Annotated in this window: 36 protein-coding genes (1 of these 36 only partly in view); 20 read left to right on the forward strand and 16 right to left on the reverse strand. The window is 56.2% G+C overall.

The window, feature by feature from the left end; all coding sequences use genetic code 11:
* The 8 genes from urtD to ureC all read left to right on the forward strand — a co-directional run.
* A protein-coding gene (urtD, locus tag GHN86_RS11510) for an urea ABC transporter ATP-binding protein UrtD (protein ID WP_153380727.1) crosses the window boundary here: on the forward strand, nt 1-23 show its 3' end. Its footprint begins 826 nt before the window's first position; only the last 23 of its 849 coding nucleotides appear in the window; its start codon lies off the left edge, out of view; it ends in the stop codon at nt 21-23.
* A 12-nt stretch (nt 24-35) separates the two neighbouring features.
* Nucleotides 36-734: an urea ABC transporter ATP-binding subunit UrtE gene (gene urtE / locus GHN86_RS11515; RefSeq protein ID WP_153380725.1), complete on the forward strand. Its 699-nt coding sequence runs from the start codon at nt 36-38 to the stop codon at nt 732-734.
* Between the two features lie 32 nt (nt 735-766).
* Nucleotides 767-1606 (forward strand): urease accessory protein UreD, encoded by an 840-nt coding sequence (locus GHN86_RS11520; RefSeq protein WP_153380723.1) that lies wholly within the window; start codon nt 767-769, stop codon nt 1604-1606.
* 152 nt (nt 1607-1758) lie between these two features.
* Nucleotides 1759-2061 carry an urease subunit gamma gene (gene ureA, locus GHN86_RS11525; RefSeq protein ID WP_048360284.1) on the forward strand — a complete coding sequence of 101 codons (303 nt, stop codon included), beginning with the start codon at nt 1759-1761 and terminating at the stop codon, nt 2059-2061.
* A 9-nt stretch (nt 2062-2070) separates the two neighbouring features.
* The gene (locus GHN86_RS11530; RefSeq protein WP_153380722.1) at nt 2071-2604 is read left to right on the forward strand and encodes a GNAT family N-acetyltransferase; all 534 of its coding nucleotides are present in this window, start codon (nt 2071-2073) and stop codon (nt 2602-2604) included.
* Nucleotides 2601-3134 carry a GNAT family N-acetyltransferase gene (locus tag GHN86_RS11535; protein WP_153380720.1) on the forward strand — a complete coding sequence of 178 codons (534 nt, stop codon included), beginning with the start codon at nt 2601-2603 and terminating at the stop codon, nt 3132-3134. Before GHN86_RS11530 ends, GHN86_RS11535 begins: the two co-directional genes overlap by 4 nt.
* On the forward strand, nt 3131-3439 hold the full coding sequence (locus GHN86_RS11540) for an urease subunit beta (protein ID WP_153380718.1): 309 nt from the start codon (nt 3131-3133) through the stop codon (nt 3437-3439). The genes GHN86_RS11535 and GHN86_RS11540 overlap by 4 nt, the downstream gene beginning before the upstream one ends.
* Nucleotides 3440-3595: 156 nt before the next feature.
* A complete protein-coding gene (gene ureC / locus GHN86_RS11545; RefSeq protein WP_153380716.1) occupies nt 3596-5296 on the forward strand; it encodes an urease subunit alpha in 1701 nt (566 codons plus the stop codon).
* Between the two features lie 24 nt (nt 5297-5320).
* On the opposite strand, the gene GHN86_RS11550 is transcribed toward ureC, so the two are convergent.
* Nucleotides 5321-10552 carry an NEL-type E3 ubiquitin ligase domain-containing protein gene (locus GHN86_RS11550; protein WP_153386625.1) on the reverse strand — a complete coding sequence of 1744 codons (5232 nt, stop codon included), beginning with the start codon at nt 10550-10552 and terminating at the stop codon, nt 5321-5323.
* Nucleotides 10553-10685: 133 nt separating this feature from the next.
* A complete protein-coding gene (locus GHN86_RS11555) occupies nt 10686-15908 on the reverse strand; it encodes an NEL-type E3 ubiquitin ligase domain-containing protein (RefSeq protein WP_194286251.1) in 5223 nt (1740 codons plus the stop codon).
* Between the two features lie 161 nt (nt 15909-16069).
* Here GHN86_RS11555 and GHN86_RS11560 point away from each other — a divergent pair, with 161 nt between their 5' ends.
* Nucleotides 16070-17212, forward strand: coding sequence for a sensor histidine kinase (locus tag GHN86_RS11560; RefSeq protein WP_153386627.1), 1143 nt, complete (start codon nt 16070-16072; stop codon nt 17210-17212).
* 67 nt (nt 17213-17279) lie between these two features.
* Here GHN86_RS11560 and GHN86_RS11565 read toward each other — a convergent pair whose 3' ends face one another.
* Together GHN86_RS11565 and cbpA are read right to left on the reverse strand one after the other, a co-directional pair.
* On the reverse strand, nt 17280-17594 hold the full coding sequence (locus tag GHN86_RS11565; RefSeq protein WP_153380711.1) for a chaperone modulator CbpM: 315 nt from the start codon (nt 17592-17594) through the stop codon (nt 17280-17282).
* Nucleotides 17595-17596: 2 nt separating this feature from the next.
* Nucleotides 17597-18508 (reverse strand): curved DNA-binding protein, encoded by a 912-nt coding sequence (gene cbpA, locus GHN86_RS11570; protein WP_153380709.1) that lies wholly within the window; start codon nt 18506-18508, stop codon nt 17597-17599.
* A gap of 278 nt (nt 18509-18786) precedes the next feature.
* On the opposite strand from cbpA, the gene GHN86_RS11575 reads away from it, so the two are divergent.
* Nucleotides 18787-20052, forward strand: coding sequence for an Hsp70 family protein (locus GHN86_RS11575; protein WP_153380707.1), 1266 nt, complete (start codon nt 18787-18789; stop codon nt 20050-20052).
* A 183-nt stretch (nt 20053-20235) separates the two neighbouring features.
* Here GHN86_RS11575 and GHN86_RS11580 read toward each other — a convergent pair whose 3' ends face one another.
* Nucleotides 20236-21246: an AI-2E family transporter gene (locus GHN86_RS11580; protein ID WP_122785038.1), complete on the reverse strand. Its 1011-nt coding sequence runs from the start codon at nt 21244-21246 to the stop codon at nt 20236-20238.
* Between the two features lie 107 nt (nt 21247-21353).
* Nucleotides 21354-21638, reverse strand: coding sequence for a PsiF family protein (locus tag GHN86_RS11585; RefSeq protein ID WP_153380706.1), 285 nt, complete (start codon nt 21636-21638; stop codon nt 21354-21356).
* Between the two features lie 169 nt (nt 21639-21807).
* Between GHN86_RS11585 and GHN86_RS11590 the strand changes: the two genes are divergently transcribed.
* The gene (locus GHN86_RS11590) at nt 21808-22338 is read left to right on the forward strand and encodes a ferritin-like domain-containing protein (RefSeq protein WP_153380704.1); all 531 of its coding nucleotides are present in this window, start codon (nt 21808-21810) and stop codon (nt 22336-22338) included.
* A 119-nt stretch (nt 22339-22457) separates the two neighbouring features.
* Here GHN86_RS11590 and GHN86_RS11595 read toward each other — a convergent pair whose 3' ends face one another.
* A complete protein-coding gene (locus tag GHN86_RS11595; protein WP_153380703.1) occupies nt 22458-24524 on the reverse strand; it encodes an AsmA family protein in 2067 nt (688 codons plus the stop codon).
* 249 nt (nt 24525-24773) lie between these two features.
* Here GHN86_RS11595 and GHN86_RS11600 point away from each other — a divergent pair, with 249 nt between their 5' ends.
* The 6 genes from GHN86_RS11600 (at nt 24774) to GHN86_RS11625 (ending at nt 29051) form a co-directional block, all read left to right on the forward strand.
* Entirely contained in the window at nt 24774-25046 is a 273-nt protein-coding gene (locus GHN86_RS11600; RefSeq protein WP_153380701.1) for a hypothetical protein, read from the forward strand.
* A 96-nt stretch (nt 25047-25142) separates the two neighbouring features.
* Nucleotides 25143-25775 (forward strand): TetR family transcriptional regulator, encoded by a 633-nt coding sequence (locus tag GHN86_RS11605; protein WP_153380699.1) that lies wholly within the window; start codon nt 25143-25145, stop codon nt 25773-25775.
* A 160-nt stretch (nt 25776-25935) separates the two neighbouring features.
* Nucleotides 25936-26436 carry an urease accessory protein UreE gene (ureE, locus tag GHN86_RS11610; RefSeq protein ID WP_153380698.1) on the forward strand — a complete coding sequence of 167 codons (501 nt, stop codon included), beginning with the start codon at nt 25936-25938 and terminating at the stop codon, nt 26434-26436.
* Entirely contained in the window at nt 26433-27107 is a 675-nt protein-coding gene (locus GHN86_RS11615; RefSeq protein WP_323369436.1) for an urease accessory protein UreF, read from the forward strand. The genes ureE and GHN86_RS11615 overlap by 4 nt, the downstream gene beginning before the upstream one ends.
* A gap of 9 nt (nt 27108-27116) precedes the next feature.
* Nucleotides 27117-27728, forward strand: a complete 612-nt coding sequence (gene ureG, locus GHN86_RS11620; protein WP_153386629.1) for an urease accessory protein UreG — start codon at nt 27117-27119, stop codon at nt 27726-27728.
* Nucleotides 27729-27917: 189 nt separating this feature from the next.
* A complete protein-coding gene (locus GHN86_RS11625; RefSeq protein ID WP_153386631.1) occupies nt 27918-29051 on the forward strand; it encodes an AGE family epimerase/isomerase in 1134 nt (377 codons plus the stop codon).
* 124 nt (nt 29052-29175) lie between these two features.
* On the opposite strand, the gene GHN86_RS11630 is transcribed toward GHN86_RS11625, so the two are convergent.
* From GHN86_RS11630 to GHN86_RS11670, 9 genes are all read right to left on the reverse strand, one after another.
* On the reverse strand, nt 29176-30081 hold the full coding sequence (locus GHN86_RS11630; protein WP_323369435.1) for a cation diffusion facilitator family transporter: 906 nt from the start codon (nt 30079-30081) through the stop codon (nt 29176-29178).
* Between the two features lie 69 nt (nt 30082-30150).
* Complete coding sequence (locus GHN86_RS11635; protein WP_153380755.1) at nt 30151-30918, reverse strand: SDR family oxidoreductase; 768 nt, start codon at nt 30916-30918, stop codon at nt 30151-30153.
* 708 nt (nt 30919-31626) lie between these two features.
* The gene (locus tag GHN86_RS11640; RefSeq protein WP_153380693.1) at nt 31627-32343 is read right to left on the reverse strand and encodes an ABC transporter ATP-binding protein; all 717 of its coding nucleotides are present in this window, start codon (nt 32341-32343) and stop codon (nt 31627-31629) included.
* A complete protein-coding gene (locus GHN86_RS11645; RefSeq protein WP_153380691.1) occupies nt 32340-33230 on the reverse strand; it encodes an ABC transporter ATP-binding protein in 891 nt (296 codons plus the stop codon). The genes GHN86_RS11640 and GHN86_RS11645 overlap by 4 nt, the downstream gene beginning before the upstream one ends.
* Nucleotides 33227-34510, reverse strand: coding sequence for a high-affinity branched-chain amino acid ABC transporter permease LivM (gene livM, locus GHN86_RS11650; protein WP_153380689.1), 1284 nt, complete (start codon nt 34508-34510; stop codon nt 33227-33229). The genes GHN86_RS11645 and livM overlap by 4 nt, the downstream gene beginning before the upstream one ends.
* Before the next feature lie 2 nt (nt 34511-34512).
* Nucleotides 34513-35427, reverse strand: coding sequence for an ABC transporter permease subunit (locus tag GHN86_RS11655; RefSeq protein ID WP_153380687.1), 915 nt, complete (start codon nt 35425-35427; stop codon nt 34513-34515).
* A 169-nt stretch (nt 35428-35596) separates the two neighbouring features.
* The gene (locus tag GHN86_RS11660; RefSeq protein ID WP_153380685.1) at nt 35597-36733 is read right to left on the reverse strand and encodes a branched-chain amino acid ABC transporter substrate-binding protein; all 1137 of its coding nucleotides are present in this window, start codon (nt 36731-36733) and stop codon (nt 35597-35599) included.
* Nucleotides 36734-37074: 341 nt separating this feature from the next.
* Nucleotides 37075-38358, reverse strand: a complete 1284-nt coding sequence (locus GHN86_RS11665) for an NAD(P)/FAD-dependent oxidoreductase (RefSeq protein WP_153380683.1) — start codon at nt 38356-38358, stop codon at nt 37075-37077.
* Between the two features lie 163 nt (nt 38359-38521).
* Nucleotides 38522-40012, reverse strand: a complete 1491-nt coding sequence (locus GHN86_RS11670) for an aldehyde dehydrogenase family protein (protein WP_153380681.1) — start codon at nt 40010-40012, stop codon at nt 38522-38524.
* Nucleotides 40013-40151: 139 nt separating this feature from the next.
* Between GHN86_RS11670 and GHN86_RS11675 the strand changes: the two genes are divergently transcribed.
* The 3 genes from GHN86_RS11675 to nadE all read left to right on the forward strand — a co-directional run bounded on the left by GHN86_RS11675 (nt 40152) and on the right by nadE (nt 43204).
* Complete coding sequence (locus tag GHN86_RS11675; protein WP_153380679.1) at nt 40152-41054, forward strand: LysR family transcriptional regulator; 903 nt, start codon at nt 40152-40154, stop codon at nt 41052-41054.
* Nucleotides 41055-41158: 104 nt separating this feature from the next.
* Nucleotides 41159-42373, forward strand: a complete 1215-nt coding sequence (gene pncB, locus GHN86_RS11680; protein WP_153380677.1) for a nicotinate phosphoribosyltransferase — start codon at nt 41159-41161, stop codon at nt 42371-42373.
* A gap of 3 nt (nt 42374-42376) precedes the next feature.
* Nucleotides 42377-43204 carry an ammonia-dependent NAD(+) synthetase gene (gene nadE, locus GHN86_RS11685; RefSeq protein WP_153380675.1) on the forward strand — a complete coding sequence of 276 codons (828 nt, stop codon included), beginning with the start codon at nt 42377-42379 and terminating at the stop codon, nt 43202-43204.
* Nucleotides 43205-43319: the final 115 nt, after the last annotated feature.

The following is a 43319-nucleotide window of genomic DNA, read 5'->3' on the forward strand; positions in this document are numbered from 1 at the left end:
TTGAGGTTTATCTGGGTCGTTGAAGGAATCCAACCATGCTTAACGTCGAAAAGCTGCATCAATTCTACGGCGGCAGCCATATCCTTCGCGGCCTTACGTTCGAGGTCAAGGTGGGCGAAGTCACGTGCCTGTTAGGCCGCAATGGCGTTGGTAAAACCACGTTGCTCAAATGCCTGATGGGCTTGTTGCTGGTCAAGGAAGGCGAGGTCAAGTGGGAAGGCAACACCATCACGGCGCTCAAGCCCCATCAGCGGGTTCACGCCGGAATTGCATACGTACCGCAGGGCCGGGAGATTTTCGGGCGCCTGACGGTCGAGGAAAATCTGCTGATGGGCCTTTCACGCTTTCCCGGTTCTGAGGCCAGGGAAGTGCCGGCGTTTATCTACGAACTGTTTCCGGTGCTGCTGCAAATGAAGCATCGGCGTGGAGGCGATTTGTCGGGCGGCCAGCAACAACAACTGGCGATTGGGCGAGCGCTGGCCAGTCGTCCGCGCCTGCTGATTCTCGATGAGCCCACCGAAGGAATTCAGCCTTCGGTGATCAAGGAAATCGGCGCTGTGATCAAAATGCTCGCCGCACGCGGCGACATGGCGATTTTACTGGTCGAGCAGTTCTACGACTTTGCCGAGGAACTGGCCGACCAGTATCTGGTGATGTCGCGGGGCGAAATCGTGCAGCAAGGCCGTGGCGAAAATATGCAAACGGAGGGTGTGCGCGGGCTGGTGACGATTTAATCTGTCACTTTTCTCGGCGATATTTCCTACTTATGAATATGCCTGCTCCTTCAGCTTTATTTACACCCAGTTGGCACGCCGAGCTGGAGCTGGGCTATGGCCGTTTTGGTGACAGCACGCGGCCGACTCTGCGTCGTCACGAGGGCCCGCTGCGGGTGCAGAAGCACTTGTATGCCGAAGGTCCCGAGGTGTGCCAGCACATCATCGTCCACCCGCCGGGCGGCATTGCTGGCGGTGACCGGCTGGACATCCGCGCCAGTGTCGGCCCCGATGCCTGGGCGCAACTCACCAGTCCCGGCGCGGCCAAGTGGTATCGCGCTGCGGGCCCGGCGTATCAAACCGTTGAATTAAGCGTGGCCGCAGGCGCGACGTTGGAATGGCTGCCTCAAGAAACCATCGTGTTCAGCGAGGCCCAGGCCGAACTCAGCACCCGCATCGACTTGGCAGGTGATGCCAAGTTGTTTTACTGGGACATGGTGGCGTTGGGGCGACTGGCCAGTGGCGAGCGTTTTGAGCGCGGGCACTTCCAGTCTGGATTGGATATTCGCCGCGACGGCCAGTTGCTCTGGCATGAACGCCAGCGCATTGTGGGTGGCGACGGACTGCTGGACTCGCCCATCGGATTGGACGGCAATCCAGTGTTTGCCACCTTGCTGGTGACGGGGGAAATCAGCGCTGAGTTACTGGAGCGTTGCCGCAGCTTGGCAAACCCGGTGCGCGGTGATTTGACTCAATTGCCGGGTTTGCTGGTAGCACGCTGCCTGGCCGGCGAAGCGCTTCAGGCGCGGGGCTGGTTGATTGATTTATGGCGCTTGCTGCGTCCGGCGCTGCTGGGGCGCGAGGCATTGGCGCCCAGAATCTGGAGTACCTGAAGAGCCCCTCACCCCAACCCTCTCCCTCCGGGAGAGGGCGCTTGATCTGCTTTTGCTTTTAGTCCCCTCTCCCTCCGGGAGAGGGCTAGGGTGAGGGGCTTTTAATGTTGAGCAACCCACACACTTTTTAACTGCCGAACACGGATTCCACCATGGACCTGACCCCACGCGAAAAAGACAAGATGCTGATCTTCACCGCTGGCCTGTTGGCTGAGCGAAGGTTAGCGCGAGGTGTGATCCTCAATTACCCGGAAACCATCGCCTACATTTCTGCCGCCTTGCTGGAAGGCGCTCGCGATGGCCGCACAGTCGCTGACCTGATGCATTACGGCACCACCCTGCTGACCCGCGAGCAAGTGATGGAAGGCATCCCGGAGATGATTCCCGACATTCAAGTCGAAGCCACGTTCCCGGACGGCACCAAGCTGGTCACAGTTCATCAACCCATCGCTTGAGGCAGGCGCATGACTTACGTAATTCGCGATGCTGTCGCGGCCGATCTGCCCGCGATTCTCGACATTTACAACGACGCAGTGCTTAACACCCTGGCCATCTGGAACGAGCAGACCGTCGATCTGGCCAACCGTCAGCAGTGGTTCGATGCGCGCCAGGCTCAGGGTTATCCGATTCTGGTAATCGCCGACGCCACAGGCACCGCACAGGGCTACGCCTCATTTGGTGACTGGCGCCCTTTCGAAGGGTTTCGCCATACCGTTGAACATTCGGTGTACGTGCACCCCGAGCAACGCGGCAAACGGCTCGGGCCGCAACTGCTGGCGGCCCTGATCGAGCGTGCCAAAGCTTGCAATAAGCATGTCATGGTCGCGGCTATCGAAGGCGGCAATGCCGCGTCGATTCACGTACACAAGCAGATGGGCTTCGTCACCAGCGGGCGCATGCCGCAGGTCGGTATTAAATTCGGCCGCTGGCTCGACCTAACCTTTATGCAACTCATGCTCAACCCCGGCGCACTGCCTCCACAGGAGCGTGGCCAATGAACACCGAACACGTGATTCAAGTCACGACTGCCACCTTTGCCCAGTACCGTGAGGACTTGATCGTGTTGCTGCTCGATGCCGTAAAGCATGGTGCTTCGGTCGGCTTCATGAACGACCTGGATCGGCCACAGGCCAATCGCTACTTCGACGAAGTTCATGCACAACTGGATCAAGGCAGCCTGCTGTTGTGGGTGCTCATTGAGGAGCAGCGAGTGCTGGCCAGCGTGCAATTGGCGCTGTGCCAAAAGACCAATGGCCTGAACCGGGCTGAAGTGCAAAAGCTGTTGGTGCTCAACGAAGTCCGCCGCCGAGGTTTGGGCCAAGTGCTGATCCACGCTTTGGAGCAAGGGGCACGCGCGCAAAAACGCGGCCTGCTGCACCTCGACACTGAAGCTGGCTCACCCGCCGAAAATTTCTACAGCGCGCTGGGTTACACCCGCGTCGGCGAACTGCCAAATTACTGCCAAAGCCCCAACGGCCATTACAGCCCCACGGCCATCTACTACAAAACCTTGAGTGAGCCACAATGATTCCAGGTGAATACAAGGTTGAAGCGGGTGAGATCGAACTTAACGTCGGCCGCCGCACCCACCGCCTCAGCGTGTCCAACCGGGGCGACCGACCAATTCAAGTCGGCTCGCACTACCACTTTTTCGAAACCAACGACGCCCTGATGTTTGACCGCGGCGACAGCCGTGGCATGCGCCTGAACATCCCGGCCGGAACCGCCGTGCGTTTCGAGCCGGGGCAAACCCGCGAAGTTGAACTGGTGGAACTGGCCGGGCTGCGCCGGGTGTACGGCTTTGCCGGGCGGATCATGGGTGATCTGGATTAACCCAAACCTGTACCCCGTAGCAGCTGCCGAAGGCTGCGTCCGGCCGAAGGCCGTGAAACCAACCAACGCTGTATTTCTGACACAACGCACTTGCCGCATTGACGGTCGCTTCGCAACCGGACGTCGCCTTCGGCAACTGCTACACAGGATATTTTCATGAAGATCTCCCGCCAGGCTTACGCCGATATGTTCGGTCCCACGGTAGGTGACAAAGTTCGTTTGGCCGACACCGAGCTGTGGATCGAGGTTGAACACGACTTCACCACCTATGGTGAAGAAGTGAAGTTTGGCGGCGGCAAGGTGATCCGTGACGGCATGGGCCAAAGCCAGTTGCTCGCCGCCGAGGTCGTGGACACGCTGATTACCAATGCGCTGATCATCGATCACTGGGGCATCGTCAAAGCCGATGTGGGCCTCAAAAATGGCCGTATCCACGCCATTGGCAAAGCCGGAAACCCGGATATTCAGCCCAATGTGACCATCGCCATCGGCGCCAGCACCGAAGTCATCGCCGGTGAAGGCATGATCCTCACCGCAGGCGGCATTGATACCCACATCCACTTCATTTGCCCGCAGCAGATCGAAGAGGCGCTGAACAGCGGCGTAACCACCATGATAGGCGGTGGCACCGGCCCGGCCACGGGCACCAACGCCACCACCTGTACCTCCGGCCCGTGGCACATGGCGCGCATGCTGCAGGCCGCCGATTCGTTCCCGATGAACATGGGCTTCACCGGCAAGGGCAACGCCAGCCTGCCACAACCGCTGATCGAGCAGGTGGAAGCCGGCGCCATTGGCCTCAAGCTCCATGAAGACTGGGGCACCACGCCCGCTTCTATCGACAATTGCCTGAACGTGGCCGACCTGTACGACGTGCAGGTGGCGATTCACAGCGACACGCTCAACGAATCCGGCTTTGTCGAAACCACCCTCGCCGCCTTCAAGGGCCGCACCATTCACACCTATCACACCGAAGGCGCGGGCGGCGGACATGCCCCGGACATTATCAAGGCCTGCGGTTTGACCAACGTGCTGCCCAGTTCGACCAACCCGACCCGGCCGTTCACCCGCAACACCATCGACGAACACCTCGACATGCTGATGGTCTGCCATCACCTGGACCCGAGCATTGCCGAAGACGTGGCCTTCGCTGAAAGCCGCATCCGCCGCGAAACCATTGCCGCCGAAGACATCCTGCACGACCTGGGGGCGTTCTCGATGATCAGCTCCGACAGCCAGGCGATGGGCCGCGTGGGTGAAGTGATCACCCGCACTTGGCAAACCGCCGACAAGATGAAGAAACAACGTGGGCCGCTGCCCGAAGACGCTCCCGGCAACGACAACTTCCGCGCCAAGCGCTATATCGCCAAGTACACCATCAACCCGGCGATAACCCACGGTGTGAGCCACGAAGTGGGCTCGATTGAAGTGGGCAAGTGGGCCGATCTGGTGCTGTGGCGCCCGGCGTTCTTCGGCGTCAAACCGACGTTGATTATCAAGGGCGGTGCGATTGCATCGAGCTTGATGGGCGATGCCAACGCCTCGATCCCAACCCCCCAGCCGGTTCACTATCGACCGATGTTTGCCAGTTATGGCGGCTCGCGTCATGCCACCTGCCTGACATTTATCAGCCAAGCGGCGTTTGATGCCGGAGTGCCTGAAACTCTTGAGCTTAAAAAGCAAATCGCGGTGGTCAAAGGCTGTCGCGACGTGCAAAAAACCGACCTGATCCACAACGGTTATTTGCCCAGTATTGAAGTCGACCCGCAGACCTATCAGGTCAAGGCCGATGGCGTGTTGCTGTGGTGTGAGCCGGCCGATGTACTGCCCATGGCCCAGCGTTATTTTTTATTTTGAAACACGCCTTGAGCGATCAGATGCTTAGTTGAAGCCAAAATCAGAGTCTGAATCGCTCAACAGGGAATCCAGGGGAGACGTGGAGAACTGGGCTGTCAAGGTACGCATAAGCTCACGCTCCTCGGCGTCAAGTGCGCGCATGTCAGCGTCATAGACTGTGTTGGACATCAAACTCCCGGGGGCCACCTCATCAGCAGATTTACCCAGCAACCGAGCGGCTGTTTCGATAGTTGTGCGTAATTGCGCCCCCTGTTGCTTAGATAACCCAGGCGCTTCGACCCAATCTCGTAATGCAACTTGCAAATCGGTCAAGGCGATCATTTTTTCCCTTAACGGTTTGAACCGTTCTGCATATGCACCCCGCAAATATTCGGTCCAGATGGGCTGATCCAGAAGTTGATCAAACAGGCCACCTCCTTGCTCCAGCTCCTGAACGCGTTTATAGGCACGCTCAATCATTGCCGGGGTCACATCAGACTCCGGGAACATCATGTCGGGTGACTGCCATGGCAAATGCAGCCTTTGCGCCAGTTCAGTGGTGTAGGCCAGGTAGATTTCAACCTCATCGATATCGCGGACCTGCCTGCCACTGCTGTCAAAGTGCAGGACTCGCTTTGCGTTCGCATCGTACTCAGGGTGCAGACGCCCTTCGGCTTCAAGTACACGCACTCGTGCCCGGGCAATGGCGCCCAACTCATCCAGGCGCACCTTGCCTCTAGCCAGTTCATATATTTCTGCACCGACGAATATCCTCGAACCCCGGTAGATCTCGTGCACCCTGACTTCAACCCCCATTGCATTGAACAACTGCGCACCCGCATCCACACAAAGAAAAGGCGCTGCCGCCATCTCAAACAACGTGTCGCGAAGTACGGGGCTATCGGAGATCGCCTGCAACATGCGCCAGACCTTGTCGCTCATGTCCAGCATGAACGCCTGAGTACGAAGGTCCAAGTGGCGAGCCTGGTCGCGGATGATATTGAAAAAAGGTTCAGAACCGGCATAGGCTTCAACAGAGCTCCACAGCGCCTGGTTATGAACCACTTGCTGGGGTGACAAACCACTCATCCAAGGGTGGCTATCGAGCACAAACTTCGAAGCAATAGGTCGCAGCGGCTCCAAACCCACCGACTCGATATACAGGTTGTAGCGCTCGGCCACCTCCGTGGAGACCTCACTCAGGGTCAAAGAGGTGCGTGCAACGGTTGCTGCCTTATCCGAACCCGGCCCCACATCGGGAATATGCCGAAGCGGATTTTCATCCAGAAGCAGCTTGAACTCACGTGCTCGTGGGTACGCGAAAAGCCCCGTCGGCCAACGATCAAGCTTGCATTGAGTCAGCGTCAATTTCGACAGGTATGGCATGCGGCTGATATCCGGAGGCAATCCCAGCGGGCAGCCCTCAAAGTTCAACATTCGCATGCGGGTCAAGGCTCGTAACTGAGCTACCGACTCCGGGGTCAGCACGATAGCGTTGCCTTTGAGATTGAGCACCTCTAAAAATGGCATTTCCGTGATGGCGGGGAGCAGATGAGTCAAAGATTCGTCCGTAATGTGCAGTTCTCGCAGGTGCTTAAAACTGGCAAGAAATGTGTCAATCCCGTCGGTGATTCCGAGCCCTGACAAATTCAGTTTGCTGACGTGGCTCAGGTCCGCACCCAGCGCCGGTAAACTCTGCAAAACCGGGCCCACGCCGTCCAGTGGAAAACTCAACTGTTGGCCCAGTTTTTGTCCCGTGCGGTCAAAGTGAGGCTGGCCAGATCGACGCCATGCATTTTCCAGGCGCTCACGCACTTGGCGCCTGATCCCTAGAATGCGCCGCTCTTGCGATGTTGTTGTAGCGCTCACAGGTCTGCCATCGATGGGTAGATAGTTCCAGTTACCCAGGGCTGTGGTGAACGCATCAAATTCATCCTCCAACGTTCGAAGGCGGAGTTCCGTGGGGGCATCTTTGTTTTTAAAAAAAGCATTTATTTCGTCTGGCGTATAGGTTGGAAAGAGCCGTCCCAGCCGAACTTTCATCGCCACCCACTGAGCGTCGTCCTCAGCAAACACCCCTCTACCGCTGAGCACATAACCCAACTTGCCATCAACCAAACGCTGGGGCGGCAGAAAAAAGGGGCGGCTGTCGGTTTTCAACTTCAGCAGTTTTTGCAGTTGGTCGCGCGATAAAGCTCTGCGCTGCAAGCCCTGCTTTAACTGCATCCCTTGCCCAACATGAGGCACTCCAAGCGCTTTTCGATAATCATCAGGCAAGGCGTGTTGCAAGCTGCTGTAAAGGTCATCAATGCCGTGCAGTTGATTACCCTCGTCGTCAAAAGCCTGGTATTTATCGTCGGAGGTTCTCACCAGTACTTTTCGATCGATATCATCCAGCTCGCCAATGCTGGCTCTCAACTGGCCTGAGAAGTATCTCTCGCGCACTTCAAGGCGCAGATTTTTTTTCCATCCGCGTAGCATTTTGAGCGTATTCAGGACCAGGACTTCGGTATCTATCGTTACCAATCCATCTTCATATAACCCCAGGTATGCGGACGAAAGCCGCGTATTGCGCTGCAACGTGCGGGCCGACTCCATCAAACGTAGTGGTACTTTCCCCGTGGCAAGCTGTTTGATTTCGTCTGGCCCCGCCTGAGCGACCAGTCGCCGAGCCATTGCTCTGGGTAATTTTGGAAACATCTGTTTAATCAACTCAACGGGCCGATGCGCAGGGTCTGCTATGGCGACAGGCTCTTCCCGCAAGCTGTTAAACAGACGCTGGATATTTTTTTCTATATGCGCACCTAACCGATCTTTAAGCATATCCATGCGATCTGCCCGATCAAAGGGCATACGATTGCCCAGCAGCGCTTCAAGTTGTGGCACGCTCAAGCCGTCCACCACACAACCTTGCAGCTCGCCTGCCATCAATTCAGCTCGACTGATTCTAATTACATCCGCCTGCGTCGCCCGAGCGTTACCGTAACTGATGCTGTTCGCGTTGCGTGCTCGTGAATCAACTACTTCGACTGCTTTGGACGCTGGCCAGCCGGGCATATCGACCGTGAGCGCGGCCACATAACCGCACAACTCTTCGGAAATACGACCGGCTCGTACTTCAGTGACAACACGCTTGGTCTTGATGTACGCCTGCAGTTGGCGCAAGTTTTCCAACAGTAAAATCGGCATCGGCTCGCCTTCAGCATACATTCGCCGCAGGTCACCCTCTTGCACGTCACACACCTTGAGCATGAGTTCTATGTCTCTGTCGCGCAGACCTTTCACCAATGGCCCTAAACGACGTTTTAGCATCCTGCGTCCCCAGGTAAGTGGCTGCTCTGCTTCATCCACCCATATCCCATAGCCACTGCTCTTGAACTCGGGTCTATAGGCCGCTGGGTCTAGGCCGTGAATGGCGTGGTATTGCTCGGAAATTGGGTCAGGCTCCAGCACATAGGTTTTATTCTGGTGCGACAACACTTTTTGCCCTTCGATCAGGTGAAGCCCCAGCTCATTCACCTTGGTGTCTGGAGGAATATCGATCAGGCGCTCATAGGGACGCAGGTCAACGTTCCACAACCGCTGAGTGCCGTTGGGCAGGGTAATTCTTTTGAGCCCATCGATAATGGGTGAAGCCGCGAGAACGACGCCAGCACCTACCGCCACTGTCGCCATATTCTCCAGCACGTCGCTGATGTGGGCCCAAGCCGCCTCCTTGTCGCCATCAGACCATTCATGAATACCTTCAATGGTTTCGTAAAGCATTTGCCCAGCCATCACCATCAGCATGACTTCGCCCAAGGGCGGTATGACCATTGCGACCAGATTGACTGCAAACAAGCCGATGTTCAGGTAGTGCGATGCGCGTAATGACTGATTATTGGCATCGGCCATCGCGGTGGGCAGCGCCATGACTTGCGCATTGGCAAAGGCCTGGGTGCGCAGCTCATTGTGCAATGTGCTCCACAAATCCATTTCTGCCCAATAGGCTTCATCACCCAGGGTAATAGCATTGACATGGATAGACAGATGATCCGCCTGAACACGACGTTTATGGGTTACAAGGTTGGGTGGCACGACCAGTGTCAACGAAACTTGCGGCGCCAAGGCGCGAAACCAGAACTGGGTGCTTTCGGAGCGAAACCATCTCTGCCCCTTAGGCTGATCAGGTGCATCATTAACGTGCTCGGTTAAGCGCTTGTAGTAATAAGGTTGATCCGTTTGCTTAATAAACCGGCTTAAAAATTTCTGATAGGCCGTAAGACCGCTCTGCCTCAATGTTGTACTGCGAGCCGTTAGCTTGCCCACCAGTTCGTCACGAAAAGCTCCAAACGTGGCATACCGCTTAAGGGGATGCTCGGGATCGCCCGGAATCCAGACAATGAACTCCCCGGCATATCGGTATTTCACGCCAAGGGCGAAAACCACACAGCCGTGCAGCAAAATACCCATCACACATGGGGTCCAGAACCAAAGTTGCTGCTGGCCCACTCTGATGTTGCGCTCACCTTTGATCACGCGCTGCATCAGCACATGGCTGCTGGGTTCAATATCCCCTTTGAGCAAAGCAATTTCCGCATCCAGATTGAGCATGGCTTTTTGTTGAGTGGCATAGCGGTGTTCCAGTACTCCTTGGGACACCGGATTCTGGGGATTCAAGTACATTTGTAGGTGTTTCTGGTATTGAGCGCCGATATCAAGGTCGCGGCACAGCTGGGTGAAAGTCTCGATTTTCAGAGAGGTGCCATAGGGTTGATAGCGCCCCAGTTCATCAGGCTTTGTAATAAAACCTGACCCTTCAGCAAAGTAATTGGCTTGCGCTTCGGGCTGTTCAAAGTTATGCAGCGCCGCTTGCAACAAAGACAACGTACGCACGCTGTACGCCCCGGACCTGACACCAAAGGCATCTACCGTTGGCGTGTAGAGTTGCAGATGCACTTCATTCACGGGCAGTGTGAAACCCGCAGTGTTGAGGGCGGCCTCTAGCAGCGGTTGAGCGAAAGCCTGCGCTGTCTGCAAGTCTCGCAGGTGGTTATCCAGGCGATTTTGCGAAGTGAATCGAGCCTCCAGTAACAATTTGAGCTGGGCTTTTTCCCAGCTGGTCGCAGTGGCATACCAGCCCGGAATATGGAGGGTAGTGTTCTTGAGTTCGGTCTTGCGGACAACGCTGGTATCGACCAACCATTGGGGAAATGACTGCTTAAGGAAGGCATCATGGCGCCCTGACCGTACGGGTTGAATTCTCAGGGAAGACGCTGAAGTGTTGGAATCAAACATGGTTGACCCTCGATAATTGTCTGAGCCATCAGCTTATCGAGGGGCAACCGGTCGCAAGGGTTATCTATGTAGTGGAGTTCGCTTAAGCAGATGCGGCGTTTTATACGCCTCATTGCTTAACGTTATAGCCGAATCAGGAGTCAGCTCTGCCTGTTTTCGGTTCATCCGCATCGGTTTCTATGTTCACCACCTCGTTAGTCAAGGATTGCATCAGAGCCGTCTTCTCTTTATCAAAAACATCCAGTTGCGCGTAATACGCCTCATCACTGAGCACCTGCCCTGGCACCACCTTTATGGTGGCGGTGTCGGCTGCCTTCTGGATGTTCTTGTGCAATACCTCCTTTTGCACTTCGGACAACGCGGCACCCTTCTCTACTAATTCTTCCTGCGCTTCCTTCAAGTCGATCAATGCATCTATTTTATTTTTTATCGCCTCGAATGCGTCAGGGTTAGAGCGCTCAAGGAACTCAGTCCACATTGGCAGTTCTAGCAGTTGATCACGCAACCCTGTGCCCGCCTCTAGAGCTCTCACGTGGATGGCCGCGCTGTCTATCATTTCTGCGGTGACATCGTCCTCAGCGAAGATCATATGAGCTATCTGCCAAGGCAAATCGAGTTCGTCTTTGAGCTCGGTGGTATATTTGAGGTAGATTTCGACTTCATCTATGGACTTCAGCAAAACGCCGTCACGGATATTAGGCACAACATTACCCGCCGCGTCGTATTGCGGAAAACGACGCCCTTCGGCGAGCAATTCAGACACCCGCGCACGCGCAATTCTCCCTAATTGGTTGAGACGCGCTTTACCTCTGGACAAGTCAAAGAGCTCCAGCTTGACCAGCCACTTCTGTGGCAATTGGTAAATTTCATTCAACATTACCTCCACACCCAATGCATTGAAAATCTGTGCCCCGGCATCCACACAGGTCGCAGGCGCAGATGCCATTCGAAAAATCTTGTCGAGAAGCTGTGGGCTTTCGTCCATCGCCTGCAGCATCCGCCATACTTTATTTTGCATGTCCCTGACCACTTCGAGTGGACGATCCTTGAACGACGCAACCTGCTGTTTAAAAATATTAAACAAGGGTTCTGAGCCATGCTCCAGCTCAATGCGATTCCATAATGCTTGGTTACTCTCGACCATTTCAGGGCTTAAACCGCGCAACCAATAGAGGCTGCTCGCTTCCAGCCCTGGGGGAAATTGGCGCTCCGGATCAAGCCCCACAGCCTCCCTGTAAATTTTCAATGTATTGAGCACATCAAATGGCAAGTCATCGTAAGTCACCACTGCTCGGGCCAGGGTATTGGCCCTATCAGAACCTGGCGCTACCTCAGGAATGCTTGTAAGAGGATTGTGCTCAAGGTACATCTGAAATTCGCGAGGCCGTGGGACAGCCAAAAAGCCTGTAGGCCATTGACTGACCTCACAATTTCTAAGATTCAAGCCTTTTAGATGAGGCATGTGACTGATATTGGGGGGCAAATTGACAGGGTTGGACTCCAACGACATCAGTAGCATGCGGGGCAATCGGCTCAGCTGGTTCACAGACTCAGGCGTCAACTCTATGTCATTAAACGACAAGTCCAACTGGCCCAAGCGCGGCATATTGGCAATCGACGGGGGTAATCGCGTTAGAGCGCAATCCGTGATATCGAGCGAACGCAGCTTTTTGAAGTTAGACAGAAAGCCATCGATGCCATCGGTGACGTCTATATGATCCATGACCACACGGGTGACATGACCAAAGTCAGCAACCAAGGGCGGCAACGACTCCAATACTGGGCCCAACCCCGGTTTATCAAATACCAACAATTGGCCTAAAGCCCGGTCGTTGAACACATGCCGGGCACCAACTCGACGCCAGGCTTTCTTCAGATGATCGCGTACCCAATGCCGATGCTTTAGTACTTCCCGTTGGAGGTCCCACAACGCGCCATCCGCCCCCGGCTCTTGCCCGTCAATAGTCGAATTAATCCATTGATTGAGCGTGCTGTCCAATTGGGCCAGTTCCTCCTCCAACCCCCTGACACGAGCCGCTGCGTTTTCCCTATGCGCAGTCAGAAACTCCGCCAAACTCGCATCACTCAACCCGGGATAGAGGTTCTGCAACCTTCCTTTCAAGACCGCATTGGCATCGGGGGCGGCGCCTGCTGCGCCTCGACCACTCAGCGGATAGCCCAGGCGACCATCAGACAAACGCTCGGGAGGCAGAAAAAAGGGGCGATTATCAACTTGCATACCTAATAGCTCGCGTAAAGAGGGCCGCGGCAATGCATGCTGCTGGAGCTTGAGCTTTAACTCACTTCCTTGACCGACATGGGGCAAGCCAATTGCCTTTCGATGCTCATTTGGCAAGGCATGTTGCAGGCTGCTGTAAAGGTCATCAACGCCATGCAGATCATTGCCATCGGCGTCAAACGCCTTATATCTACCGCGCGATATTCGGGCTAACACCTTGCGATCGCTCGCATCACTATCACCAAAGCTGGCTGTCAGTTCACCACTGAAATGCACGCTACGTATTTCAATACGCAGGTCATTTTTCCAGCCTGGCAGATTTCCAAGGGTATTCAAAACCAGGGTTTCTGTATCAGCCGTAATCAAACCGTCCAAATAACCGCCTAAATAAGCGGCAGACAAACGAGTTTGACGCTGCCATTGGCGCGCTATCCTGTGCAGGCGTGCCGATAATTTATCTCCCTTTAGCAGAAGCCTTTCAGCGGGATTGGCTTCACCTACTAGTTGGCGCGCCAGATTAGTCGACAGTTTGGGGAACAGACGCTTGATGAGTTTGATGGATGCGTTGGCCGGGTCTGTATCCGAAACGAGTTCACCATACAAACTTGAGTAAAGACGATGGATTTCTTTTTCCATGTGCATGGCCAATCGCTCTTTGAACACACGCACTCGCTCTACGGTATCCAAGACAACCCGCTCACCCAGTAGCCCTTCAATTTGCGACTCACTCAGCGCACCGATCACTCGCGCAGGCAACTGCCCCTCCATCAACTCTTTGCGGCTGATTCTAATGACGCTACTGCCCGTAGCCTGCGTGCTGCCGAAGCGCGTGCCTTTTAACTTCGGCAATAATTCATCGTACAGCTCAAGGGCAATGTTCTGCGGCCACCTTGCAAGCTCGATAGTAAAGGCCGCGCTATAACTATTCAGTTCTATGGAGAGAGGCCCGGCACGTACTTCTTCGATAGCCTTCATGGCTCTGCTATAGGCCCTGAACTGACGAACAGAGTCGATCAGCACACCAGGTAATGGCTCGTCCACAACATACATGCGCCGTAAATCATCTTCCTGTACATCACAGACCTTGAGGATGCGGTCGAATTCGGTAGCGCTAAATTCTGCACTCAAGGACCCCAGGCGGCGCTTAAGCATCGGCAGATCCCAAGTCAGCGGCTGCTCGCCCTCATGCACCCAAACACCCTGTCCTGTGTGTTTGAACACGGGCTTATAGGCATGTGGATTATGGGGATGACCGGCACGGTAATCTCCGGAAATGGAATCGCGTTGCAGCACATAGGTTTTGCCTTCGTGCAACAGCACGTTCTGACCCTTTATTGTGTGCAGCCCTGCATCATCCGGCCGGGAATTGACAGGAATTGCAATAGAGCGTTCATAGGCGCTGAGGTCAGCGTTCCACAGCCGTTTTGAACCATCGGGCATGAAAACCACTTTGAGTTTTTCGATAACCGGGGCCGCAACGTGGAAGACGCCAGCGCCTACGGCCAGTGTCGCCATATTTTCCAGCACGTCGCTGATATGAGCCAAGGCTGCTTGCTTGTCACCCTCCCCCCACTCGACAAGACCCTCGAAGGTTTCGTAAAGCAACTGCCCCGCCATCACCACCATCATGATTTCGCCCAAGGGCGGGACGACCATCGACACCAAATTGACTGCGAACAGCCCAATATTCAGGTAGTGCGAATAGCGCAGCGAGCGATTATTGGCATCGGCCATCGCTGTGGGTAGCGCCATACCTTGCGCATTGGCAAAGGCTTGGGTGCGCATATTGTTAAGCAACGTGTTCCATAGATCCAAGTCAGCCCAGTCACTACCTCCATCCAGCGTGGTGGCGGTTACGCGAATCGAGGGATGTGCGATCTGAATGCGGCTCTTATGGGTGTCGGGATTAGGCGCTACGATTACCGGCAACGTGGCAATCGGTGCTAATGCGCGGACCCAGAATTGGGTACTTTCAGAGCGAAACCACTCTTGGCCCCAGGGTTGATCGGGCGCATCCCTTACCAATTCGGTTAAGTTTTGGTAATACTGAGGGCGATCACTTTGCTGAATAAACCGACTAAGAAACGTTTGATAAGGCGTCAGACCGGTCTGCTTTAATACAGTGCCGGGAGCCGTAAGTTTGCGCACCAATTCGTCGCGAAAATCATCAAACTTTGCGTACCATTTAAGCGGGTGCTCAGGATCGCCTGGAATCCAGACAATGAAGTCTTGGGCATACTTGTATTTCTCGCTCAGCGCGAAGACCACGCAGCCATGCAACAGGATTTTCATGACACAGGGGGTCCAATACCACAGTTGCTTGTCGCCAAGCTTGATGTGACGTTCCCCCTCAATCACTCGCAATATCAGAGCATGCTCATGGGGGCCAATATCACCTTTGAGCAACGCGATTTGCGCATCCAGCTTGAGCATAGCTTTTTGCTGAGTGACGTAACGGAGTTCCAATACACCCTGGGATACGGGCTCTTGGGGATCGAGGTACGGTTTCAGGTACTCCTGATATTTAGCGCCAATATCCAGATCACGACATAGCTGAGTAAACGATTCAATTTTGAGTGCGGTGATATAGGGTTTAAACCGGCCCAATTCATCGGGGGGCGTTATGAAGCCTGAACCTTCAGCAAAATAATCGGCTTGCGTTTCGGGCTGCTCGAAGTTGTGCAGCGCCGCTTGCAGCAGTGATAACGTACGCACGCTGTAGCCCCCAGTGGCGACGCCAAAAGCATCGACTACGGCCGTATAGAGCCGCAAATACACGTCTTTGACGGGCAAGGGAAAGCCTGCTGCTTTGAGCGCGGCGCCCAATAAGGGCTGTGCAAACGCCTCAAGTGGCAGCACTTTGCTCAGGTGCTGATCCAGACGATTCTGCGAGGTAAATCGCGCCTCCAGTAGAGGCTTGAGTTGCCCTTTACTCGCGGGAGTCAAAGCACCATACCAACCTGATTTGCTTAGTTCCGTACTTTTAAGTGCAGCACGATGCTCTGGCTTGGCTTCTACCAAATACTGGGGGATTGAGGCCTTTAAAAATCCATAATGCCGGGCCTCTGTGACCGGCGTTAGGCCGGGAGGCAAGGCACGAGGTGCTGTCTCAGACATGAAAAACTCCTTGATAACTGATGAGGCCATCAGGTTATCGAGGAGATGAATCGATCAAGAGGTATCTATATAGGCAGATCCGTGGCGGTATTGAAAAATTCCATTAACAGCTAAGATGCACCACCCGCCTCATAACAGCTTTTAAACCCAGGAAATTGGCAATGCGCCTGTCAGAATTCATCGTGCAAAACGTTGACCGTATCGTCGATGAATGGGAGCGATTTGCCGAAACCATCACGCCCGCCGCCCATACCATGGACAGCGAAGCCTTGCGTGATCACGCCAAGGTTATCCTCCTCGCAGCAGCACGAGACATGAACACCGCGCAAACTGCCGCAGAGCAACAAGCCAAGGCCGAGGGTGATGGCCCGGAAAAAACCCCGAGCCTGGACACTGCAGCCTCCAGCCATGGCGAATTGCGCCACACCGTCGGCTTTGATCTGGTGCAAATGACATCCGAGTTCCGGCACCTGCGTGCGTGCGTCATCCGCTTATGGGTCGACAGCCTGAAAACCCCGGAACAGGCCCATTTACAGGACATGATCCGCTTTAACGAAGCTATTGATGAGGCGCTGGCCGAGTCAACCGCGGCTTATGCCGAACAGGTCAATCGTTCGCGGGATATTTTTCTGGCCATTCTGGGCCACGACCTGCGCGCCCCCTTGCAAGCCGTGAGCATGTCCACTGAAATGCTCGAACGCAAAGCCACGCTCGATACCAACGCGCAGAATTACGTGGCCGCGATTAAAAATGGCGCGCGCCACATGGGGGCGATGGTCAGTGATTTGCTGGAGTTTGTACGCAGCCGGCTAGGCAGCAAGATGCCGATCGAAACGGTTGCCATGGATCTGGCGCAGGCGTGCCAGATGGCGCTGGAAGAAGCCACTGCAGGACAACCTCACTGCGCCGTTACTTTGCATGTCGAGGGTGACGTGGCTGGGCAATGGGACCCGCGACGTATGGGGCAGATGCTTCAAAACCTAATCGGCAACGCACTGCAACACGGAGCCCGCAAGGGAGAAGTGAGGCTGAGTTTGAGCGCAACGGCACATACCGTGACCTTGCGCGTTCACAATGTGGGCTTGCCCATTGCTGAAGATGCGTTGGCGACGTTATTCGACCCGCTGGTGCGCAGTCCCAGCGAAGACATCGATCAACCGGGTACTTCGACCAGCCTGGGGCTAGGTTTATTTATCATCAAAGAAGTGGTTGATGCTCACGGCGGCACCATCGATGTCACCTCCACCGCCGCCGATGGCACGACCTTTACCGTGGTTTTGCCGAAAAACCCTCAATACGTGTAGTCGCTGCCGCAGGCAGCGAGCTGTTGACGCGCAAAGCTCGCAGCCTGCGGCAGCGACTACAGGTCAGTTAGCCGTTGGCAGTGCCCACAAACCGGCCCAGTCGCTGCTTGAGACGCTGGTTCTCGGCGCGCAACTGCTGCACCTCTTCGATCAAGTCCAGCGCCAGAGCGACGCCTTCCCACTCAAGCTCCAGGTCTTTATGCAGCTTGGCCGCACGTTTTGCGATGAGTAGCTCATAGTCTTCAAAACGCCACGCATCCGGGGCGTGGCCCTGAGGTTCGATAATTCCGTGTTCGACAATCTCTATCACGTAAGTGGCCGGGATATTGGCCTCTTCGCAGAACCTTTCCATGTCCAGCTGAACGATCAGGGTGTTGCTCATGATCAGTTACTCCATTGGGCTCTCGGATCAAATGCCGCTTTGTCGGCGAGTTCTTGCCACAAGGCTTTAGTGGCCTCGTCGTGCTGTTGAGGCATGACCACTTTCAATTGGGCATACAAGTCGCCGCGCTGGCCTTTTTTGTCCACCAGACCATGCCCCTTGATGCGCAAGCGTTGGCCGGTCTGACTATCAGGGCGCACGGTCATCATCACTTTGCTGGTCAGGGTCGGCACGGGCACTTTGGTACCCAGCGCAGCTTCCCACGGTGCAACCGGCACTGTGATGATCAAATCATGACCTTCCACGTCAAACTTCGGATGCGGTGCAAAACGAATGATCAGGTATAGATCACCGTTGGCTCCGCCGCCTGCACCCGGCCCGCCCTGACCTTTGAGACGAATGCGCTCACCGTCCGTAACACCGGCCGGAATCTTCACGTTCAGGGTTTTGCTGACGCCGCCAATCTGAAAGCTGATCGGCTTCGATTCGCCCGACAGGGTTTCTTCAAGAAAAATCGGCAATTCCATTTCAACATCCTGACCGCGACGGCCTGCACTACGGCCAGACTGGCCACCAAAACCGCCTCCGCGCGAACCGAAGATCGAGCTGAAAAAGTCTGAAAAGTCGCCAGCGTCCTCGAAACCACCGCTGGAATGACCCTGCCAGCCGGGCGGCCCCTGAAATGGCTGACCATGCTGGCCATATTTACGAATTTCGTCGTATTCAGCCCGTTTCTCGGGGCTTTTCAGCGCTTCATACGCCTCGTTGACGTCCTTGAACTTCTCTTCGGCGTCTTTTTCTTTACTTACATCCGGGTGATATTTGCGCGCCAGCTTGCGATAGGCGGTCTTGATCGCCTTGTCGTCAGCCGTGGGCTCGACACCCAGGATCTTGTAATAGTCTTTGAAGTCCATGTAAGGATCACCATCCGTTATCAGAAACGCGCCGCTCAGCGCCCAGAATGCTCGGTTTGCCTGGTCTGTGCATTGACCGACCTCAACCCTGTGACCGTGCAGCGCTGCGAAAATGTTCGATAGCCTTGGAGCTACCACGCCAATGTCTGGAAGTTTGGGGATGAAGGATAGTCTTTCAAGAGGATTAAAACCTGCGAATTAACGAATGGTCGCGCTTCGGTTCTGTGAGCGACTGGCATACACTGCGCGGCCGTTTTTTTAACCGGAACATGATCGACATGAAAAGCGCCACTCCAGCACGTGCCTGCGGCATCGACTTCGGCACGTCCAACTCCACCGTCGGCTGGCTGCGTCCAGGCGTGGAAACCCTTATCGCGCTGGAAGACGACAAGATCACCCTGCCCTCCGTGGTGTTCTTCAACATTGAAGAGCGTCGCCCGGTGTATGGACGTCTGGCGCTGCATGAGTACCTGGAAGGCTACGAAGGGCGCCTGATGCGCTCGCTCAAGAGTTTGCTGGGCTCCAAACTGATCAAACACGACACCAGCGTTTTGGGCACGGCCATGCCGTTCAAGGACCTGTTGGGTCTGTTTATCGGCCAGTTGAAAAAACGCGCCGAAACCACCGCCGGTCGGGATTTCGAAGAAGTGGTGCTGGGTCGCCCGGTGTTTTTCGTCGATGACGATCCGCTGGCTGATCAGGAAGCCGAGAACACTCTGACCGACGTGGCCCGCGCCATCGGCTTCAAGGAAGTGTCCTTCCAGTACGAGCCGATTGCTGCCGCGTTTGACTACGAGTCGACCATTGAACGCGAAGAACTGGTGCTGATTGTCGATATCGGCGGTGGTACGTCCGACTTCTCGCTGGTGCGTCTGTCCCCGGAGCGTCGCGGCATGGACAACCGTCAGGACGACATCCTCGCCACCGGCGGTGTGCACGTGGGCGGTACCGATTTCGACAAGCAATTGAGCTTGCAGGGCGTCATGCCTCTGTTTGGCTACGGCAGCCGCATGAAAAGCGGTGCCTACATGCCCACCAGTCACCACATGAACCTGGCGACCTGGCACACGATCAACTCGGTGTACTCGCAAAAATCCCAGTTGGCGCTGGGCAGCATGCGCTATGACATCGAAGACGTCAGCGGTATCGACCGTCTGTTCAAATTGATCGAACAGCGTGCCGGTCACTGGTTGGCGATGGAAATTGAAGAAACCAAAATCGAACTGACCCACAACGACAACCGCCATTTACCGCTGGATCGGGTAGAGGCCGGGTTGAGCGTTGATTTGAGCAGGGTGATGTTTGAAGCCGCCATCGACAACCAACTGGAGCGCATTCGTAACAGCGTGACCCAGTTGCTGCTGAGTGCGGGCGTGGGTGTCGAGCAGGTGGATACAGTGTTCTTCACGGGTGGTTCGAGCGGCATTCCGGCGTTGCGCCAGAGCGTGTCGGCCATGCTGCCAAACGCCCGCCATGTTGAAGGCAACATTTTCGGCAGCATTGGTAGCGGTTTGGCGATTGAAGCTAAAAAACGTTACGGCTAAAAGCCCCTCACCCCAACCCTCTCCCATAGGGAGAGGGAGCTCGATGTGTGTGATGCGCATATCTGCTTTTGCCTTTAGCCCCCTCTCCCTTCGGGAGAGGGAGCTGGATTTGTGTGTTGCGCATATCTGCTTTGCCTTTAGTCCCCTCTCCCTCCGGGAGAGGGCCAGGGTGAGGGCAATGCCTCACACCAACTCCAACTGCTTCAACTCACTCTTCAAATACGCGTAGTAAATCGGCCCAGCCACCACCCCCGGCAGGCCGAAGGCTGCTTCGAATACCAACATCGCCAACAGCAATTCCCACGACTTGGCACTGATTTGACCGCCCACGATTTTGGCGTTCAGGAAGTATTCCAGCTTGTGGATAACAATCAGATACCCCAACGCCGCCACCGCCACCCAGATCGATAACGACAGGCCGACGATGGTGATCAGGGTGTTGGATATCAGGTTGCCGATAACCGGCAGCAACCCCAGCAAAAAGGTCAACATGATCAACGTCTTGGTCAGCGGCAGGTGCACGCCGAACAGCGGGAGCACCACGGCCAGGAAGATCCCGGTAAACACAGTGTTGAGCAACGCGATCTTGATCTGCGCAAACACAATGTTGCGAAACGCCTGCACCAACAGGTGAAGGCGATCAAACATCGCGGCCGCCAGCGGCTTGCGTCGACTGATATCAGGGATGCGCTGCAACGCAATGATGGCGCCCAGCACCATGCCGATGAGCAAGGTCACAAACATGTGCGCCGCATCTTTGCCGACCAGTTGCAAGTCACTCAGATGTTTGTTGGCCCACGCTCCAATGGCTATACGGAACTCGGCGGCACTGGCCGGCAAATAGCTGTCCAGAAACGGCGGCAACTGCCCGCGCGCCCGATCGACCACCGCCATGAACTTGTTCAGTGAAGCACCCGGGTTTTCGGCCTCATGCAGTAAAAAGCTGATCGCACCCGCAAAAATCAACGCCAGCACGCTGACCACCAGTGTGCCCAGCAAGGCCACGGCCAACCAGCGCGCCCGGCGCCCGGCAATCAAACGCTGGAGTTGCGGGGTGAGCATGTTGACCAGCTCGTAAACCAGCAAACCGGCCAGCAAGCTGGGCAACAGCCTTAACGGAAAAACCAGCAATAAGCCGATAGCAATGATGATGTAACTGGCCAACAGGATGTGACGCTGAGAAAACGATGGCATACAGCCTCAAAACGGGCAGCGCGAAAGGATGGGCAGTCTGCCAGCCTTCGCCCGGCAGCACTACACAATGTGACGGTTGGCGCGCAGCCCCCCGCAGCCGCTGACGGTTATTTTTTCTTCAGGCACTCACTCATGAACGCTTTGCGTTCGTCGCCTTTGAGCGCTTGGGTGCTTGCTGTGGCGTTACAGCTTTTCATTCTTTCCTGCGGTGTGGTCGCTGGCTTGGCTTTCAGGCAACTGCTCATGAACGCTTTGCGCTCGTCGCCTTTGAGGGTTTTGGCGCTGGCTTCGGCGTTGCACGCGGTCATTTTATTTTGTTGGGCCGTGTCGGCAAAACTCTGGGAGCACAGCAACACACCGATCAGCAGCAAAGGCACACGCAGCATCTTCATGGAGTTTTCTCCTTAAGGCCGCACCGAATGGCAGCGGACGTATCAGCAGTGTAGACAAACTCTGTTACTTGCCACGCCGATAAAACTTTCTGCTCGCGCTGAACTCACACCCTATGAACCGACGTTGCCTTCAGAGCGATGCGGCAACCTGATGAGTGAGGAGATTGAAATGACCGACATCAAACTGTCCGATAAACAAACCCTGCGCGATCGTGCCCGCAAGAACGTCGAAGAAGGTGCAGTGACACCCGGCTACAGCGCTGACCGCGAAGAAATCATTCGCCTGCTCAATGAGTCGCTGGCCACCGAGTGGGTGTGCGTGCTGCGCTACAAGCGTCATTACTTTATGGCGGACGGGATCAAAGCCCATGTGGCGGCGGAAGAATTTCTGGAACACGCCAATCAGGAAATGGAACACGCCGACAAACTGGCTGAGCGTATCGTGCAACTGGGTGGCGAGCCGGAGTTCAACCCGGATCTGCTGTCCAAAAACTCCCACGCGCAATACGTCGCGGGCAAAACGCTGAAAGAGATGGTGTTTGAAGACTTGGTCGCCGAGCGCATTGCGGTCGACAGCTATCGCGAAATCATTCAGTACATTGGCGACAAAGACCCGACTACGCGTCGAATCTTTGAAGAAATCCTGGCCCAGGAAGAAGAGCACGCTGACGACATGGCTGATCTGTTGAAGGGACTTTAAAAACAACCCTCACCCTAACCCTCTCCCAAAGGGAGAGGGTACTGGTTTGTGGAGTAACGAATATCTGCTTTTGCCTTTAGCCCCTCTCCCTACGGGAGAGGGCTGGGGTGAGGGCAGGCTTACTTCACCGTTTTCGGCACTTTACCCTGCTGCATTTGCTGCAACAGCGGCGCGCACTGATTAGGCTCGCCACCGCTAGGCGCAATCAGCGCCAACAACCCTGCCGCCGGACCTGCAATCACACCCAACGCCACCATCCCAGCACCGCGCAACAATAACGGCACCGCCTGGACTCCAGCGGATGGATTGCCAAATGTGCCGCGCACATACAACGGTGAACGCAGCGAAAATACCCTGAACCCCTTCGATTCAGGCGTGATTTTCAAGTCCAATTGCTCTGTCGCCAAGTTGACGGTGCCATCAATGTAAATAATCGCATTCTCGGTATCGAACACAAATAACTGAGAAGTCGCCAAACCATCCTTGATACCCACGTCAGCCGCCGCACAATTAATCTTCACGTCTTCGTCACCAAAGATCTTGCCCACCACGTAGTTACCCACGTTCAACCCGGCGATTTCCATCAGGCTGCGGCTGATGGCGCCGTCGTTGATGATCATCTTCAAGCCACCATTGGCCGTGCCCAGCAATTTGGCCACTGAGTTGCCACGCCCCGAAAGGTGAGCATCCCCGTTCAACTCGCCAAAACTGGTTTTCATTGGTTCAAAGGTCGGGAACAGCTGCTTAAGCTTGAAATTACGTGCGGTCAACTTGGCCCGTCCTTCCAGCGGGGTACTGCGGCCATTGAGGCGGATTTGCGCATCCAGCTTGCCGCCCGCCACGCCGAAACGCAGGGGCTCAAGGCTCAGCTCACCATTGTTCAGTACCACATGGGTATAGAGGTCAGTAAACGGCAACTCGGCACTCTGCACGATGCGCTTACCGGTAAATTCCACATCGGCATCCATGTCGCGCCAGCGCTCAGTGCGGAACTCTTCAACGGGTAGCACTTTACCCGCTGGCTGTTTGCTGGCCCCGCCTCGGGCTTTTTGCTCGGTATTGGTGTCGGCACCAATCAACGGAGCCAGGTCTGCCATCAACAACTGGTTGGACACCAACTTGCCGGACAGCTTTGGCCGTGGCTGGCTAGCCGCGAACTTCAGCTCGCCATGAATATCGCTGCTGCCAATCTTGCCGTTAAAGTTTTCATAGGTGAATACGGCACCGCCCGGTTCATGCAGCTTGGCGATCAGATGGCCATCGGTGGAGTAAGGTGGCGAGTCGGGCAAGGTCACACCCGTCAGCGGGTAGAGGTTGCTCAGGCTGCTACCCGCCAGTTTCAGGCGTAAATCCAGTGCGCCCAGATTGAGCGGATCAGTCAGCGTACCGGCCAAGGCAACTTTCGTGTCCGCAATGCTGACTTGTGCTTGCAGCGGGAACGGTTTGCCTGCGTCCTGCAATGCCAACAAACCGCCAATTTTGCCGGTGCCATTGAGTTTCTGACCGTGATACTCACCTTTAACCTTCAAGGAAAAGGCATAGTCTTGCGCAGCAGCACCCTTTTCCTGAGATTTTTTCGCTTCCTTTGCCCCGACGATGTCACTAAACGGAATCGGCTTGCCCAATGGGTCAATGACCACATCCAATCGAGTTTTCAAGGTTTGGTCATTCAAGGTCACGTGACCTTTATCGAAGCCAATCGCCCCAATATCCACCGTCCAGTCAGAAGGTTTGGCATCGGGATCTTTAGGGTCGAAGGTAAAGATCCAGTTAGCCCTGCCATCCGCCAAACGCTCAAGGTTGGCACTGGGTTCAGTCAGGTCGATGCGCGGGATTGCCAGTGTCTCGGTCAATAACGCCAAGGGTGACAAACGCGCTTCTACCTTCTTCAAACTGGCCATTTGCGGGTTTTTCGACCACTCGGGATTACCCAACGTGATGTCTTCAGCAATCACGTGAGGCCACGGCACCCAAGCCCGCCAGCCGCCCTCGCCTTCTTCTCGCTGCCAGCGCACCGCCAGATTGCCATTAATGGCAAACGGGCGATGGAGGATGTCGGACACTTTGCTATTGATCGTCGGTTTGATGCGGTTCCAGTCAAAAGTCGCGAGGATCACCACCAACACGGCCACCAACAGGAAAAAAATGCCGATCACCCAAGCAAGGGTTTTTCGGGTGCGCGTCATATCATGGCTCCTTTTTGAAAACTGAACGTCCCAACGCTAATGAATGTACGACTGGCAAACAGGACTTAAGGTTTAATCCGACTTCAACTTTAGGAAAAAACCTACAAGAGCATTGGGCTAGAGCGCTTCGCTCTGGACAATCAATTTTGTTGATTATCACCATTGGCCGTATGAACTTTGATAATGATTCGGTAAGCGTAGCATTAGCGCCATACCCACTTGGTTGCACTGCTACGGAGCACATACCTCATGAAACGCCCAGTCCTGTTTGGCCTTAGTCTGTCACTGATGGCATTTAATGCCTTTGCGGTGCCTGCTGCTGAGGAGCCGACCCCAATGGTTCAACCCACCACCAGCACTTTGAGCCAGCCACTCGATCCGGTCGCTGAAGACGGCGCCCAACGCACGCTGGACCAGCAAAACCGTGTTGCCGAAGATGGCTATGACAGCACTCGAAGCAGCACCTTTGTTGCTGAAGGTGGCGCTGATCGTCTTGCTGAACGAAATCAACGTGCGAGTTAAGGCTCGCACCGTGGATTGAGAGCAACACAGCGTTCGACGTCATCAAAGCCGATTTGCTAGAGTGCGCCGCTGTACTTGTCTGGAATACCAGCCCCGATGCTGCCCCGCGCCGAACAGAAGCAACAAACCCGCCTTGCACTGATGGACGCCGCCCGCCACTTGATGGAATCGGGACGCGGCTTTGGCAGCCTGAGCCTGCGTGAAGTCGCCAAAACGGCTGGCATTGTACCCACCGGGTTTTATCGCCATTTCAGCGACATGGACCAGTTGGGCCTGGCGCTGGTCAGCGAAGTCGGCCAGACCTTTCGCGAAACCATTCGCCTGGTGCGTCACAACGAACTGTTTATGGGCGGAGTGATCAACGCCTCGGTGCGTATTTTTCTCGATGTGGTTGAAGCCAACCGCTCTCAATTTCTGTTTTTGGCCCGCGAGCAATACGGCGGTTCCCAGCTGGTTCGTCAGGCCATCGGCGCCCTGCGCGAAGACATTACGTTGGATTTGGCCACTGACTTGGGCTCAAAGCCCAAATTGCGGCATCTGAATCATGCCGGCTTGACCGTCATTGCCGATCTGGTCGTTAAAAGCGTGTTCGCTGCCTTGCCCGATGTCATCGACCCGCCCGGTGAGATGTTGCCCGATTACTTACAGCCTCAAGCCAAGATCAGTCAGCAACTGCGTTTTATCTTTATCGGGCTCAAACATTGGCAAGGTTTGGGCAGCACCGAATAACCGGCGCGCACCTTGCTGGTGCGCAGGCGAACAAATCACGCACCAGTTTTGACCTTATCGCACCCTTCTGAGTCTTTTTTCCTACACGTTGACGGCACACCATCAGGTTGGCGCGGCCTTTGCTCTGCTCAAGGCATTGTCATTCGCAGGATGCCTTCCTATGTTGGTGATTCATCGCAGAGTTCAACCCCACCCCGTGTGGAGCGCCGAGTTACACCTGCACTTCGAAGCCCGCAGCAAAAGCCGTCTGCGCTGTTTCAGCACTGACGGCGAAGATGTCGGCCTGTTTCTTGAGCGCGGTCAATCGCCTTTGCACGACGGCGAATTTCTTCAGGCTCAGGACGGTCGCATCGTACGCGTGTGCGCCAGCCCCGAAAAACTGCTGCACGTCACGTGCAGCAATGCCTTTGAACTGACTCGAGCCGCTTATCACCTGGGCAACCGCCATGTCGCGCTGCAAGTAGGGGACGGCTGGTTACGCTTGCTTGATGACTATGTGCTCAAGGCCATGCTTGATCAGTTGGGCGCCCACACCGAAACCATCGACGCCCCGTTTCAACCGGAGCATGGCGCCTATGGCGGCGGACATCATCATTCCAGAGCCGGTGAAGAAGATTTCAACTATGCGCCGCGCCTGCATCAGTTTGGCGTGCGTTTGTGAACCCGGCCTGGGCGCTGCTGCGACTGGCCAGCCCACAGCTGCCGATTGGCGGTTATAGCTATTCCCAAGGGCTGGAAATGGCCGTCGACAATGACCGCGTAGTTGACCCGGTGACCGCCAGCCGCTGGATCAGCGATCAGTTGCTGCTCAATCTGGCGCGCTTTGAAGCGCCACTATTACTGGCGCATTGCCAGGCAGCAGCGGACGAAGATTGGCAGCGCTTGCAGCACTTGTGCGACGAACACCGTACCAGCCGCGAAACCCGGGAGCTGCATCAGGAAAGCCGGCAAATGGGCTATTCCTTGCAACAATTGCTCATGGGGCTGCCTGAACTGGACGCACCCGCGCGCCTGTTTCTCACCCAACAAAGCGAACCGCATCTGGCTCTCGGCTGGGCCTTGGCGGCGCGTGCCTGGGGCATTCAGCCACAGGATGCACTGGCGGCTTGGCTGTGGAGCTGGTTGGAAAACCAATTGGCGGTGCTGATGAAAACCTTGCCGCTGGGCCAACAAGCGGCTCAGCGCATGACCAGCGAGCTGTCACCCGCGCTGCAGCAGGCTCAGCAGCACGCCAGCGCTCTCGACTTATCCCACATGGGCAGCGCCGCATTTGGCCTGTCTTTGGCGAGCATGGCCCATGAGCGCCAGTACAGCCGTCTGTTTCGTTCCTAGGAGAATGTCATGAACACACAACCTTTACGCGTCGGCATCGGCGGCCCGGTAGGCTCCGGCAAAACGGCCCTGACCCTGGCCCTGTGCCTGGCTCTGCGCGACAAGTACAACCTGGCCGTGGTGACGAACGACATCTATACCCGCGAAGACGCCGACTTTCTGGTGCGTAACGAAGCGCTGGCGCCGGAGCGCATCATCGGTGTTGAAACCGGCGGCTGTCCGCACACGGCCATTCGTGAGGACGCGTCGATCAACCTTGAAGCCGTCGATCAATTGACTCGGCGATTTCCGGGGCTGGATCTGATTCTGGTGGAATCGGGTGGGGATAACTTGTCGGCGACTTTTAGCCCGGAGCTTTCTGATCTGACAATTTACGTGATCGACGTGTCGGCAGGCGACAAGCTGCCGCGCAAGGGCGGGCCGGGAATCTGCAAGTCCGATTTGCTGGTGATTAATAAAATCGACCTGGCGCCGCTGGTCGGTGCTTCGCTTGAATTGATGGACAGCGACACCAAGCGCATGCGCGGGAAAAAACCCTTTGTGTTCAGTAATCAGAAGACCGGGCACGGGCTTGAGACCATCGTGGCGTTTATTGAGCGGCAGGGTTTGTTGGTTCCGTAGCAGCTGCCGAAGGCGGCGTCCGGCGGCAAAGCCGTCGTAAACGCGATGGATGCGCTCATTCATTAAACCGCGATGTCAGGGTTTGCGATCGCTGCGCAATCGGACGTAGCCTTCGGCAACTGCTACGACGCGTTTGCCACAGAGGTGTATCATGTCGCGCAAACGCCCCAGCCGTGACGACGCCCGCCAATGCCTGATGTAACTCACTCTCCTTTCGCACCTGAACTGACTGCCACCTTTGCGGCCGTGCAGCAGCATTTCCGTCAGGTCATTGTGCCGCTGTGGCAAGGCCCCGGCTGGAATGCCGAACTGGCATTACCTTACGAGGCGCTCAGCCCCGAGCATCGGCCGCTGCCGCCTCAGCGCTATCGGGCGATGGCCTGCGCCCGTCAGCTGTATGTGTTTTCCAGCCTCATCGGCGACCCGGCCTTCCCCGCCGCTGCCGAACGCGCGGCAGATTTGTTCCGCTCGCTGCAAAGCCGCTTTCACGACGCTGAGCACGGTGGCTGGTTTTACAGCATCGACCCTCAAGGGGCGCCGCTGGATACCCGCAAAGACTTGTACACCCACGCTTTTATCATCTTCGCCTGCGCCCATTACTGGGCCAGAGTCCGCGAGCCGATAGTCGAGTCAGCACTCAACGCCGCGCTGCAAGTGGTCAACGAGCGCTTTAGCGATGGTCAGGGTCTGTACGAAGCCAGCCTCGATCAAGACTGGTCCTCACTCAACAGCGGCCCGCTGCAAAACCCGCTGATGCACTTGGCCGAAGCTTTTCTGGCCACCTTGTCAGTGCGTGACGATGCCGCCGTGCAAGGCGCCTTGTTGGCGCTGGCAGACGGTATGCAGCTGCGTTTTATCGAACCTGTGCATAACGTGATGCTGGAAAAACCGCGAGGGTCTGTGGATAACTGGTTTGAGCCGGGGCATCAGTTTGAATGGCTGTATTTGCTGGAATCGTCGCCGTTGTTGCGTCATAGCGCTCTGCACGCGTCATTGGATCGTGCGTTCGACTTTGCCGAACAGGTGGGGGTCAATCCCCAGAGCGGTGCCGTGTGCGGGATGCTGGCGCCTGATGGCACGCTACGCGATGGCACACAACGCATCTGGGCCCAGGCTGAATACCTGCGTGCCCTGACCTTGCGGTCCGACAACGTACCGCGCTTGCAACGCCAGTTGCTGGCGTTGCAGCACCAGTTTTTGCATGCCGGTGGCTGGTACGAGTGTCGGGATGGCGAGGGCAACGTCAGCCGCGAAGATATGCCGTCGACGACGCCGTATCACCTGGCGACGTGCTATAGCGGCTTGGCGCAGTTTTTCGGGTAATGCAAAACCCTCACCCCAACCCTCTCCCAGAGGGAGAGGGAGCTGATTTGCGGCGTTACACGTATTTGTTTTTGCTTTAGTCCCCTCTCCCTCTGGGAGAGGGCTAGGGTGAGGGGCTTTCAGCTCAAGCAATCCACTTTCGATCTCCGGTAAAGCTGATCGTCAGCCAACGAGCACTGTCCGCCTTGCCCAACATCCCGGAAATTTCTTCGCGCAGCGCATCCAGCGTCTTGATGCTGGTCAGTGGATAACCCGTCGGCAACACGATGTGGATTTCGATAAAACGCGCCCGCCCATGCTTCTGCACATAGGTTTTATAACCTTCAAAGCCATGCCGGGCCGACATCTCTTCCAGCACTTCACGCACCTTGTCATCGAGCCTGTCCGGCGCAATACCGAGCACATCACGCAAAGCCGGTTTAAGGATTTTGAACGCGGGCGCCAACATGCTCAGCGCCAGCAAGATCAGAATCGCAGGGTCAACGTAAGCCGCCCACTGTGCATAACCTTGCTGTTTCAACACCAGAGCCGTGACAAAACTTATCAACAGGCCCACCGACAACATGGCATCCACCAGCCAACTGATGTTGTCGAACTGAATCAGGGTTGATTTGAGCTTGAGGTTTTTGCGCCGTACCCAGAAGTAGTAGCCAAATTCGATTACGGTAAACACCGCCGCGTAGGCAATGACCAGCCCCAGCTCAATATCTCGTCCGCCATTGATGATGCCGAACACACCATTGAGAAAGGCATAGATCGCAATCAGTAACAGGAAGCTGCCTTCGATCAATAGCACCATCGGCTCAAGGTGCCAGAAGCCAAACTGGAAACGCTGATTGCTTTCCTTGGCGATCAATTGCGCGGTGATTAACATCAATACTTTGATAAAGGTCGCGATCAGTGAGAAAAATCCGTCAAACAGGATGGACTCTGATCCCGACATAAAACCCGTCACGATGCCGGCAACGGCCACCGCGAACATTAAAACAGTCGATTGTTTGAGCAGTTTCTGCTCACCACGGTTACTCACACAAACTCCTTTCAGCCCGATTGAGTGCGGCCTCCTCAGGAGGCCGCGAGTGGGCTGCCAGGCGCGAGTTTACTCCTTGGCGTGGCGCTCGATGGCGAAACCGCTCCAGGACTGCGTAACAGGCATCAATTCAAGACGATTGATGTTGATATGTGCCGGGGTGTTGAGCACCCAGAAAATAGTCTCGGCAATGTCCTGCGGCTGGATCGGCTCAGCCCCCTGATAGGTGGCGTCGTAACGCGCTTTGTCACCGCCAAAACGCACCAGCGAAAACTCGCTTTCGCACAGACCCGGTTCAATGTTACTGACCCGTACACCCGTGCCCTGCAAGTCGCAACGCAGGTTCAGGGAAAACTGCTTAACGAACGCTTTGGTGCCGCCATAGACATGGCTGCCCGGATACGGATAGTTGCCTGCCACTGAACCCAAATTGATGATCCCGGCACCGCGGCCGTAGGCAATCAGTCGTGGCAACAGCAGACGGGTCGTGAAAATCAGGCCCTTGATGTTGGTGTCGACCATGGTTTCCCAGTCGTCCAGATCGCACTTGGGCGCAGGATCAGTGCCAAGGGCCAATCCTGCGTTGTTGATCAGCCCGCGCAACTTGCTGAACGCAGGCGGCAGGTTGGCAATGGCAGACTCCATGGCCGCACGGTCGCGCACGTCCAGCACCAGACCATGCACTTCAGTCTGCTTGGACAACTCATCGCACAATGCCTTGAGACGGTCTTCACGTCGGCCCGTCAACACCAGTTTCCAGCCTGCCTGGGCAAACTTGCGTGCACAGGCTTCACCAAATCCGGAAGTCGCGCCCGTAATAAACAGGGTGGAAGTCATCATGTTCTCCTTGGCTGGCGGGCTTTGGCCGCCGTTGAAATAGACGCTGAGCAGCATGCCCCGACTGCGTTCCAGCGGCAACCCGGCCGCGCGAAAAGCCCCCAACTGTACGAAAAACAACCAACCGTTTCGAACCCACGTTCTATATGGGCTGGAGCACTGTGCACTCACCTTATCCACAGGCCCGTCCACAGTCTTTGGGGGCAAGTCAAAAAGCTGGACGCTCCTGTTTACACGGGGTTCAGAGATTTTTACCGGGTTTATGACTTGACCTTAATACGACGAATATGCAGGCGCCCCAAAAAGGTGCAGACGGTTACCGCTAAGGAGATAGCCAGAAGCCAGCAATTACACCGTCTAGCGCATTCTTTCCAGAGTTTAACCACAGACTTATCCACAGGCTGCCCAGCCATTTATGAATGCCTATATAACTGAATAAATCTGTTGACAAATAATGCGGCCAACCTCCTGAAAGTCACTGTACAAAAAACAGCCACAGCTCTGAAAGCCACATGAATAAAGGCCTGCAGCCAACTACTCCCACGTTACCCACAGGCACCTCCACAGCAAACGGGGACAAGTCAAAATGATGACAAAACAGCGAATTACAGCGGCTTTATGTCGCGCTTTCGTAGGGTTGCAATATTGTTTTCCACAATTTCAAGCGGCAAAAAAAAAGCCCCTGAAAAGGGGCTTTTCTATCTGCCGCTAATGCCCGCCCAAATAGGCGTTACGCACCTCGTCGTTGCTCAACAGCTCCTTACCCGTACCGGTCAAGCGGATCTCGCCGTTGACCATCACGTAGGCACGGTCTGAAAGGCGCAGGGCATGGTTGGCATTTTGCTCGACCAGAAAAATTGTCATGCCGGTTTTAGCCAGCTCACGCAGGGTGCCAAAAATCTGTTTCACCACAATCGGTGCCAACCCCAGACTGGGCTCATCCAGCAGCAACAACTTGGGCCGACTCATTAACGCACGAGCGATAGCGAGCATTTGCTGCTCGCCACCCGACATGGTCATGGCCCGCTGGGCACGCCGCTCTTTCAACCTGGGAAACAGCTCGAACATACGCTGCATGTCTTCTGTGGCGTATTTGTCGCCAATGGGGATGGTGCCCATCAACAGATTTTCTTCAACCGTCATGTCCGGGAACACCCGGCGCCCTTCCGGCGATTGAGCAATACCGTGAGAAGCAATGTAATGCGAAGACTTCTGAGTGATGTCCACGCCCTGATAGAGGATCTGCCCGCCGCTGGCCCGAGGCTGGCCAAAGATCGACATCAGCAGCGTGGACTTACCCGCACCGTTGGAGCCGATCAGGCTCACCGTTTCGCCCTCGTCGATGTGCATCGATACCTTTTTCAGGGCCTGAATCGGCCCGTAGTGAACGTCCAGTTCCTTGAGTTCGAGGATCTTGCCCGTCATACCAGCTCCTCTTCATCAGCGCCCAGGTAGGCGGCAATCACTTTTGGATCGTTGCGAATGGCATCAGGCCCGCCCTCGGCGATCACGTTACCGTGGTCAAGCACCACGATGTGGTCGGAAATGCTCATGACCATGCCCATGTCGTGTTCAATCAGCACGACGGTCAAGTCATGCTCATCGCGTAAAAGGCGAATCATCCCGCTCAGCGCTTCGGTCTCTTGGGGGTTGAGACCCGCCGCTGGCTCATCCAGACAGATGATTTGCGGGCGGGTGCACATGGCCCGGGCGATCTCCAGTCGCCGTTGCTGGCCGTATGACAACTCACCAGCCAAGCGGTTGGCGCAGTCCACTAAATCCACCACTTCCAGCCAGTAGAAGGCATGGTCCAGCGCATCGCTTTCGGCCTTGCGGTAGCCTTTGGTATTGAGAATGCCCGCCAGCATGTTGCGGTTGACCCACATGTGCTGCGCCACCAGCAGGTTTTCCAGCACCGACATTTCCTTGAACAGGCGAATGTTCTGGAACGTGCGCGCTAAGCCCGCCCGATTGACCAAGTGAGTGCCGCCGAACATTTTGTAATACAGCCGACTGGCAAACGCTCTGGGTGAAACAAAGTCGGTCAAGCGAAACGGTTCGCCCAGCAGCTTGATGACGTTGGTGCGGGTGCCACGGGCATTGACTTCAATCCGGCCGCCGCTGGCTTTGTAAAAGCCGGTCAGGCAGTTGAATACCGTGGTTTTACCCGCACCGTTGGGGCCGATCAGGGCAAATATTGAGTTGCGCTTAACCTTGAGGCTCACATCGCTGAGGGCTTTGATCCCACCAAAGTGCATCATCAATTTATCGACACTCAGCACCACTTCGTCTTGTTTGGCCAGATCGGTCATGGCGCGACTCCTTTGCGTGGTTTAACCCCGACACGGCTGATGCGAATCAGGCCCCGCGGTCGCCAAATCATCATGAGCACCATCAGCACACCAAACAGCAGCACCCGGTATTCCGCAAAGCTGCGCAGCAACTCCGGGGCTACCGTGAGCACGAAGGCGGCAATCACCACGCCCACCGTCGAACCCATACCGCCCAGTACCACAATGGCGAGGATCAGCGCCGATTCAAAAAAGGTGAACGAAGACGGGTTGACGAAGCCTTGATAGCTGGCGAAAAACACACCGGCTAACCCTGCAGTCGAGGCGCCAAGGGTGAATGCCGATAGCTTGACCAGCACGTGGTTCAAGCCCATCGACCGGCAGGCAATTTCATCTTCGCGCAGTGCTTCCCAGGCCCGGCCAATCGGCATGCGGGTCAACCGATGCTTGATGTACAGCACCAGCAACACCACCAAAAACAGCACGATGTAGATAAACAGGAATTTGATATTGGGGTTGTAGTCCAGGCCGAAGAACTCATGGAACGGCACGCCGCCCTCTTTGGCCCGGCGGCCAAACTCCAGACCGAAGAACGTCGGTGACGGCACCGGCATGCCGTTCGGTCCACCGGTAAACGACAGCCAGTTATTGAGCACCAGACGGATGATTTCGCCGAAGCCCAGCGTGACGATGGCCAGGTAGTCGCCATGCATTCGCAACACCGGAAACCCGAGAATGCACCCCGCCATCGCCGCTGCAATGGCCGCCAGCGGCAGCACCGACCAAAACCCCAGCCCCAGATACTGATAACCCAACGCCAGACCGTAGGCACCGATGGCATAGAACGCCACGTAGCCCAAGTCGAGCAGGCCGGCCAAACCGACCACGATGTTCAGCCCAAGGCCGAGCAACACGTAGATCAGCCCCAGAATCACCACGGTCAGAATGTATTTGTTAGCGAAAAATGGGAACACGATGGCAATCACGATCAGCAGCGGGATGATCCAGCGCAGCCGCGATTTGTAGTCCGGTGGCAGCACATGAACACCTGAGCCACTGGATTCAAAACCCTGAAGAATTTTCAGGCCCTTGGGGGTCTGCAAAAACAGGCTTAAAAGGAAACGCCCCACCATCACAATCGCGACCAGCCAACCGACCCGTGCCGGTTGCAAGTTGAAGCTGTAACCGTCGAGCACCACGCCCACGATAGGTCCGAACAGAATCAAGGAGATCAACCCGGCAAGGATCGAATCGACAACGCTTTTTTTGATATCAATCGGTTTATTAATGGCTGCAGACATACTCACACCTTCGCCACAAGTGGACGACCCAGCAGGCCTTGGGGACGGAAAATCAGGATCAGCACCAGCAGTGAGAAACTGAACACGTCTTTGTAGTCAGAGTTGACCAGCCCGGCAAACAGCGACTCGGACACTCCCAGAATAATGCCGCCCAACATGGCACCGGGCAGAGAGCCGATGCCGCCGAGTACCGCCGCAGTGAACGCTTTGATACCGATGATGAACCCCGCATAAAAGTCGAAGGTGCCGTAGTTCATGGTGATCAATACGCCGGCCAACGCGGCCATTGCGGCACCGATCACAAACACATAAGAAATGACCCGGTCGGTATTGATCCCCAGAATCGACGCCATTTTTCGATCTTGTTGCGTGGCGCGGCACATGCGACCCAGCTTGGTGTATTTGATGATGTAGGTCAGCAGCCCCATGCCGACGAAAGCGGCAATAAGGATGAAGACTTTGGTGTAGGTCAGTTGCACAAAGCCTGTGCCTATATCGACGCGCCAAGCGCCGCTGAGCAGGGTCGGAACGCCTTGCTGGCGTGAACCTTGGGCAATTTGTACGTAGTTTTGCAGGATGAGTGAAATACCGATGGCACTGATCAGCGGTGCCAGTCGTGTGGAGTTGCGCAACGGCTTGTAGGCCACGCGCTCAATCACCCAGCCATACACGCCGGTGACCACGACCGTGAAAATCAAGGTGCCCAACATCAGCAACGGGAAGGATTCGATACCGAAATACGCCAGCAGAGCCAGACTGATTGCCGCGAGGTAAGCGGAAATCATGTACACCTCGCCATGGGCGAAGTTGATCATGCCGATGATGCCGTAGACCATTGTGTAGCCGATGGCGATCAGGCCGTAGACAGACCCGAGGGTCAGACCGTTCAGCAGTTGCTGCAGGAAGATACCGTCCATAACGCAATCTCACACAGGTGAGCCTTTGCGCACGCCCAGACCTGCCACACCGTCGGCAGACAGTTTTAGCAGGCTGGGACAAGCGCGACTCTTGGAAAAGATGACAGGTGATGCCGATGCCCCCTACGACTGATCGGCAACCAAATGCCGATCAGTCGAGGGACTCATCTCACTTCTGTTTTTCCAGCTGGTGATATTTGCCGTCTTTGTCCCACTGGTACACCACGTAGTCAGAGACTTTCAGGTCGCCTTTGCTGTCCCAGGCTTTTTCACCCATCACGGTTTTGACCGGGTTGGCTTTCAGCCACTTGGCCGCGTCTTCGCCCTTGTTGGACTTGGCGCCGTTGAAGGCGTCGGCCAGCGCTTGCACCGAGGCGTAAGCGTACAAGGTGTACCCTTCTGGCTCAGTGCCCGCTTTGCGGAAGGCATCCACCACTTCTTTACTTTCTGGCAGCTTGCGCGGGTCGGCACCGAATGTCATGTACACGCCGTCAACGTATTGCGGGCCGCCTGCGGTGGCCACCAGCTCGTCGGTAACGACGCCATCATCCGACATAAACTTCACGTCTTTGAGGCCCGCCTCACGCAGTTGGCGTACCAATGGGCCTGCTTCCGGATGCAGGCCGCCAAAGTAGACGACATCTGCACCCTGAGAGCGGATTTTGGTGACCAGCGCGCTGAAGTCTTTTTCACCACGGGTCAGGCCTTCCTCAAGAATCGGTTTGACACCACGCTTGGTCAGTTGTGCGCTGGTGGCGTCGGCCAAGCCTTTGCCATAGGTGTCTTTGTCGTTGATGACGGCCACTTTCTTGCCTTTGAGCACGTCGACAATGTAATCACCGGCCACGATGCCCTGCTGATCGTCACGCCCACACATACGGAACATGGCATTCAAACCACGCTCGGTCACTTGTGGGTTGGTTGAACCTGGCGTAATTGCGATCACACCGGCTTCGTCGTACACCTCGGACGCTGGAATAGTGTTCGACGAACAGAAGTGGCCAACGACCCCGATCACCTTGTCCTGATCCACCAGACGGTTCGCCACAGCAACGGCCTGTTTCGGTTCACAGGCATCATCGCCGGCTACCAGTACAATCTTCTCCCCGTTTACCCCACCTTTAGCGTTGATGGCATCAGCGGCTGCCTGCGCACCCTTCATGTACTGCTCGCCAAATGCCGCGTTGGCACCGGTCATCGGGCCCGCCACACCGATTTTCACATCAGCCTGAACAAACGAAGAAACGCCCAGCGCAGCAGCCACTGCGAGAGCCAGAAAACCTTTCTTGTAGAACATCTGCGACATGAGGTGGTGCTCCTGAGGTTTTGTTAGATGGCACTTCGACTTCACGTAAAGCGCAGAGCAAGCCGCGTGCCATTGGTTTTTTATTCTCAAAAAAGCGGTTGTTTCAGGGCTGGGCAGACGCCTTATGTCCCCGTTCATCAGGCGGGCAACTGTCTAAACCGGGGAAAGTAATACCACGCATCGAAGATCGGCCTAACCCGCCACATCACCAGTGGCTTCCTGACCGGCCTGAACTTTCCTACGACGTCGTAACCCGTTACGTCACCGAACTGCACACTCTCGGTGCGTCACTGCTACAAGGCGCACCTTTTTCAGTGAGGGGGTTAAACGAACTATCAGGTTCAGATCACAATCCTTAAACACTGACCGGCGTGATACAGGGAAAAACCAGCCTCGTATAAACAGCTGCGCAGGCCCGTGCCAGACAGTGGCCGCATGGGTGTGAAGGGAATCGGCAACTGGCTGGCATCGCCATGGCACAGGTAGTCGGCAAAGGCTTTGCCGACCACAGTGCCAGTGGTCACGCCGCGCCCGTTGTAACCGGTGACTGCCACTAAACCGGGCGCGGGCTCGAATAAACGCATCAGGTGATCCGGTGTGAACGCGATACAGCCCGTCCAGGTACAGTCCCACTCCACGCCTTTCAAGTAAGGGAAATAGTGCTGCTGAACGCGATCGGCCCAGGCTTTGAGAAACCACGCGGGTTTTTGATTGCCATTGCCCAGGCTGCCAAGCAGCAGTCGGCCCTCGGCATCACGGCGAATACTGCTGAGGACTTGCCGGGTGTCCCACGACCCTTGGCCGCCGGGCAGGATGCGTTTTGCACAGTCATCGGTCAGGGGTTTTGAGGCGACCTGATAGTAATAACCGGGGAAAAAATGACGACGCAGATCGGTCCATTCGCCTTCGGTGTAGGCGTTGGAGGCCAATACCACCTGTTCAGCACTCACCGCACCGCGTGAGGTCTGAACAGACCAGCGCTGCCCCTGACGTTCCAGCCCGGTCACGGCGGAATGATCAAACAGGCGACCGCCAAGCCTAGTGGCAGTGTTGGCCAGCCCTGAGGTGTAGGCCAGAGGGTTAAGGGTACCCGCACGCCTGTCGAGCAAGGCGGCGGCTATTTTCGACGTGCCGGTGGCCGCTGCGCATGCGGCCCCTGTGAGTAATTCAACGGGAGCACCGCGACGCTTCCATTGCTGTTCACGGCTGCGCAAGTCGGCTTCGCCCTTGGCGTTATGGGCCATGTGCAAAGTGCCTTCGCGTCGCAGCTGACAGTCGATGCCGTAGGTGTCGATCAGACTGAACACCAGCGCCGGGGCGGCCCCGAGCATGCGATTAAGCTGACTGCCGACGGCCTGACCAAAGCCGGCTTCGATGTCATCGGGGGGTATCCACATCCCGGCGTTCACCAGCCCGACATTGCGACCTGAACCACCATGGCCAGTGCGATGGGCTTCGAGAACGCAGACCGTTTTGCCTTGTTCGAGCAAATGGATGGCGGCTGACAGACCCGTAATTCCGGCGCCGATGATGCACACATCGACACTGATTTCGCCGTGGAAGGCAGGGGATTGGGGGCGTTGCGGCGTGAGGGTTTCCCACAGACATTGTTCGCGTAAAGGCATTGCCAAGCTCCAGAAATGAAACCTAACCACGAAAAAATCAAAAGCCCCTCACCCTAGCCCTCTCCCAGAGGGAGAGGGGACTGATTTGCGGTGCTCTTGAAACCGCGTGCGGTCAGCCCCCTCTCCCTCCGGGAGAGGGTTGGGGTGAGGGCAAGGCGTCACCTCAATCGAACGTAATCCCCTGCGCCAGCGGCAGTTCCAGCGAGTAGTTGACGGTATTGGTCTGACGCCGCATATACCCGCGCCACGCATCCGACCCCGACTCGCGACCACCTCCGGTTTCTTTCTCGCCACCAAAGGCACCGCCGATCTCAGCCCCGCTTGGCCCAATATTGACGTTGGCAATTCCGCAATCACTGCCCGTCGCTGACATAAACTGCTCAGCCTCACGCACATCGGTGGTGAAGATGCACGACGACAAGCCCTGCGGCACGGCGTTGTTCAGACGCACCGCCTCGGAAAAATCGCTATATCCGACCACATACAAAATGGGCGCAAACGTCTCGTTGCACACCACCTCACTCTGCTCCGGCATTTCCACAATCGCCGGGGCCACGTAATAAGCGTTCGGGTACTGGTCACCCAGCTGACGCTCACCGCCAAACACCCGCCCGCCTTCGCTCAACGCTTGTTCCAACGCATCGCGCATGTTTTCAAAGCTGTTCTTATCGATCAGCGGCCCCACCAGATTGCCTTCCAGCGGGTGACCAATGCGCACGTTGGAATACGCAGCCTTGAGCCGGGCGACAATTTCTTCTCTCACCGATTCATGGGCGATCAACCGCCGCAGGCTGGTGCAGCGTTGGCCCGCCGTGCCCACTGCGCTGAACAGAATGGCCCGTACGGCCATGTCCAGGTCAGCACTCGGCGCCAGAATCATCGCGTTGTTGCCGCCCAGTTCCAGAATGCTGCGAGCAAAACGGGCAGCAATTTTGGGCGCCACTTCGCGGCCCATTCGGGTGCTACCCGTCGCACTGATCAACGCTACACGCGGATCATCGACCAACGCTTCACCTGCGTCGCGACCGCCAATAATCACTTGGCTCAGGTACGCAGGCGCATCCTCAAAACGGCTTAACACACGGTCAAATAACGCCTGACAGGCCAGTGCGGTCAGCGGCGTCTTCTCGGACGGCTTCCAGACCACGGCATTGCCACACACCAACGCCAACGTGGTGTTCCACGCCCACACCGCCACCGGAAAGTTAAACGCGCTGATCACTCCGACCACGCCCAGCGGGTGCCAGGTTTCACGCATATGGTGGCCCGGACGCTCCGACGCGATGGTCAACCCATAGAGCTGACGTGACAGGCCTACCGCGAAGTCGCAGATGTCGATCATCTCCTGCACTTCACCCAGCCCCTCCTGAGTGATTTTGCCCGCCTCCCACGACACCAGCTCGCCCAGGTCGGCCTTGTGCTCACGCAGCACATCACCCAACTGGCGCACCAGTTCGCCACGGCGCGGGGCCGGCACCTTGCGCCACAGGTCAAAAGCATGTTCGGCACGGGTCACTTGCTGCTCGGCTTCGGCCGCCCCCTCCCACTGCACGACGCCTATCTGGCTGCCATCAATGGGCGAATGCACGGGGTGTTTGCCCTGTTGGTACAGCGCGGGGTTCACCCCTAAACGATCCAGCAATGCGGCAACCATGGGTCACTCCTCAACTCAATAAACGGAAACTCAGACCATTAGTTGTAGCTGGCTCACATCGCCGCAACAAACGACCTTTAAGCGAGATATCATTCCGAAAATTCATGCTGCGCTGGTATCCACCCAAAAGGGCCGCCCGATGCTCAATAAACGCTATCTGCCATCAATCGCCGCGTTGCAGTGCTTTGAAGCCGTGACCCGTCATCTGAGCTTTACCCGTGCAGCAGAAGAGCTGAACCTCACGCAAAGTGCCGTCAGTAAACAAGTGGCACAGTTGGAAGAGCTGCTCCAGCATTTGCTGTTCCGCCGGGTAAGGCGGCGTTTACAGCTGACGCCTGCGGGTGAGCTGTATCTGGTAGAAGTCCGAAAAATCCTGACCCAAGTGGAAATGTCGACCCATACGCTGCGCTCCTATGGCGGCGAAACTGAAGTATTGCGCGTAGCCACACCCTCCACCTTCGGCGCCCGCTGGCTGGTACCCCGGTTAAAAGGCTGGCGGTTACGTCATCCGCAGATTCACCTCGACCTGTGCCACGAGCAAGAAGCCGACGAATTGTTGCAAGGCCGTTGTGATCTGGCCTTTTACTTCGGCCAAGGCGCGCGACCGGGCAGCGAATGTGTGAAGTTATTTGGCGAAGAACTGGTCGCGGTGTGCGCGCCGTCCAGCCTGCCTGCCACACCGTTCACTGATCCGACACAACTGACGGATTTGGTCCTGCTGCAAAATGCATCTCGCCCACAGGCGTGGCATGAATGGTTTGAGAGCCAGGGTCAGCACACCGACCACAGCTACCACGGTCCGCGCTTCGACACCTTCTATATGTGCATCCGCGCCGCGCAGGTCGGATGCGGCGTGGCCCTGCTGCCGCGTTTTCTGGTCGAAGAGGAATTGAGCGACGGTAAATTGGTCATTGCCTGGCAGCATTCGCTACCCAGTCAGGATGCCTACCACTTGGCCTACCCCGAGCATTCAGCGGCTGTACCCAAGGTTCGCGCCTTTGTCAGTTGGATGATGGAGCAGCTCAATGACCCGCAGAATTAAAAAACCGCTGGCAATACTGCCTGCGTATATGCGCCACTAGCGCCATTCATTGAAAAAGCTGAACGTCGTGGCAATCAGGCACGGCCAGCATGGAGATTGCCGTTATGAGCGAGAGTGTATTTGCCGATCGCATCGTGCAGAACCTGCTCGACACCGACTTCTACAAATTGACCATGATGCAGGCGGTGCTGCACAACTACCCCAACGTCGAAGTTGAATGGGAATTTCGCTGCCGAAACAGTGAGGATTTGCGCCCGTACCTGAACGAAATTCGCCACCAGATCGAGCGTTTGGGCGAATTGAGCATGACTCAGGACCAGCTCGGCTTTCTGGAGCGCATTACCTTTATGAAACCGGACTTCATCCGGTTTCTAGGGTTGTTTCGCTTCAACCTGCGCTACGTGCACACGGGCATTGAGAACGGCGAGCTGTTTATCCGCCTGCGCGGGCCGTGGCTGCATGTGATTCTGTTTGAAGTGCCGTTGCTGGCGATTGTCAGTGAAGTGCGCAACCGCTCGCGCTATGCCGATACGGTGCTGTCGCAGGCGCGAGAGCAGTTGTATCGCAAGTTTGACTGGTTGCAGGCCAATGCCAGCACCGAAGAACTGTCTGAGCTGCAAGTGGCCGATTTCGGTACGCGTCGACGGTTTTCGTACCGCGTGCAGGAAGAAGTAGTCAGCGTGCTCAAGCACGATTTCCCCGGGCGTTTCGTCGGCACCAGCAACGTCCACCTGTCCCGCGAGCTGGACATGAAACCGCTGGGCACCATGGCCCACGAATGGATCATGGCGCATCAGCAACTCGGCCCCCGACTGATCGACAGTCAGAGCGCCGCACTGGATTGCTGGGTGCGCGAGTATCGCGGTTTGCTGGGGATTGCCCTGACCGACTGCATCACCACGGATGCCTTCCTGAAGGATTTCGACCTGTACTTTGCCAAGCTGTTTGACGGCTTGCGCCATGACTCGGGCGACCCGGTGGTCTGGGCCGAAAAATGCATCGCCCATTACCATAAGCTTGGTATTGATCCGATGAGCAAGACGCTGGTGTTTTCCGACAGCCTCACCCTGCCCCGCTCGCTGGAGATCTTCCGGGCGTTGCGCGGCAGGATCAACGTCAGCTTCGGCATCGGCACCAATCTGACCTGCGACATCCCGGGTGTGGAGCCGATGAGCATCGTACTTAAAATGACGGGTTGTAATGGCTCGCCGGTCGCGAAGATTTCCGATGAGCCGGGTAAAACCCATTGCTCCGACCCTAATTTCGCCGCCTACTTGCGCCACGTTTTCCAAGTTCCCGAACAGTCTCCCAAGGAGTGAATCATGCAGGCCGTACAGCGTCAGATTGCTGAAGACCTCAAGGTCCAGCCGCCGTTTAAAAACCAGGACGCGCTGGAGGCTGAAGTCGCCCGCCGTATTACCTTTATTCAGTGCTGCCTGGTCAATTCCGGGCTCAAGACGCTGGTGCTGGGCATCAGCGGCGGGGTTGATTCGCTGACCGCAGGGTTGATGGCCCAGAAAGCCGTCAAGCAACTGCGTGAACAGTCCGGCGATCAGGCCTATCGTTTTATCGCCGTACGCCTGCCCTATGGCGTGCAGCAGGATGAAGCGGATGCGACGGCCTCGGTGGACTTTATCAACCCCGATGAGCGCCAAACCGTGAACATCGGCCCGGCCGTCAAGGCGCTGGCTGCTGAAGTGTCCGCGTTTGAAGGCAAAACCCCGGCCACCGTGGACTTTGTGCTGGGCAATACCAAGGCGCGGATGCGCATGGTGGCGCAGTACACCATTGCGGGCGCTACAGGCGGACTGGTCATCGGCACTGACCATGCGGCCGAGGCGGTGATGGGGTTCTTCACCAAGTTCGGCGACGGCTCGTGTGATCTGGCGCCGTTGAGCGGGCTGGTGAAAAATCAGGTGCGGGCGATTGCACGCTTCTTTGGCGCGCCAGAGCATTTGGTCGAGAAAGTGCCGACGGCAGATCTGGAAGATTTGGCACCGGGCAAGCCGGATGAGGCGTCTCACGGCGTAACCTATGCCGAAATTGATGCGTTCTTGCATGGCGAGCCGGTGAGCGAAGAAGCGTTCAATATCATCTGCAAGACGTACGAAAAGACCCAGCACAAGCGTGAGATGCCGTTCGCGCCTTGAGTCTGAGAGTACCGCTGCCCTCACCCCAACCCTCTCCCTGTATGGACCGGGGACATCGCGAACAGAATGTTCGGAGACATAGCGAACACTTTTTAATACGACACATTGAGCCCTT

Origin of the sequence: Pseudomonas helleri (assembly GCF_009600315.1) — a bacterium.
Classification (GTDB): Bacteria; Pseudomonadota; Gammaproteobacteria; order Pseudomonadales; family Pseudomonadaceae; genus Aquipseudomonas; species Aquipseudomonas helleri_A.

What these genes read in the sequence shown, in the direction of transcription:
- GHN86_RS11580 (WP_122785038.1), bottom strand. Translation starts at nt 21,246, where the DNA reads ATGCCATCGTTTTCTCAGCGTCACATCCTGTTGGCCAGTTACATCATC.
- GHN86_RS11675 (WP_153380679.1), top strand. Translation starts at nt 40,152, where the DNA reads ATGCTCAATAAACGCTATCTGCCATCAATCGCCGCGTTGCAGTGCTTT.
- cbpA (WP_153380709.1), bottom strand. Translation starts at nt 18,508, where the DNA reads ATGGACTTCAAAGACTATTACAAGATCCTGGGTGTCGAGCCCACGGCT.
- GHN86_RS11660 (WP_153380685.1), bottom strand. Translation starts at nt 36,733, where the DNA reads ATGTCGCAGATGTTCTACAAGAAAGGTTTTCTGGCTCTCGCAGTGGCT.
- ureC (WP_153380716.1), top strand. Translation starts at nt 3,596, where the DNA reads ATGAAGATCTCCCGCCAGGCTTACGCCGATATGTTCGGTCCCACGGTA.
- GHN86_RS11665 (WP_153380683.1), bottom strand. Translation starts at nt 38,358, where the DNA reads ATGCCTTTACGCGAACAATGTCTGTGGGAAACCCTCACGCCGCAACGC.
- pncB (WP_153380677.1), top strand. Translation starts at nt 41,159, where the DNA reads ATGAGCGAGAGTGTATTTGCCGATCGCATCGTGCAGAACCTGCTCGAC.
- GHN86_RS11635 (WP_153380755.1), bottom strand. Translation starts at nt 30,918, where the DNA reads ATGACTTCCACCCTGTTTATTACGGGCGCGACTTCCGGATTTGGTGAA.
- GHN86_RS11655 (WP_153380687.1), bottom strand. Translation starts at nt 35,427, where the DNA reads ATGGACGGTATCTTCCTGCAGCAACTGCTGAACGGTCTGACCCTCGGG.
- GHN86_RS11565 (WP_153380711.1), bottom strand. Translation starts at nt 17,594, where the DNA reads ATGAGCAACACCCTGATCGTTCAGCTGGACATGGAAAGGTTCTGCGAA.
- GHN86_RS11600 (WP_153380701.1), top strand. Translation starts at nt 24,774, where the DNA reads ATGAAACGCCCAGTCCTGTTTGGCCTTAGTCTGTCACTGATGGCATTT.
- GHN86_RS11540 (WP_153380718.1), top strand. Translation starts at nt 3,131, where the DNA reads ATGATTCCAGGTGAATACAAGGTTGAAGCGGGTGAGATCGAACTTAAC.
- GHN86_RS11550 (WP_153386625.1), bottom strand. Translation starts at nt 10,552, where the DNA reads ATGTTTGATTCCAACACTTCAGCGTCTTCCCTGAGAATTCAACCCGTA.
- GHN86_RS11585 (WP_153380706.1), bottom strand. Translation starts at nt 21,638, where the DNA reads ATGAAGATGCTGCGTGTGCCTTTGCTGCTGATCGGTGTGTTGCTGTGC.
- ureG (WP_153386629.1), top strand. Translation starts at nt 27,117, where the DNA reads ATGAACACACAACCTTTACGCGTCGGCATCGGCGGCCCGGTAGGCTCC.
- livM (WP_153380689.1), bottom strand. Translation starts at nt 34,510, where the DNA reads ATGTCTGCAGCCATTAATAAACCGATTGATATCAAAAAAAGCGTTGTC.
- GHN86_RS11605 (WP_153380699.1), top strand. Translation starts at nt 25,143, where the DNA reads ATGCTGCCCCGCGCCGAACAGAAGCAACAAACCCGCCTTGCACTGATG.
- GHN86_RS11555 (WP_194286251.1), bottom strand. Translation starts at nt 15,908, where the DNA reads ATGTCTGAGACAGCACCTCGTGCCTTGCCTCCCGGCCTAACGCCGGTC.
- GHN86_RS11520 (WP_153380723.1), top strand. Translation starts at nt 767, where the DNA reads ATGAATATGCCTGCTCCTTCAGCTTTATTTACACCCAGTTGGCACGCC.
- GHN86_RS11640 (WP_153380693.1), bottom strand. Translation starts at nt 32,343, where the DNA reads ATGACGGGCAAGATCCTCGAACTCAAGGAACTGGACGTTCACTACGGG.
- ureA (WP_048360284.1), top strand. Translation starts at nt 1,759, where the DNA reads ATGGACCTGACCCCACGCGAAAAAGACAAGATGCTGATCTTCACCGCT.
- ureE (WP_153380698.1), top strand. Translation starts at nt 25,936, where the DNA reads ATGTTGGTGATTCATCGCAGAGTTCAACCCCACCCCGTGTGGAGCGCC.
- GHN86_RS11645 (WP_153380691.1), bottom strand. Translation starts at nt 33,230, where the DNA reads ATGACCGATCTGGCCAAACAAGACGAAGTGGTGCTGAGTGTCGATAAA.
- GHN86_RS11590 (WP_153380704.1), top strand. Translation starts at nt 21,808, where the DNA reads ATGACCGACATCAAACTGTCCGATAAACAAACCCTGCGCGATCGTGCC.
- GHN86_RS11575 (WP_153380707.1), top strand. Translation starts at nt 18,787, where the DNA reads ATGAAAAGCGCCACTCCAGCACGTGCCTGCGGCATCGACTTCGGCACG.
- GHN86_RS11535 (WP_153380720.1), top strand. Translation starts at nt 2,601, where the DNA reads ATGAACACCGAACACGTGATTCAAGTCACGACTGCCACCTTTGCCCAG.
- GHN86_RS11560 (WP_153386627.1), top strand. Translation starts at nt 16,070, where the DNA reads ATGCGCCTGTCAGAATTCATCGTGCAAAACGTTGACCGTATCGTCGAT.
- GHN86_RS11625 (WP_153386631.1), top strand. Translation starts at nt 27,918, where the DNA reads ATGCCTGATGTAACTCACTCTCCTTTCGCACCTGAACTGACTGCCACC.
- GHN86_RS11595 (WP_153380703.1), bottom strand. Translation starts at nt 24,524, where the DNA reads ATGACGCGCACCCGAAAAACCCTTGCTTGGGTGATCGGCATTTTTTTC.
- nadE (WP_153380675.1), top strand. Translation starts at nt 42,377, where the DNA reads ATGCAGGCCGTACAGCGTCAGATTGCTGAAGACCTCAAGGTCCAGCCG.
- GHN86_RS11670 (WP_153380681.1), bottom strand. Translation starts at nt 40,012, where the DNA reads ATGGTTGCCGCATTGCTGGATCGTTTAGGGGTGAACCCCGCGCTGTAC.
- urtE (WP_153380725.1), top strand. Translation starts at nt 36, where the DNA reads ATGCTTAACGTCGAAAAGCTGCATCAATTCTACGGCGGCAGCCATATC.
- GHN86_RS11530 (WP_153380722.1), top strand. Translation starts at nt 2,071, where the DNA reads ATGACTTACGTAATTCGCGATGCTGTCGCGGCCGATCTGCCCGCGATT.